The sequence below is a fragment of the Streptomyces sp. NPDC041108 genome, from assembly GCF_055592645.1.
Genome location: NZ_JBVIYK010000027.1, coordinates 1 through 56,846 on the forward strand (window position 1 = coordinate 1; position 56,846 = coordinate 56,846).

General features: G+C 71.9%; 47 protein-coding genes and 2 pseudogenes (1 of these 49 running past the window's edge). 15 read left to right on the forward strand and 34 right to left on the reverse strand.

Translation table 11 applies throughout. The annotated features are described in order from the left end of the window. Positions 1-97 precede the first annotated feature (97 nt). From ACZ6BB_RS39295 to ACZ6BB_RS39320, 6 genes are all read right to left on the reverse strand, one after another. On the reverse strand, positions 98-1,123 hold the full coding sequence (locus ACZ6BB_RS39295; RefSeq protein WP_471619892.1) for a maleylpyruvate isomerase family mycothiol-dependent enzyme: 1,026 nt from the start codon (positions 1,121-1,123) through the stop codon (positions 98-100). Positions 1,124-1,199: 76 nt separating this feature from the next. Next, positions 1,200-1,808, reverse strand: coding sequence for an RNA polymerase sigma factor (locus ACZ6BB_RS39300; RefSeq protein WP_471619893.1), 609 nt, complete (start codon positions 1,806-1,808; stop codon positions 1,200-1,202). Between the two features lie 56 nt (positions 1,809-1,864). Then, positions 1,865-2,914 carry an aminotransferase class V-fold PLP-dependent enzyme gene (locus ACZ6BB_RS39305; RefSeq protein WP_471619894.1) on the reverse strand — a complete coding sequence of 350 codons (1,050 nt, stop codon included), beginning with the start codon at positions 2,912-2,914 and terminating at the stop codon, positions 1,865-1,867. Positions 2,915-3,018: 104 nt separating this feature from the next. Further along, positions 3,019-3,741: a DsbA family oxidoreductase gene (locus ACZ6BB_RS39310; protein WP_471619895.1), complete on the reverse strand. Its 723-nt coding sequence runs from the start codon at positions 3,739-3,741 to the stop codon at positions 3,019-3,021. A 163-nt stretch (positions 3,742-3,904) separates the two neighbouring features. Next, positions 3,905-4,513: a DUF1349 domain-containing protein gene (locus ACZ6BB_RS39315; RefSeq protein WP_471619896.1), complete on the reverse strand. Its 609-nt coding sequence runs from the start codon at positions 4,511-4,513 to the stop codon at positions 3,905-3,907. A 69-nt stretch (positions 4,514-4,582) separates the two neighbouring features. Beyond that, positions 4,583-6,112 (reverse strand): aldehyde dehydrogenase (NADP(+)), encoded by a 1,530-nt coding sequence (locus ACZ6BB_RS39320; RefSeq protein ID WP_471619897.1) that lies wholly within the window; start codon positions 6,110-6,112, stop codon positions 4,583-4,585. Positions 6,113-6,259: 147 nt separating this feature from the next. Between ACZ6BB_RS39320 and ACZ6BB_RS39325 the strand changes: the two genes are divergently transcribed. Together ACZ6BB_RS39325 and ACZ6BB_RS39330 are read left to right on the forward strand one after the other, a co-directional pair. Continuing rightward, positions 6,260-7,033, forward strand: coding sequence for an IclR family transcriptional regulator (locus ACZ6BB_RS39325; protein WP_013004606.1), 774 nt, complete (start codon positions 6,260-6,262; stop codon positions 7,031-7,033). Positions 7,034-7,161: 128 nt separating this feature from the next. Then, on the forward strand, positions 7,162-8,613 hold the full coding sequence (locus ACZ6BB_RS39330; RefSeq protein WP_471619898.1) for a penicillin-binding transpeptidase domain-containing protein: 1,452 nt from the start codon (positions 7,162-7,164) through the stop codon (positions 8,611-8,613). A 138-nt stretch (positions 8,614-8,751) separates the two neighbouring features. Here ACZ6BB_RS39330 and ACZ6BB_RS39335 read toward each other — a convergent pair whose 3' ends face one another. After that, the gene (locus tag ACZ6BB_RS39335; RefSeq protein ID WP_471619899.1) at positions 8,752-10,203 is read right to left on the reverse strand and encodes an NCS2 family permease; all 1,452 of its coding nucleotides are present in this window, start codon (positions 10,201-10,203) and stop codon (positions 8,752-8,754) included. A gap of 270 nt (positions 10,204-10,473) precedes the next feature. On the opposite strand from ACZ6BB_RS39335, the gene ACZ6BB_RS39340 reads away from it, so the two are divergent. Together ACZ6BB_RS39340 and ACZ6BB_RS39345 are read left to right on the forward strand one after the other, a co-directional pair. Further along, positions 10,474-11,076 carry a SigE family RNA polymerase sigma factor gene (locus tag ACZ6BB_RS39340; protein ID WP_471619900.1) on the forward strand — a complete coding sequence of 201 codons (603 nt, stop codon included), beginning with the start codon at positions 10,474-10,476 and terminating at the stop codon, positions 11,074-11,076. Then, positions 11,073-11,969 (forward strand): hypothetical protein, encoded by an 897-nt coding sequence (locus ACZ6BB_RS39345; RefSeq protein WP_471619901.1) that lies wholly within the window; start codon positions 11,073-11,075, stop codon positions 11,967-11,969. Before ACZ6BB_RS39340 ends, ACZ6BB_RS39345 begins: the two co-directional genes overlap by 4 nt. 435 nt (positions 11,970-12,404) lie before the next feature. Here the strand turns inward: ACZ6BB_RS39345 and ACZ6BB_RS39350 are convergent, their stop codons facing one another. The 20 genes and pseudogenes from ACZ6BB_RS39350 to ACZ6BB_RS39445 form a co-directional block, all read right to left on the reverse strand. Further along, positions 12,405-13,202 (reverse strand): hypothetical protein, encoded by a 798-nt coding sequence (locus ACZ6BB_RS39350; protein WP_471619902.1) that lies wholly within the window; start codon positions 13,200-13,202, stop codon positions 12,405-12,407. Positions 13,203-13,413: 211 nt separating this feature from the next. After that, complete coding sequence (locus tag ACZ6BB_RS39355; RefSeq protein WP_471619903.1) at positions 13,414-14,526, reverse strand: right-handed parallel beta-helix repeat-containing protein; 1,113 nt, start codon at positions 14,524-14,526, stop codon at positions 13,414-13,416. Between the two features lie 35 nt (positions 14,527-14,561). Next, positions 14,562-15,779 (reverse strand): dienelactone hydrolase family protein, encoded by a 1,218-nt coding sequence (locus ACZ6BB_RS39360; protein ID WP_471619904.1) that lies wholly within the window; start codon positions 15,777-15,779, stop codon positions 14,562-14,564. Then, positions 15,766-16,809: a pectinesterase family protein gene (locus tag ACZ6BB_RS39365; protein WP_471619905.1), complete on the reverse strand. Its 1,044-nt coding sequence runs from the start codon at positions 16,807-16,809 to the stop codon at positions 15,766-15,768. The genes ACZ6BB_RS39360 and ACZ6BB_RS39365 overlap by 14 nt, the downstream gene beginning before the upstream one ends. Position 16,810: 1 nt before the next feature. Then, positions 16,811-17,938 carry a pectinesterase family protein gene (locus ACZ6BB_RS39370; protein WP_471619906.1) on the reverse strand — a complete coding sequence of 376 codons (1,128 nt, stop codon included), beginning with the start codon at positions 17,936-17,938 and terminating at the stop codon, positions 16,811-16,813. After that, a complete protein-coding gene (locus ACZ6BB_RS39375; RefSeq protein ID WP_471619907.1) occupies positions 17,938-19,245 on the reverse strand; it encodes a pectate lyase family protein in 1,308 nt (435 codons plus the stop codon). Before ACZ6BB_RS39375 ends, ACZ6BB_RS39370 begins: the two co-directional genes overlap by 1 nt. Before the next feature lie 63 nt (positions 19,246-19,308). Then, on the reverse strand, positions 19,309-20,112 hold the full coding sequence (locus ACZ6BB_RS39380) for a rhamnogalacturonan acetylesterase (RefSeq protein WP_471619908.1): 804 nt from the start codon (positions 20,110-20,112) through the stop codon (positions 19,309-19,311). A gap of 110 nt (positions 20,113-20,222) precedes the next feature. Beyond that, entirely contained in the window at positions 20,223-21,569 is a 1,347-nt protein-coding gene (locus tag ACZ6BB_RS39385; RefSeq protein ID WP_471619909.1) for an ABC transporter substrate-binding protein, read from the reverse strand. A 72-nt stretch (positions 21,570-21,641) separates the two neighbouring features. Beyond that, complete coding sequence (locus tag ACZ6BB_RS39390) at positions 21,642-23,639, reverse strand: pectinesterase family protein (protein ID WP_471619910.1); 1,998 nt, start codon at positions 23,637-23,639, stop codon at positions 21,642-21,644. Between the two features lie 32 nt (positions 23,640-23,671). Beyond that, positions 23,672-25,255, reverse strand: a complete 1,584-nt coding sequence (locus tag ACZ6BB_RS39395) for a glycoside hydrolase family 43 protein (protein WP_471619911.1) — start codon at positions 25,253-25,255, stop codon at positions 23,672-23,674. Then, positions 25,252-26,097: a DUF6807 domain-containing protein gene (locus ACZ6BB_RS39400; RefSeq protein ID WP_471619912.1), complete on the reverse strand. Its 846-nt coding sequence runs from the start codon at positions 26,095-26,097 to the stop codon at positions 25,252-25,254. The genes ACZ6BB_RS39395 and ACZ6BB_RS39400 overlap by 4 nt, the downstream gene beginning before the upstream one ends. Beyond that, positions 26,094-27,284 (reverse strand): Gfo/Idh/MocA family protein, encoded by a 1,191-nt coding sequence (locus ACZ6BB_RS39405; RefSeq protein WP_471619913.1) that lies wholly within the window; start codon positions 27,282-27,284, stop codon positions 26,094-26,096. Before ACZ6BB_RS39405 ends, ACZ6BB_RS39400 begins: the two co-directional genes overlap by 4 nt. Beyond that, a pseudogene (locus ACZ6BB_RS39410) lies at positions 27,281-27,532 on the reverse strand (pectate lyase); the annotation flags it as partial. The gene ACZ6BB_RS39405 and the pseudogene ACZ6BB_RS39410, both read right to left, overlap by 4 nt. 59 nt (positions 27,533-27,591) lie before the next feature. Beyond that, positions 27,592-28,494, reverse strand: coding sequence for a carbohydrate ABC transporter permease (locus tag ACZ6BB_RS39415; RefSeq protein WP_471619914.1), 903 nt, complete (start codon positions 28,492-28,494; stop codon positions 27,592-27,594). Next, positions 28,491-29,435 carry a carbohydrate ABC transporter permease gene (locus ACZ6BB_RS39420; RefSeq protein WP_471619915.1) on the reverse strand — a complete coding sequence of 315 codons (945 nt, stop codon included), beginning with the start codon at positions 29,433-29,435 and terminating at the stop codon, positions 28,491-28,493. The genes ACZ6BB_RS39415 and ACZ6BB_RS39420 overlap by 4 nt, the downstream gene beginning before the upstream one ends. Before the next feature lie 197 nt (positions 29,436-29,632). Further along, the gene (araD, locus tag ACZ6BB_RS39425) at positions 29,633-31,372 is read right to left on the reverse strand and encodes an L-arabinonate dehydratase (protein ID WP_471619916.1); all 1,740 of its coding nucleotides are present in this window, start codon (positions 31,370-31,372) and stop codon (positions 29,633-29,635) included. Beyond that, entirely contained in the window at positions 31,369-32,280 is a 912-nt protein-coding gene (locus tag ACZ6BB_RS39430) for a dihydrodipicolinate synthase family protein (protein ID WP_471619917.1), read from the reverse strand. Before ACZ6BB_RS39430 ends, araD begins: the two co-directional genes overlap by 4 nt. Positions 32,281-32,373: 93 nt before the next feature. Continuing rightward, positions 32,374-33,057, reverse strand: a complete 684-nt coding sequence (locus ACZ6BB_RS39435; RefSeq protein WP_471619918.1) for a GntR family transcriptional regulator — start codon at positions 33,055-33,057, stop codon at positions 32,374-32,376. Between the two features lie 165 nt (positions 33,058-33,222). Then, positions 33,223-33,972 carry an MBL fold metallo-hydrolase gene (locus ACZ6BB_RS39440; RefSeq protein WP_471619919.1) on the reverse strand — a complete coding sequence of 250 codons (750 nt, stop codon included), beginning with the start codon at positions 33,970-33,972 and terminating at the stop codon, positions 33,223-33,225. A gap of 239 nt (positions 33,973-34,211) precedes the next feature. Then, on the reverse strand, positions 34,212-34,805 hold the full coding sequence (locus ACZ6BB_RS39445; protein WP_471619920.1) for a TIGR03086 family metal-binding protein: 594 nt from the start codon (positions 34,803-34,805) through the stop codon (positions 34,212-34,214). 185 nt (positions 34,806-34,990) lie between these two features. On the opposite strand from ACZ6BB_RS39445, the gene ACZ6BB_RS39450 reads away from it, so the two are divergent. Further along, entirely contained in the window at positions 34,991-36,241 is a 1,251-nt protein-coding gene (locus tag ACZ6BB_RS39450) for an MFS transporter (RefSeq protein WP_471619921.1), read from the forward strand. A gap of 21 nt (positions 36,242-36,262) precedes the next feature. Then, positions 36,263-36,871, forward strand: coding sequence for a dihydrofolate reductase family protein (locus ACZ6BB_RS39455; protein ID WP_471619922.1), 609 nt, complete (start codon positions 36,263-36,265; stop codon positions 36,869-36,871). Between the two features lie 49 nt (positions 36,872-36,920). On the opposite strand, the gene ACZ6BB_RS39460 is transcribed toward ACZ6BB_RS39455, so the two are convergent. Both ACZ6BB_RS39460 and ACZ6BB_RS39465 read right to left on the reverse strand, forming a co-directional pair. Next, positions 36,921-38,087, reverse strand: coding sequence for a hypothetical protein (locus tag ACZ6BB_RS39460; RefSeq protein ID WP_471619923.1), 1,167 nt, complete (start codon positions 38,085-38,087; stop codon positions 36,921-36,923). Further along, entirely contained in the window at positions 38,084-39,040 is a 957-nt protein-coding gene (locus ACZ6BB_RS39465) for a 5-dehydro-4-deoxyglucarate dehydratase (RefSeq protein ID WP_471619924.1), read from the reverse strand. Before ACZ6BB_RS39465 ends, ACZ6BB_RS39460 begins: the two co-directional genes overlap by 4 nt. Before the next feature lie 339 nt (positions 39,041-39,379). Between ACZ6BB_RS39465 and ACZ6BB_RS39470 the strand changes: the two genes are divergently transcribed. The 8 genes from ACZ6BB_RS39470 (at position 39,380) to ACZ6BB_RS39505 (ending at position 47,219) form a co-directional block, all read left to right on the forward strand. Further along, on the forward strand, positions 39,380-40,189 hold the full coding sequence (locus tag ACZ6BB_RS39470; RefSeq protein ID WP_471619925.1) for an NAD-dependent epimerase/dehydratase family protein: 810 nt from the start codon (positions 39,380-39,382) through the stop codon (positions 40,187-40,189). A 303-nt stretch (positions 40,190-40,492) separates the two neighbouring features. Then, positions 40,493-41,254 carry a DeoR/GlpR family DNA-binding transcription regulator gene (locus ACZ6BB_RS39475; protein ID WP_471619926.1) on the forward strand — a complete coding sequence of 254 codons (762 nt, stop codon included), beginning with the start codon at positions 40,493-40,495 and terminating at the stop codon, positions 41,252-41,254. A 126-nt stretch (positions 41,255-41,380) separates the two neighbouring features. After that, a complete protein-coding gene (locus ACZ6BB_RS39480) occupies positions 41,381-42,748 on the forward strand; it encodes an ABC transporter substrate-binding protein (RefSeq protein ID WP_471619927.1) in 1,368 nt (455 codons plus the stop codon). Further along, on the forward strand, positions 42,745-43,683 hold the full coding sequence (locus tag ACZ6BB_RS39485) for a carbohydrate ABC transporter permease (protein WP_471619928.1): 939 nt from the start codon (positions 42,745-42,747) through the stop codon (positions 43,681-43,683). The genes ACZ6BB_RS39480 and ACZ6BB_RS39485 overlap by 4 nt, the downstream gene beginning before the upstream one ends. After that, on the forward strand, positions 43,680-44,516 hold the full coding sequence (locus ACZ6BB_RS39490; RefSeq protein ID WP_471619929.1) for a carbohydrate ABC transporter permease: 837 nt from the start codon (positions 43,680-43,682) through the stop codon (positions 44,514-44,516). Before ACZ6BB_RS39485 ends, ACZ6BB_RS39490 begins: the two co-directional genes overlap by 4 nt. Next, entirely contained in the window at positions 44,513-45,502 is a 990-nt protein-coding gene (locus tag ACZ6BB_RS39495) for a zinc-dependent alcohol dehydrogenase family protein (RefSeq protein ID WP_471619930.1), read from the forward strand. Before ACZ6BB_RS39490 ends, ACZ6BB_RS39495 begins: the two co-directional genes overlap by 4 nt. Positions 45,503-45,684: 182 nt before the next feature. Then, positions 45,685-45,906, forward strand: a complete 222-nt coding sequence (locus tag ACZ6BB_RS39500; RefSeq protein ID WP_471619931.1) for a hypothetical protein — start codon at positions 45,685-45,687, stop codon at positions 45,904-45,906. A 74-nt stretch (positions 45,907-45,980) separates the two neighbouring features. Continuing rightward, the gene (locus ACZ6BB_RS39505) at positions 45,981-47,219 is read left to right on the forward strand and encodes a TerD family protein (RefSeq protein ID WP_471619946.1); all 1,239 of its coding nucleotides are present in this window, start codon (positions 45,981-45,983) and stop codon (positions 47,217-47,219) included. A gap of 82 nt (positions 47,220-47,301) precedes the next feature. On the opposite strand, the gene ACZ6BB_RS39510 is transcribed toward ACZ6BB_RS39505, so the two are convergent. The 5 genes and pseudogenes from ACZ6BB_RS39510 to ACZ6BB_RS39530 all read right to left on the reverse strand — a co-directional run bounded on the left by ACZ6BB_RS39510 (position 47,302) and on the right by ACZ6BB_RS39530 (position 55,110). Continuing rightward, on the reverse strand, positions 47,302-48,321 hold the full coding sequence (locus ACZ6BB_RS39510) for a 1-aminocyclopropane-1-carboxylate deaminase (protein WP_471619932.1): 1,020 nt from the start codon (positions 48,319-48,321) through the stop codon (positions 47,302-47,304). A 452-nt stretch (positions 48,322-48,773) separates the two neighbouring features. Then, positions 48,774-49,412: pseudogene (locus ACZ6BB_RS39515) on the reverse strand (GntR family transcriptional regulator); the annotation flags it as partial. Between the two features lie 117 nt (positions 49,413-49,529). After that, on the reverse strand, positions 49,530-51,122 hold the full coding sequence (locus tag ACZ6BB_RS39520; RefSeq protein WP_471619933.1) for a TROVE domain-containing protein: 1,593 nt from the start codon (positions 51,120-51,122) through the stop codon (positions 49,530-49,532). A 485-nt stretch (positions 51,123-51,607) separates the two neighbouring features. Beyond that, positions 51,608-53,080 (reverse strand): alkaline phosphatase PhoX, encoded by a 1,473-nt coding sequence (locus tag ACZ6BB_RS39525; protein ID WP_471619934.1) that lies wholly within the window; start codon positions 53,078-53,080, stop codon positions 51,608-51,610. Between the two features lie 512 nt (positions 53,081-53,592). Beyond that, complete coding sequence (locus ACZ6BB_RS39530; RefSeq protein ID WP_471619935.1) at positions 53,593-55,110, reverse strand: hypothetical protein; 1,518 nt, start codon at positions 55,108-55,110, stop codon at positions 53,593-53,595. 416 nt (positions 55,111-55,526) lie between these two features. Between ACZ6BB_RS39530 and ACZ6BB_RS39535 the strand changes: the two genes are divergently transcribed. Continuing rightward, on the forward strand, positions 55,527-56,846 hold the 5' portion of the coding sequence (locus ACZ6BB_RS39535; protein ID WP_471619936.1) for an endonuclease/exonuclease/phosphatase family protein. Its footprint extends 504 nt past the window's final position; only the first 1,320 of its 1,824 coding nucleotides appear in the window; its start codon is at positions 55,527-55,529; its stop codon lies off the right edge, out of view.

Here is a 56,846-nt window from a genome sequence, read left to right on the forward strand (position 1 = left end):
AGATGTGGTGGTTGGGGATGGGAGTTCAGATGTGTGCTTTTCCGGTTTGGGCCGGGCGGCCGCTGCCCCTGAGCGGCCGCCCGGCCCTTTCGCGTGTTCACAGCCAGGCCAGTGAGGCCGCCCTCTCCAGGACGCTCCGGGCGGCGGCCTCGTCGCCGGTGACGCCCCTCGGGACGTCCTGCGGGGCGTGGCGGCCGCCGACCAGCAGGCAGAAGTCCACGGGGTCCAGGGTGAGTGCGGCCCGTACGGGACCGCTGTCGTCGCCGAGGATCCAGCTGGTGCCGGCGGGGCCGGTGACCTCGAAGCGGACGCAGGGCGCGTCGTGGAGGGCCGGGCCGAGGATGCGGACGGCCAGGCGGACCAGGGACCAGAGGTGTTCGGCCGGGGGCGGAGGGACGGGGAGGCCGAGCGCACGGCCGATGTCGTCCGTGTGGATCCACGCCTCGAAGGCGCGGACCAGGAAGTGGTCGGCGACCGGCAGCCGCAGGCCCATCACCGTGACGGGGCGGGCGGCGAGTTCGGGGTCGGCGGCCTCGGGGGTGGCCAGCAGCGCGGCGGCCTGCGCGGCCCAGGCGGCGACCGTCTCACCCGGTGCGCGCCCGTGCTCGTGGGCGATGACGTCGGCGGTGCGCCGGGCCCAGGCGTCCGCCGGGGGCGTCCCCTCCGGGATGTGCGAGGCGGGCAGCGGCGTGTCCAGGCCGAGGCGTACGGCGAGGTGCTCGTCGGCGGCGACGAGGTGCGCGACGGTGGCGTGCGCGTCCCAGTCGTGCACCACCGGTGTGCCCCAGCGGCCGTCCAGTTCCGGTACCAGCGCCTGGAGTCCGGCCACGGCGGCGGCGTAGGGGGCGGCGTGGTGGGCGATCTCGGCGGCGCGGGGGCGGCGGGAGCGCAGGGCGAGCGCGAGGACGCCGTCGGCGCTCCCGTCCGGGGCGGCGGCACCGCCTCGAGCGGGGGCCGGCCCGCCGTCCAGCAGGCGTACGGTGTCGCGGAGCCGTTCGGCCTCCGCCGCGCACGACTCGCAGCCGGCCAGGTGCAGGGGGACCGTCCGCCGGTCGCCGGGGGGCAGCGCGCCGACCGCCCAGGCGGCCAGCAGCTCCCGTACGCCGTCGTGGTCGTTGGTCATCGCGCGCCGCCCTTTCGCCCTGCCCCGTCCACGATACGCACGCCCGGCGCGGTCCCGGCGGTCGCGTACGCCCCCATCACGCGCCCCTCACCGCCGCCGGGTCCGACGGGTCCGCGAGCGACCGGGCCAGGGTGCGCAGGGCGGAGCGCAGCCGCGTCTTCGCGGTGCCCTCGGGTATGCCCAGTTCGACGGCGGCCTGGCGGTAGGTGCGGCCGGCGAAGTAGGCGAGGTGGACCACCTCCCGCTGCGGGCGCGGCAGTCCGGCGAGGGCCGTGTGCAGCAGCAGGGAGCGCTCGCGGTCGACGACCGCCTCGTCCGGGCCCGGCCCGGCGTCGGGGATGGCGTGCAGCTCGGAGTCGTCCGCGCGGGCGTCCTTGCGGTGCCGGGCCTCGCTGCGCACCCAGTCCACGGCCCGCCGGTGGGCGACCATGGAGAGCCAGGTGCGCAGCGAGCCCCGGCGCGCGTCGAAGCCGTACGGTCTGCTCCACAGCTGGGCGAAGACCTCCTGCGCCACGTCCTCGGCGGCCGCCGGGCTGCGGGTGACCCGGACGGCCACCCGCCGGACGAGTTCCCCGTACGCCGCGTACGCCTCACGCAGCGCGGACTCGTCCCCGTACACCAGCCGCCGATGCAACTCCACATCGATGGACGGCTGTTCGAGCGTCGGCTCCACCGGCACCACCACCTCGTGATGCCTTCCTAGCGCCCTCGCCCGGTCCCGCGCCAGTGGGTCTCGGCAAGTCAGCCGGACAGGACGTCCAGCAGGCGGTCGACATCCGCGGGCGTGTTGTACAGATGGAAGGCGGCCCGCAGATGGCCGGCACGGTCGGAGACCTCGACGCCCGCCCGGCTCAGCTCCGCCTGCCGGTGGCCGAGTCCGGGCACCGACACGATCGCCGATCCGGGCGCGGGAACCGGCTCCCGGCCGAGGCGGGCGAGGCCCGCGCGGAACCGGTCGGCCAGCGCCAGGTCGTGATCCCGCACCCGTGTCACGCCCAGTTCCTCGATCAGCGCCAGGGACCGGCGGGCGCCGGCGTACGAGAAGAGGCTGGGGCTCTCGTCGAACCGGCGGGCGGAACGGGCGAGTTCCTCCACCGGGCCGTAGCAGCTGTCCCACGGTTCCTGTCCCGCGACCCAGCCGGCGAACAGGGGGGTGAGTCCGCCGAGGTCCTCCGGGACGACGAGGAAGGTCACCCCGCGCGGGCAGACGAGCCATTTGAAGGCGACGGAGACGACGTAGTCGTACGCGCCGGCCTCGATCGGCAGCCAGCCGGCGGACTGCGACGCGTCGACGTACGTCCGCGCCCCGTGCGCCCGCGCGGCCTCCCGGATCGCGGCGAGGTCGGCGATCCGGCCGTCGGCGGACTGGGCGGCGCTCACCGCGACGAGCGCCGTGCCGGGGCGCACCGACTCGGCGACGCGCTCCAGCGGCACCTGACGCACCTTGAGGTCGCCGCGCACATGGAAGGGGTTCACGAGGGAGGTGAAGTCGCCCTCGGCGGTCAGCACCTCGGCGCCCTCGGGCAGCGAGGCGGCGACCAGTCCGCTGTAGACGGCGACCGAGGCACCGGCGGCCACCCTGCCGTCCGGCACCCCGACGATCCGCCCGAACGCCGCCCGCGCGGCCTCCACGTCGGCGAACATGTCCTGCGGCCGGCCGGCCGCGACCGAGTCCACGCCGGCCTTCATCGCGGCGACCGTGCGGGCCGGCAGCAGTCCCGTACTCGCGGTGTTCAGATAGGTGTTCTTCGGGGCGAACTCGGTCCTGACGAGGCTCTCGAAGGTCTCCATGGCTCCACTGTGGGGCCCGCGCACATCTCCCGTCCATGGAGATGTTCTGCGCGTTTCCCCCAAGCGATGCTTATGGATGGCCGCTGACCTGCGCCGTCCGTCTCCTACGACTGCTGCGGCACGGCGCACCCGTCCGGTCCGCAGGCCTCCGCGCCCCCGGCCGCGACGACCTTCAGGGGCGCGGGCCTCTCGCCCCACGCCTGCGTGAGCGCCCGCTCGAACACCTCGGCGGGCTGGGCGCCGGAGACCCCGTACTTGCGGTCCAGGACGAAGAACGGCACGCCGTTCGCCCCCAGTTCCGCCGCCTCGCGCTCGTCGGCGCGGACGGCGTCGGCGTACGCGTCGGAGTCGGCGAGCACTCCGCGGACCGTGCCCTCCTCCAGCCCCGCCGCCACGGCCAGCTCGACCAGGTACTCGTCGGCGTCGGCGTACACGGACCGTTCCTCGGCGAAGTTCGCCCGGTAGAAGGCCTGGAGCAGCTCGCTCTGGCGTCCCTCCTCCTTGGCGAGGTGCAGCAGGCGGTGCATGTCGAAGGTGCTGCCGTGGTCGCGGCCCTCGGCCCGGTAGGCGAGGCCCTCGGCGCCGGCCTGCTCGCGGAGGTTGTGCTCGCCCGCCTGGGCCTGCGCCTCGCTCATCCCGTACTTCTTGCTCAGCATGGTGAGGACCGGCTGGATGTCGTCCTTGGCGCGGCCCGGGTCGAGCTCGTAGGAGCGGTGCACCACCTCGACGCCGTCGCGGTGCGGGAAGGCGGCGAGCGCCTTCTCGAAGCGGGCCTTGCCCACGTAGCACCAGGGGCAGGCGATGTCGCTCCAGATCTCGACGCGCATGGTTCAGCTCTCTCCAGGTCGTACGGGTACGGAGCCGGCCTCCGCTTCTACGGTCGATGAACGTTCAAGCAGCCCGGCTCATTCCCGGCTCCGCCAGTTCCCCGCTCCGCCCGTTCCCCGCTCCGCCCGTTCCCGGCCGTGCCCTCTTGCCCGGAAGCGCGCCTCAGCTGCCGTTCCTCAGGTCCTCGGGCCAGTTCGGGCGGAACTCGATCTCGTCGTAGGTGACCACGCAGCCCTCGCCCATCGGGGACTGGGTCATGAAGCCGACGAGGGCGGCACCGCTCTCGTACGGGTCGGAGAGGGTGAAGAGGCGGACGAAGATCCAGCGCTTGCCGTCGCGCGAGGCGTGGAAGGCGAAGGCACGGCCGGTGCGGCTGATCCGCAGCCACACGGAACTGCCGTCCACGGTGAAGGAGTTGGCGTCGTCCGAGTGGCCCCGGGTGACCACCGTGCACACGGTCGGCACATCGGGCGAGTACTCCAGGCAGAGCTTCGCCCAGGCCCGTTCCCCCACGTGCACGTAGAGCACGCCCGCGTCGAACCCGGCACCGAAGCCGACGGTGACCTTCGCGATCAGCTGGAAGTCCCCTTCCGGGGCCCCCAGCAGCCTGGGCGCGTCCGAGGCGGGGTCCAGGCCCTCGTCGGTGGGCGGCACGAACCGGTCCTGCCGGGCACCGGCCCACCCGGTGAGCACCCCGTCCTCGTAGGACCAGTGCCCGTCGGGGCCATAGGTGCGAAGAGGGAACGGGAGTTCGGGGATTTCGACGTCCATGCGGGGGATTCTCGCAGCTCCCGGGCCGTCCCCGCGCCCCTTCGGGGACGCGGGGACGGCCTCACGGAACTAGCGCTCCAGAACGCCGTCGAACCGCCGCGGCAGTCCCAGCGGGTTGTCGTCCCGCAGCTCCGGCGGGAGCAGCGCCTCGGGCGCCCCCTGGTAGGCGACCGGCCGCAGCCACCGCTCGATCGCCGTACCGCCGACGGAGGTGGACGTCGAGGTGGTGGCGGGGTAGGGACCGCCGTGGTGCTGGGCCGCGGCCACGGCCACACCGGTCGGCCAGCCGTTCACGAGCACGCGCCCGGCCAGCGGCGTCAGTTCGGCCAGCAGCTCCGGTCCGCGCCCTCCCTCGGCGGCCTCCTCGCCGGACACGTGCACGGTCGCGGTGAGGTTGCCGGGCAGCCGGGACAGCACGGACTTGGCCTCGTCCTCGTCCGTGTAGCGCGCCACGACCGTGAGCGGGCCGAAGCACTCCTCCAGGAGCAGGTCGTGCTCGCCCTCGGCCGCCAGCTTCCGCGCGGGGACGGTCAGGAATCCGGGGCTGACGGTGTGGTCGCCGCCCGCGCCGGCGGTCACCGGCGACTCCACCTCGGGCAGTTCGGCGCGCTCGGCGACACCGGCGAGGAAGTTGTCGCGCATCCGGTGGTCCAGCAGCACCCCGGAGCCGACGTCGCTGACCGCGTCGGTGAGGGACTTGAGCAGGCGGTCACCGGCGTCACCGGCGGGCGCCAGCACCAGGCCGGGCTTCACGCAGAACTGGCCGACGCCGAGGGTCATCGACCCGGCGAGTCCGGCGCCGATCGCCTCGGCGCGCTCGGCGGCGGCGGCCTCGGTGATGAGCACGGGGTTCAGGGAGCCCAGCTCCCCGTGGAACGGGATCGGCACGGGCCGGGCGGCGGCCGCGTCGAACAGGGCCCGGCCGCCGCGTACCGAACCGGTGAAGCCGGCGGCGGTGACGAGCGGGTGCTTGACCAGCTCGACGCCCGCCTCGAAGCCGTGCACGAGACCGAGGACGCCCTCGGGGATGCCGTGCTCGGCGGCGGCCCGGCGCAGCACGATCGCGACCAGCTCGGACAGCGCCGGGTGGTCGGGGTGCGCCTTGACGACCACCGGGCAGCCGGCGGCCAACGCGCTCGCGGTGTCGCCGCCGGGGACGGAGAACGCGAAGGGGAAGTTGGAGGCCGAGTAGACGGCGACGACACCGAGGGGGACCTTGTAGCGGCGCAGGTCCGGGATGGGCGGGGTCGCGGTGTCGTCGGGGTGGTTGATCACCACGTCGAGGAACGCGCCCTCGTCCACGATGTCGGCGAAGGCCCGCAGCTGGTAGCAGGTACGGGCGAGTTCACCGGTGAGCCGGACCGGGCCGAGCGCGGTCTCCGCGTCGGCGACCTCGACGAGCTGGTCCTTGGCCGCCTGGAGCTGGTCGGCGGCTGTGCGCAGGAAGGCCGAGCGGACGGTCCGGTCGGCGAGGGAGGCGCGGGCGGCGTGCGCCGCGCGGACGGCGGCGTCCACCTCCTGGGCTGTGGCCTCCACCGCAACCTGCTCGCGCTGCTTCCCGGTTCGGGGGTCGACACTCCAGACTGGTGCTGCTGCCACCGCGGGTTCCTCCACGTATATCTGGGTCAGTTCCCAGAGGTATTTCTGGGTCATTCACCAGGGTCGTTCGATATGCTGAACGCTGTCTCTGATGATGAATACTCGGTATCGGAGACTATTTCCCGTCCAACGAAGGGGTCAAGGGCGATGTCGGCAGTCGAGACGGGCGGCGGAGCACAGGTCAAGTCGGCGGTGAGGACCGTCGAGCTGCTCGAATACTTCGCCGGGCGCCCCGGAATGCACTCCCTGGCGGCCGTCCAGGAAGCCGTCGGTTACCCCAAGTCCAGTCTCTACATGTTGCTCCGCACCCTCGTGGAGCTGGGCTGGGTCGAGACGGACGCGACGGGCACCCGCTACGGCATCGGGGTACGGGCGCTGCTCGTGGGCACGTCGTACATCGACGGCGACGAGGTGGTGGCACTGGCCCGGCCGACGCTGGACCGCCTGTCGGACGACACCACGGAGACGATCCACCTGGCCCGCCTCGACGGCACGAACGTCGTCTATCTGGCCACCCGGCAGTCGCAGCACTATCTGCGCCCCTTCACCAGGGTCGGCCGCCGGCTGCCCGCGCACTCCACCTCGCTGGGCAAGGCGCTGCTGGCCACCCACACCGACGAGCAGGTCCGCAAGATGCTCCCGGAGACGCTGCCGGCGCTGACCGAGCACACGATCACCGACCGGGAGCGGCTCATCGAGGAGCTGCGCCAGATCCGCGAGCAGGGCTTCTCCGTGGACCGCGAGGAGAACACGCTCGGGCTGCGCTGCTTCGGCGTGGCGATCCCGTACCGCACGCCGGCCCGTGACGCCATCAGCTGCTCGGTCCCGGTGGCCCGGCTGACACCCGCCCACGAGCAGCTGGTCAAGGACGCCCTCTTCGACGCGCGCGACCGGCTGACGCTGGCGACGCGGCGCCTCTGAGCAGCCCGGACACGGAACCGGGCCGGGGCCTGGGCCTGGGCCTGGGGCACGCCGGCTTCATGAGGAGCCCATGAGAAATCCGGGCGAGGGGAACGACCCATCCCTTCCCGCTCGTCCTTCCGGGTGCCATGAACAAGACGATCAGGCGCTCCGCCGTCTTCTGCCTGCTGCTCGTGCTCGCCCTGCTGGTGCGGGCGACCTGGGTGCAGTTCTACGAGGGCACGGCCCTCGCGGACTCCCCGGACAACCGGCGCAACGCGATCAAGACGTACGCGGCCCCGCTCGGGAACATCATCGTGGCCGGCGACTCGATCACCGGCTCGGCCCGGACCGAGGACAGCGACCTCGCGTACCGGCGCACGTACACGGACGGCGAGCTGTACGCGGCGGTCACGGGCTACGCCTCGCAGGCCTACCTGCCGACGCAGCTGGAGGGCGTCTACAAGGATCTGCTCGACGGCACCGACCTGCGGCTGAAGACCGTGATGGACACGGTCACCGGCGAGCGGGCCGAGCCGGGTGACGTGATCACCACGATCGATCCGGCCGTGCAGAAGGCGGCGTTCGGGGCCCTCGGCGACAAGAAGGGCTCCGCCGTGGCGATCGACCCGGCGACCGGGCGGATCCTGGCGGTGGTGTCGACCCCGTCGTACGACCCGTCCGCGCTCACCGCCGCGGGCACCGCCGGTGCGGCCTGGAAGAAGCTGAACGCCGACCCGGACAAGCCGCTGACCAACCGGGCTCTGCGTCAGCCGCTGCCGCCGGGGTCGACGTTCAAGCTGGTCGTGGCGGCCGCCGCGCTGGAGGACGGGCTGTACGCGTCGGTGGACACGAAGACCGTGAGCCCGGACCCGTACACCCTGCCGGGCACCTCCACCGAGCTGTCGAACGAGAACCCGAGCGCGCCCTGCGAGAACGCCACGATCCGTACGGCGCTGCAGTACTCGTGCAACAACGTCTTCGCGAGGATGGCGGTCTCCCTCGGCCAGGACAAGGTGCGGGCGATGGCCGAGAGGTTCGGTTTCGACGACAAGGCACAGGACGTGCCGGTGCGGGCCTACGAGAGCGTCTATCCGACGGGCATGGACAAGTCCTCCACAGCCCTGACGGGCATCGGTCAGTACGACGTCACCGCGACGCCGCTCCAGATGGCGATGGTGTCCGCGGCGATCGCCGACGGCGGCAGGCTGGTGGCGCCGCACATGGTGGCGCAGATCACCGACGGGGGTGGTGACGTCCTGGAGGACTACGACTCCGAGGCCGACTCGAAGGAGATCATGAGCGCCCGTACGGCGGAGCAGCTGCAGTCGGCGATGCGGACGGTCGTCGAGGACGGCACGGGCACGAACGCCCGGATCAGCGGGGTGACAGTGGGCGGCAAGACCGGTACGGCCCAGCACGGCGAGAACAACAGCAGGACGCCGTACGCCTGGTTCACGTCGTACGGGAAGGCCGGCGGCAAGGCGGTGGCCGTCGCGGTGGTCGTGGAGCAGTCGAACGCGGCGCGGTCGGAGGTCAGCGGCAACGGCTTGGCCGCGCCGGTCGCGAAGGCTGTGATGGAGGCGGCGTTGAAGGGGTGATCCGGCGCCGGGCCGAGGCCATCTGAAGACAGGGGCCGCCCCACTCCCCCCGGGGGCGGCCCCTCGTTTCTCGGCTGCCGGCCGTATGCGGCTGGTCGCGTGGTTCCCCGGGCCCCTCACGGGGCGGGGCACGGTCGCCTACTTCACACCGAACAGCTGCTGGATCGGGTTGATGGCGAAGTACACCAGGAACAGGGCCGAGGTGGCCCACAGCAGCCAGTGGATCTCCTTCGCCTTGCCGAGCACCGTCTTGATCAGGACGAAGGCGAGGAAGCCGGCGCCGATGCCGTTGGTGATGGAGTAGGTGAACGGCATCACCGCGATGGTGAGGAACGCCGGGATGGCGATCTCGTACCTGTCCCAGTCGATGTACTTGACCTGGGTCATCATCAGGAAGCCGACGGCGACGAGCGCGGGCGCGGCGGCCTGCATGGGGACGATGGTCAGCAGCGGGGTCAGGAAGAGGGCCACCGCGAAGAGACCGCCGGTGACCAGGTTGGAGAAGCCGGTGCGGGCGCCCTCGCCGACGCCGGCCGCGGACTCGATGTAGGAGGTCGCGGAGGACGAGGAGGCGGCGCCGCCGGCGACGGCCGCCGCACCGTCGATGAGGAGGACCCGGCCGAGGTTCGGGACCTTGCCCTCCTCGTCCAGCAGGCCGGCCTCGGCGGTGATGCCGACGACCGTGCCCATGGTGTCGAAGAAGTCCGAGAGCAGCAGGGTGAAGATCAGCAGGACGACCGTGATGACGGTGGTCTCGCCGAACGAGCCGAACAGGCTGAAGTCGCCGATCAGCCCGAACTCGGGGGCGGCGACGAGGTCGTCGGGGACCTTCGGGGTGGTGAGGCCCCAGCTCTTGATGTCGGCCACCGAGTTGATCACGATCGCGACGACCGTCATCGTCAGGATGCTGATGAGGATGGCGCCCCGCACCTTGCGGGCGAGGAGGGCGACGGTCAGCAGGACGCCGGCGCAGAAGACCAGGATCGGCCAGCCGGACAGCGCGCCGCCGGCGCCGAGCTGGACCGGCACGGTGGTGTTGGCGATGTCCGGGATGCGGGTGACGAATCCCGCGTCGACGAAGCCGATGAAGGCGATGAACAGGCCGATGCCGACGCTGATCGCCTGCTTGAGCGGCTGCGGTATGGCGTGCATGACGGCCTCGCGCAGGCCCGTGACCACGAGGACGCAGATCAGCAGACCTTCGAGGACGACGAGGCCCATCGCGTCGGGCCAGCTCATCAGCGGGGCTATCTGGAAGGCGACGACCGCGTTGAGTCCGAGGCCGGCGGCCAGGGCGAGCGGCAGGTTGCCGCCGACGCCCATGATGACCGTCATCACCGCGGCCACGAGGGCGGTGGCGGTGACGAGTTCGGCGCCGTCGAGGGTGTGGCCGAACTTGTCCTTGGCGTTGCCGAGGATGATGGGATTCAGGACAAGGATGTACGCCATCGTGAAGAACGTGGCGAGGCCGCCGCGTATCTCGCGGGCGAAGGTGGACCCCCGGGCGCTGATCTTGAAGAAGCGATCGACGCTGTTCGCCCCGGACGGTTCGGGTACGGGCCGGTCGGCAGCCTTCTGTGCCTCGGACATGAACGGTGCTCCTAGTGACATGCGTTGATCGACGCGCGGATGCTGGCTGGATTGTTCCCCCGTTGAACCTGGTTCAGGTTTTCTCCGTGTTACGAAAACGGAGTTCTCCCTGCAAGACGGCGTTCGAAGCCGCGTACGAACCCGTTTCACGATCACTGCTACTCTTCCGGATCTCGTCGGGGGTCGACCTCGGACGATCACATGTCGTTCACCCGACACGCACAGCCGGCCGCCTCGGCCGCTGTGGCCGCAGCGAGAAGAGAGGTCCCCGTGGGCACTGTCGTCGACGACGCAGCCTCCGTGGAGTTCCACGCCTTCTTCGAACGGCACTATGCCGAACTCTCGCGTCTCGCCCACCTGTTGACAGGTGAGGCGGACGCCGCCGACGACCTGGCCGCGGACGCGTTGCTCGCGATGTGGCACCGCTGGGACCGGGTCCGCGCGGCGGACCACCCGGTGGCGTACGCCCGTGGCGTCGTCGCCAATCTGGCCCGTACCCGGATCCGCAGCGCGGTCCGCGAGCGCCGAAGAATCACGCTGTTCTGGTCGCAGCGCGAGGAGAAGACCGACAACCCCGACGTGCCCGGCGTGGTCGACGTCCAGTCGGCGCTGCGCAGACTGCCGTTCCGCAAGCGGGCTTGCGTGGTCCTGCGGCATGCTTTCGACCTCTCGGAGAAGGACACGGCACTGGCCCTCGGTGTCTCGGTCGGTACCGTGAAGAGCCAGACGTCCAAGGGGATGGCCGAACTGCAGAAGCTGCTCGGTGCCGAGGACGCGCCACGGCGCATGCACGCCGGCCTCACGGGCGGGGGCGTGCGGGGCGCGAGTGTGACCGGTGCGAGTGCGCCGGGCAGCGGAGGAAGGGACCGATGAGGGACGTGCACGAGGACCTGCGTGCCCGGCTGCGTGAGTCGGCCGAGGCGCACGAGCCCGACCGCGCCCGCATCCTGGCCCGGATCGAACGCGGTATGGCGGCCCCCGCGGAGCGCCGGAGCCGCAAGGCGACCCGGCCGCCGCTGTGGGGCTGGGTGCGGGTGGTCACCGCCACCGCCGGTGTCGCGAGCGTGCTCGCGGTGGGCGGCTACGCGGTCGCCTCCGCGGTGAAGGGCGAGGAGCCGGCCGACCGGGGGACCGTCGTGGTCTCCCCGACGCCGCTCGACTCCCCGGCCGCGACGAGCCGGGCCCCGATCCCTCCCGACCGTCCGAGCCCGGGCCCCGGTGGGACGCGGAAGGCCGAGCCCCGCTCGACCCCGTCGCAGAGCCCGTCCGCCAAGGACACGACCGCGCCGAAGCTGCCCTCCTCGGGGGACGCGGAGGACGGTCCGCTGTGGTCGGACGGCTCGGTCGACTGGCACAGCAACGAGTTCTGGGCGCAGAGCAATCTCACCCTGAGGACGAGCGAGCAGCTCACCGAGCTGACGGTGCAGTTGCGGATCGCCCGGACCGGCGGGGTGACCTCGTCCGGGGCCTGGCGCTCGCTGCCGGAGCAGGACTTCGACCTCACGGTCGCCACGGACGACGGCTTCCTGGTCTACACCTGGGTGCTCAAGGACGGCCGTACGGTCCCCAAGGGCGAGTTCGTCTTCGCCGGGCAGTACAACCACGAGCGCGGCGGCCGGGACGCGGGCGGCGACCGCTACGCGATGACCGCGAAGGCGGGCGGCGACGACCTCGCGGTGGCGGGCGGCTTCGAGGCCCAGGACGACAAGGGCTCCTCGGGCGAGGACAAGAACGGGGACGGCAACGACGACGCGGGCGGCTCGTAGAAAAGATCCGCGGCGGCGGCAACCTTCTCCCCACCGGTGGCGACCAGAAGACGCGAGAGTCACCACCGGCGAGGGATGGAGTACATGACCGCACCTGCGCGACGGCGTGTCCGGCACCGCCGCCGGACCACCGCACGCCGGGCCCTGTCCGGCCGCGCCGTGCGGGCGCCGCGGATCCGTTCGCACCGGGGGCACAACCCCGCGTTCGCGTACGGCGTCTATGTCTGTGCGTGGCAGTCGAACGCCAGACGATCGAACACCAGTAGGTGCGAGCTTTCCGGTCCCGGCGTCCCGGCCCGCCGCGAAGACCTGCCGGCCCGAGCCCCCCTCGGCCGGCAGCGGTGCCGACCGGAGCCCCCCTCGGGGTCGGCACGCACAGCGCCCCCCGCCGGTGACGACCGGCGGGGGGCGCCTGCGCACGCGTGCCGGCCCGGTTCAGTCCATCGAGGCGCCGACGGCCGTGGAACCCGTGGTCAGGAACGTGGTGGCGGGCAGCGAACCGTCCGCCTGCCGCGCGCCGTACGCGGTGGTCGCCGTCGTCGACCGGAAGGCCGGCGCACTCACGCCGCTGTCCAAGCCGTTCCCGGCGGACACCGTGGACGGGCCCAGTACCGCCCCGCCCGTGCCGTTGCCGACCGCCAGGTTGCGGGTCAGCCGGGCCCTGCCGGTCCCGAAGGAGAACCCGCGCTCCTTGTCGGCGTAGGCCGTGTTGCGGTCGAGCAGGACCGCGCCCGTGCTGGTGTCCCCGGAGAGCCCATGGAGCGTGTTCTCCCAGGCCGCGTTGGTGTCCACCACGTGCGCGGCGGACACCCCTCCCCCGCCCAGCTCGAAGGCGGTGCCCCCGCCCTCGAAGGCGGGGTCGTGGCGGCGGTTGCGGCCGTTGCCGAAGGCCCAGGAGTGCTCGACGGTGACGGGCGAGGAGAACTGCCGGAGGTCGAGCCCTTCGTACGCGGTGAGCGTGATCCGAGCCGAGGGGGTGCCGTCCGCCGTGGACGGCAGCGTCCGCGCCGGCCGGTAGGTGCCACCGCGCACCCGGATCGTCGTCCCGGCGACGGCGACGGCGACGGCGGGCTCCGGCGACGCGGTGTCGGAGACGGTGACCGCGGCCGTCGCGGCCCGGGCGCCGTCGTGCGCGAGGCCGAGGTACACACCGCCCGCCCCCGCGGCGACGGACACGGCGGCGGCGATCGACAGGGTCCGCGCTCTGCGATGGCGTCCGTGACTGTGACGCACGGTGTTCCTTCGGCAGGCGACGCGTCCCCGGGAGACGGGACACGAAGCGGGCCGAAGGGCCCGCTCCGGCCCGCTTCAGATCACTGGTCGCCGCCCGGCGTCAAAGGGTTGCCGCGCGCCCGCGAAATCGCTCGAAAGTTTCGCGGCGGGGACGGGGACCACGGCGAGGAGGCGGTACGACCGCCCGCGCGCCGCGTCCCCGCGGTCGCCGTCAGTCCATGGTCGCGCCGATCGTCGTGCTGCCCGTGGTCAGGAAGGTGGTCGCGGGCAGGGTCCCGCCGGAGGAGCGGGCGTTGAACGTCGACGAGGCGCTGGTCGAGCGGAAGGCCGGGGTCGAGACGCCCGAGTCCCAGTTGTTGCCGGACGACACGACCGACGAGCCCTTGTTGACCGAGCCGCCGCTGTTGCCCACCGCCAGGTTCCTGCCGAGGCGGGCCGCGCCGGTGGCGAAGTAGTAGCCCCACTTGGCGTTGGCGTAGGCGGTGGTCCGGTTGATGACGACGGCGCCCTTGTTGCTGTTCTCGGTGAAGCCGTTGCCCGCGTTGTCCCAGGCGGCCGAGTTGTTGATGACATGGGCGACGGTCTCGCCGTCGCCGCCCAGCTTGTAGCCGTTGCCGTCGCCCGCGAACGCGGAGTCGCCCCAGCGGTTCCTGCCGTTGCCCATCGCCCAGGTGTGCTCGACGGTGACGGGCGAGGAGAAGGACCAGAAGTCCAGGCCGTCGTCCGCGTTGTCGTAGAGACGGGCCCCGGTGATGAGGTTGCCGCCGCCGGAGCCGAACTTCACGGCGATGCCGTCGGCGTTCTCCCCGTGGTTGGCCCGGTCGTAGTGGCCGTAGGAGTCGATGTTGCGGACGGTGTTGTTGGTGGTGCTGTCGCCGGTGAGCGTGAAGCCGGAGTCGCCGCCGTTGATGGTCCTGATGTTGTCCCAGACCGTGGAGGCGCAGGACTGGCAGACGACCGCGCTGTCCGGGGAGTTCTGGAAGGTGATCCCGGAGACGGTCCAGTAGTCGGCGGTCAGCTTGAAGATCCAGCCGCCGGCGGGCAGGTTCGAGCCGTCGATCTTCACGGTCTCCGAGCCGTACGGCTGGAGGTTGATCCGGCTGGAGGAGCTGCCGTTCACCGTCGACTGCAGGGTCGCCGTCGGGTAGTACGTGCCGCCGCGCACCTGGATGGTGGTGCCGGGCGTGGCGTTCCTGATGGCGTTGGACAGGTCGGTCACGTTGCCGACGACCACGGTGGCGGCGTGCGCCTGGGTGGGGAGCACGGCCAGGCCGGCACCGAGGGCGAGGGCCGTGCCCAGGGCGAGAGTGGTACGACGAGACATGGAGAGCGGTTCCTTTCTCGTGCGGGTGGGGTGGTTCACAGGACGGAGTCGAGCCAGTCGAAGACCTCGTCCTGCAGCGGCGCGGTGAAGACATGACCGAGGTCCGGCCAGGTCCGCAGCCGCAGCCGCTCCTCGGCGTGGCGGGAACGCCAGACGGCGCGCAGCTTGTCGTGGGCCACGCGGACCCCGTCGGCGGGGAACAGCGGATCGAGGCCGCCGTTCAGGAAGAACATCGGCTTGGGGGCGCCGATGCTCGCCACGTCGGGGAGGTCGAGGTACCGGGCGAGCCCGGGATGGAGCATGTAGTAGGAGGACTGGCCGCGCAGGATGTTGTTGCCGGGGACCATGACCTCCTTGAGCCCGGTCATCCAGCCGACGCTCACGGCGGCGGCTATGTCGTCGCTGAGCGCGGCCGTCTGCCAGGCCCGGAAGGCGCCCATCGAGAAGCCGAGGGCCGCGACCCGGCGCCGGTCCACCCGGTCGAGGCCGGCCAGGAAGCCCGCCGCGCGCACGTCCTCCCTGGCCATGAGCCCGGCGAGGGACGAGCCCAGGTTGTAGAGGTTGCTCGCGAGGGCCTGCTGCTCCTCGTAGCCGACCGGGCCCCGGTCGCCCCAGCCGAGCGCGTCCACGGCGAGGACGACATGGCCGCGCCGGGCGAGTTCGTCGCCGACGAACCGGCCGCTGAAGTACCGGTCGGCCCAGGCCCGCGCGGACGGCAGCCGGCTCTCGTCGTACCAGGGCCTGACCAGCTTCTCCTTCCCGATGTCGAACCTGGCCCCGTGGTCGTGCAGGAGGAGGACGGCGGGGAAGGGTCCGGTGCCGTGCGGGGTGAGCAGGGCGCCCCGGACACGGCCGTACCGGGTGAGGGAGAAGGTCACCGACTCGCGGGTGAAGCCGTCGCCCTCGGCCCGCTGTCCGCCGAACTCGGGCGCGTACGGGATGTCGTCCCGTCCGACGCACAGATGCTCCTCGACCTTCGCCCGGGCCGCCCGCCGCCAGGTGCGGAAGTCCCGGATCGGTGAGGTGCCCCAGGCGAGCGGGAAGCACAACTCGTCCTTGAGCAGAGGGTGGAAGTCGGGGAGGGCACCGGCCAGGGCGGCCCCGGCGACGCCCGGGGGCTCCGCGCCGCCCGCCGGCGTTCCCGTCCCCGTGGCGAGCGCCGCCGCCCCCGCGCCCACGACGAAGGCCCGGCGCCCCACGGATCGGCGGGTCCCCGGCGGGCCGGGGGCGTCCACCGGCTCACCGGCCGGCATACGGCCTCCAGTCGCCGAGATAGGTCCGCCGTGTGTGCTCCCTCGCCTCGGCCGCGGTCAGCTGCGGCCGGTTGTCCGGTACGGAGACGACCGCGCCCGGACCGGAGTTGGCGTGCTCACGAAAGCGCATGGTCTGCCAGGGGTAGGTCTCCCGCATGTCGGTGTACGGGGCGGCCGCGTCGATCCCCGGGCCGATCCAGGTGTCCCGTACGACCAGCGAGGGCCGGGCGGTCGTCTCGTACGAGGGCACCCAGGGCCGGGCGATCTTGTAGGCGGCGTGCTCGGCGCCGGAGGTGATCCGGCCGCGCAGGGCGAGGAAGCCGTAGGGGTTGGCGCGGGCGGTGGCCGGGGCGAAGACCATGCCCTTGGGGGTGAAGGACACGTCCCGTTGGAGGGTGCGGAAGTGGCAGGAGTCGAAGACGGCACGGGCCCGCCCGAACACGAAGTCGACATCACCCTCGATGTAGCAGTGCCGGTAGTACTGCCGGTCGAAGGCGTCGAGCGCGGTGGTGTCCGCGAAGAGGGTGTCCTGGTGGGCGAGGAACCGGACGTTCTCGAAGTGCGAGCGGTCCCCGGTGACGTACGCGGCGACGGCCTGGGTCCCGGTGCAGTCCGGATGGTCCGCGCGCAGCCAGTCGTTGGCGAGTGTCAGGTCCCGTACGGTCAGGCCGGCCGCCGCCGAGGTGAAGGTGGCGGAGCCCGCGGTGCCGTACGTGCCGCCCTCGGGCCTCGGGGTGCCGTTGGCCCGGGCGAAGACGACGACGGCGGCGCGCGGGTCACGGGAGGCTCCGCGCAGCGTCAACTCCCCTTTTCCAGAAGGTATGCCGACGACTTCCCGGTACGTCCCCGGGTGGACGACGATCGTCCACCCGGGGCCGGTGACGGCGTCGACGGCGGCCTGGACCGACCCGCCGGGCCGCACGTGCAGGACCCGGCGGGCCGGGCCGTGCGCGAGGGCGGGCGTGGTGCCGGCGGCCGTCAGACCCCCGGCGACCCCCGCCAGCCCGGTGAGCAGTGTGCGCCGGCGCATGTCAGAACCTCTCCCACGGGGTCCAGTCGCCGAGGTACGCCTCGCGGGTCGCCGACGCGGCCTCCGCGCGGGTGAGTTGGGGCCGGTTCCCGGGGACGGTGACGGCGGCGCCCGGTCCTGTGTTCCGGTACTCGGCGAAGCGCTGCTCCTGCCAGGGGAAGCCGGACGACATGTTCGTGTACGGCGCGGCCGCGTCGATCCCGCTGCCGAGACGGGTCCGGCACACGGTGAGCATGGGCCGGGCGGTGGTGTCCGAGCTGGGCACCCAGGGGCGCGCCAGCTTGTAGTAGGCGTCCGGGGCGTCGCTGGTGATCCGGCTCCGGGTCACCAGACAGCCGCGCGGGTTGGCGCCCGCCGTGGAGGGCGCGAACACGAACCCGTACGGGGCGGACCCCAGATCGGTCCTGGTCAGCGCACGGAAGCGGCAGCGTTCGAAGACGGCCGTGGCCCGCCCGAAGACGAAGTCCACGTCCCCCTCGGCGTAGCAGTCGCGGAAGTACTGCCGGGCGAAGGTACCGAGGGCCGTCGTGTCGGCGTACAGCGTGTCCTGGTGCCCGAGGAAACGGCACCGCAGGAACGCCGACCGGTCGCCCTGCACCTTGATGGCGACGGCCTGTGTGCCGCTGATCCCGGGGTGGTCGGCGCGCAGCCAGTCGTTGGCGAAGGTGATGTCCCGCGCGGTGAACCCGTCGGCCTGCACCAGCGTCGTGGCGGACCCGGTGGTGCCGTAGGTGCCGCCGCCCGGCTTCGGCGTACCGGCCGCGTTGTCGTACACGACCATCACGTCCCGGGCGTTCCCGGAGGCTCCGATCCAGGTCATCCCCGTACGGGCGACACCGACGGCGACGGTCTCGCGGTACACGCCGGGCGCGAGGACCAGCGTGTACCCGGTGCCGCTCGCTGCGGTGACGGCGGCCTGCACGGTGGTGAAGTCGCCGGCGCCGGCGGCGTCCACGTACAGGGTCCGCTCGTCGAGGCGGGCGGCCGGCGATCCGTACGGCCCGAAGACACGGGGGCCGCGGCCGCCCCGGGCCGCCTGGGCCCGGGGCGCGACGGCGAGCGCGAGTACGGTCCCGGCCCCGGCGGTCATCAACGACCGTCTGCTCGGCCCCGGGTGGCGCCCGGCCATCAGCAGACCTTCCCGGCACCCGCGCCGTTGCCGACGACGCCCGGCACGGCGCGCGGGGAGTCGACCCTGGTCCGCAGGGTGGGTGTCCACCCTGCGCCGGACTGCAGGATCTCCGTGGGGACCTCGGCGTTGTGGACGGCGATCAGATCCGTCGGCTTGCCGTTGACGTAGTTGTTCTGGGCCGTGAGCGGGGCTTCGTTCCACTTCTTCAGGGCCTTGCCGACGCTCGCGCCCGCCGGCAGCGTGATCGCGTTGTCGCTGGCGTGGAGCTGCGAGCGGATGCCGACGCCGAAGAGGTAGTAGTCGGACTTCTGCGCCTCGTTCACCACGTAGTGGTTGTTGTAGACGTCGACCTGGCCGAACCGCACGCGCGGGGAACGCTGGAGGATCCCGTCGAAGCGGTTGTGGTGCAGGGTGACCTTGAGCTTGCCGGAGTCGGTGGTGGCGGTGCTGTCGCTGTTGCCGATCAGCATGTTCTTGTCGTGGTTCTGGAAGCGGTTCCAGGACACGGTCACGTGGTCGGCGCCGCGCACGATGTCCGTCAGCCCGTCGTGCTGCTGGAAGACCTTGCCGAAGTACACCGGCCGCTCGCTGTCCGGGTGGCGCCCGTCGGTGAACGTGTTGTGGTCGAGCCACACGTGGTCGGTGCCGTAGACGACCACGGCGTCGTACTCGGAGTTCCAGTTGCCGGTGTTGTTGTCGTCGGTGGGGTCCCACTTGGGGAAGCAGTCGAGCGGCGCCTCGACGGTGAGGTTGCGCATGATGACGTTGGAGACGCCCTTGATCTGGATGCTGCCGCCGAGGATGCCGGAGTGCCTGCCGACGCCGACGATGGTGGTGTTGCTCGGGATGCCGGCCTTGATCTCGGAGTCCTGCCGGGCGGCGGAGGCGACCCGCGCGTCCTCCTGTGGACCCTTGGCGACCTCGTCGTTGCCGTACACGGCCGGGTCGTAGTCCTTGAGGTACTGCTGGAGGTCGTAGCCGCCGGTGACGAAGGCCTCGCACCCCTCGGAAACGGCGTCGATCAGGCCCTTGACCTTGATGATCTTCGGCGCGTCACCGCCGTCTCTCAGGGCGGCCTTGAACTCGGCCCAGGTGGTGACGGTGTAGACGTGCTCGGCGGTGGCCGCCGAGCCGCCGGTGGTGCCGCCTTCCGCCGAGCCCCAGCCGTCACCCGCGCCGAGAACCTGCCGGCCGAGGTCGCGCCCCTGGGACTGGGCGACACCGGTGCCCGTGACGCCCAGTACGAGCGCGGTACAGCCGACGACGGAAGTGATGGCATGGGCATGCCAGATACGGGGACGCATGGATGCGGTTCCTTTCGGAGCGGGTGAGGGAGAGGGAGGTTTCTTCGCCGGCGCGCGGTGCGGCTACGCCTCGGGCCAGGTGATCCAGGACTCGGGGATCTCCTCGACCAGCCGGCGTACGTCGAGCCGCGACAGGACCCGGCGGCGCAGCAGCTCGGAGGCGACCAGCCGTGCCACGGCGATGGCCCCGGGCGGGTTGAAGTGCGTGTTGTCCTGCTCGGCCGCGGTCCAGTTGAAGTACTTCTTGGTCTCCTCGACGCCGAGCTCCTGCCACAGCGCGATCGACAGCGCCTGGACGTCGAGGAGCGGGACACCCTCCTGCGCGGCGAGCGCGATCGCCGCCGCCGGATAGTCGCCGTGGGTGGGCACGGCCTTGCCCGCCGCGTCGAACTTGCGGCGCTCGACGGAGGTCGCGAGTACCGGCCGGGCCCCCCGGGCCCGAGCGCCGTCGATGTATCGGAGCAGATGCTCCTGATAGGTCGTCCACGGCTCGGTGTAGCGCGTGGGGTCGGCGATCTTGGAGTCGTTGTGCCCGAACTGGACGAGGAGGAGGTCCCCGGGCCTGATCGCGGCGAGGATGACGTCCAGCCGCCCCTCGTCGATGAAGCTCTTGGAACTGCGGCCGTTCACCGCGTGGTTGGAGACCTTCAGCCCCCGGGCGAGGAAGAAGGCGAGCGCCATGCCCCACCCCGTCTCGGGGGCGGCGTCGGCGTACTTCTGCGCGGCGGTGGAGTCACCGGCGATGTAGAGGGTGCGTTCGCGGCGGGGCCCGCGGGACGGGGCGGCGGACGCGGGCCCCGTGGCCGCGACGGTGAGCGGGACGGCGGCGAGCGCCGCGGTGGTGACCTGTCTACGGGTGAGTGACACGTGCGGGTGCCTTTCCGGTAGGCCCCGCGCCCCGATCTGGGGCGCGGGGAACTGCGCGACCGGCCGGAGAGAGGGCCGGTGGGCCGGGAGGCCTGCCCACCGGCGGAGGGTCAGCCCTTCTGCTCGTTCCATTCGGCCTGTGCCGTGTCGAGCTGTTCGGCGAGCGCGTCCAGGAAGTCCTTCGCGTTGCTCTGCCCGTCCATCACCTTCTGGAAGGCCGGCTCGTTGTCGGCCTTGGAGATCGTGTTCCAGTCCGGCAGGTAGTACGGCAGCTGCACGATCGTCGTCGACCCGTCGGTCAGCGCGGCGGCGGCCAGCTTCGTCGGCTCCGCCTCGGAGATCCACGTGTCCTTCGCTGCGTCGTTGTTCGAGGGCACCTGGCCGGCCGATTTGTTGAACCTGGAGTTCTGCTCGTGCGAGGTCGCGAACTCGATGAACTTCCAGGCGGCGTCCTTGTTCTTGGAGCTCTTGAACATGCCGAGCCCGTCCACCGGGTTGGACACCTGGACCCGCTTGCCGCCGGGGCCGGTCGGCTGCGGGATGCCCCGGAACTTGTCGACGCCGAACGCCTTCACATGGTCCTGGTACGAGCCCAGGTTGTGGTTGAGCATGCCGATCGTGCCGGAGTCGAACTGCGCGACCATCTTGGTGAAGTCGTTGTTGAGGTCGGCCGCGGGCGTGACCTTCTTGTAGAGGCCGACGTACTTCTCCAGGGCCGCGACGTTCTTCGGGTCGTTGACGGTGGTCTTCTCACCGCTCGCGTCCCAGAACGAGGTGATCCCGGACTGCCCGTACATCGCGTCCAGCGCCTGCGCGATGGAGCCGGCGCCGCCACGGATGGTGTAGCCGAACTTGTTCTTGTCCTTGTCCGTGAGCTTCTCGGCGGCCTTGTAGAACGTGTCCCAGTCGGTCGGCTCCGCCAGGCCCGCCGCCTTGAACAGGTCGGTGCGGTAGTAGAGGACACCGTTGTTGGCGGAGGTCGGGACCGAGTAGAGCGCGTCGCCGCCGCCGGCGGACTTCAGCGACTCGACCATCGACTCGTTGAGCTTGCCGCTCAGGGAGGACTTGGCGAGCCGGCCGTCGAGCGGCTCCAGCGCGCCCTGCGCGGCGAAACCGGCGGCCATGGCCGCGCCGACACCGCCGACGTCCGGCAGTCCGCCGCCCTGGATGGCCGTGTCCACCTTGGACTGGTACTCCGTGGAGGCGATCCCGACGTACTCGACGTCGATGTCGGGGTTGGCCTGCTCGAAGTCGGCGATGACCTCCTTCCAGATGTCGGTGCGGACGCCGCCGTTGTTGTCCCAGAAGACGATCTCGCCCTTGCCGCTGCCCTCGGAGCCCTTGTCCCCGCCCGTGCCGCTGCCGTCGTCACCGCAGGCGGTGGCGGTCAGAGCGAGGACGGATCCCAGGGCGACGGCCGCGGCGGCACGCCTGCTTCTGCGAATGCTGATCTTCATTGAACGGCTCTCTTCTTCTGGATACGAGGGTTATGAAGTTGTGGGGGGTCTGTGCCGTCTCCGGGGGCGGACTCAGTGGCCGGCGCGACCGCGGTGCGGCGCCCAGCCGTCCGTCCCCGCGAGGTAGGTGGTGACCGTGCGGGCCGAGGCGTCCGCGCGGTCGAGCTGCGGCCGGTCGGCGGTGACACCGGACCCCGGCCCGTACGTCCGGTACTCCGTGAACCGCGCGTCCTTCCACGAGAAGCCGCTCATGTCCGTCCACGGCGACGACTTGACCGCGGCGGGCAGTTCGGTCTCCCGGAAGAGCACCTGGGCGATCGCGTCCGGTTCACCGCCCGGGTGCCAGGGCCGGCCGAGGTGGTACGTCCCGGCGGGCGCGTCGCTGACGACCTTCGACCGGGTGATCAGGAACCCGTAGGGGTTGTCCTTCCAGGTCGAGGCGGCCGTGATGTAGCCGTTGTTGCTGTCCGAGCCCCGGCTGAGCGCCTTGATCAGGGACCGCTCGACGACGGTGCTGGCGCGGCCGTAGATGAAGTCGACATCGCCCTCGATGTAGGAGTCTCGGATGTAGACCCGGCTGACGACGTCGAGCCTGGGGCTGTCGGTCATCAGGGTGTCCTGGTTGCCCAGGAAGGCCGTGTTCTCGAAGACGATCCGGTCGCCGGTCGTCTTCATCGCGAGCGCCTGCTCGCCCTTCAGCTCGTGCGCGGCCTCGTCGAAGTCGTTGCTGAAGGTGAGGTTGCGGGCGGTCACGTCACTGGCGAGGATCCGCACGGTGGCGCTGCCGTCGGAGCCGCCGTACTCGGCGGGTGTGTCGTGGACGAGGACGGTGTCCGAGCGGTCCCGTCCGGTCCCCCGCAGCACCAGGTTCGGCTTGTCGGCGGGGATCAGGACCTTGGCGCGGTAGGTGCCGGGCGCGATGCGGATGGTGACCGTGCCGTCGTTGCCGGCGGGTACGGCGTCCACGGCTGCCTGCACGGTGGTGTAGTCGCCGGGGACGTGGAGGACGGTGTTCGTGCCGAGCGACTTCTGCGGGCCGGAGAACCGGGTGACCAGCGCGGGCACGGCGGCGGCCGGGTCGAGCCGGTAGGCGTAGAAGTCCCTGGGGTCGAAGGCGGTGCCCCACTCCTCCCGGCGTCCGGTGACGTTCTTCAGGACCGACCCGCGCTGCACCAACTCGGCGGTGGCGTCGGCCTGGTAGGGGTGCTGGACACCGTCGTAGTAGCTGTTCTCGATGACCATCCTGGTCCGGCCGCGCGCCCAGTTCCCGTACGTCCACACGGGGTCGCCGTCGGACACCTGCGCCGAGAGGTAGTTGTTGTAGAGGTGGGCGTAGGCGCAGTTGTCGGCGGAGGGGTTGCGCTGTTTGGTGCCGGTGAACCAGTTGTGGTCGATGGTGATCTCGGTCCGGAGATTGGTCGTCCAGCCGATGCCGAGGGCCTTGTTGTGGTTCCTGAACCGGTTGTGGGAGACGGTGATGTACCGGCTGTCCTTGCGGATGTCGAGCAGTCCGTCGCCCATGTGCTCGAAGCGGTTGTGGTCGATCCAGACGTGGTCGGCGGAGTCCGTCTGGATCGCGTCGAAGTCGGTCGTCTTGCCGTCCCAGTCGCCCTCGACGTAGGAGTCCCGGATCGTCAGGTTGCGGATGATCACGTTGCTGGTCCCGGGGTTCAGGTGCAGTTCGCCGTGGACGATCTCGCCGGTGTCGCCGACGCCGATGATCGTCTTGTTCGAGGTCACGACGATGTCCGAGCCGAAGGGCGCCACGTCGACGGCCCCGGCCACGCGGATGACGTAGGGCTCCTCGGCGGACGCGTACCGCACCAGCGCGGCCTGGTCGGTGACGGTCACGACCTTGCCGCCGGCGCCGCCGGTGGTGCCGCCGTCGAGGGAGGCGAAGCCGTGCGGCCGGTCGCTCCAGCGGGGCGCCGCCTCGGCGGAGGCGGTCCCGGCCGGCGGTGCGGCCTCGGCCGGGGTGAGCGCGCCGACCATGAACGAGGCGATCAGGGCGGTGACGGCGGCCAGGGCTCTGCCGCGGTGGGGTAAGCGCTTGCTACGGAGGTGCGTCATTGCGGCTCCCAACAGGCGTACGAAAGACGGGGTCAGGCGGGTGTGGCGCGCGCGGCGGTGATCCGGAACCGGGTGAACGTGGCCGCTCCGGCGTGTCCCCCGGCGGTGGGCGCGACCGCGAAGAGGCCGAGCAGGGCGCCGACCCAGCGCCAGGGGGTGGCGGCGAAGACCTGTCCCGAGGACTCCCACCCCTCCCCCACGTCGTAGGAGAAGCGGCAGCGTGCCCCGGCGGCGGTCTCGATCCGCAGCCGGGCCCGTCCTCCGGGCGCCGGGCGCGGACGGGCGGCGTCCCGCTCCCCCTCGGCGACGGTCTCGGCGAACCGGTGGACGAGCCGCACGCTCCCGTCGGCCTCCCGCTGGAGTCCGATCCAGCGGAACGCGTCCCCCAGCACGGCAAGCCCGGCCCGCGCCCCCGGTTCCCCGCTGTCGAGCCTCAGTTCGACCTCGATGGAGGCCGGGATCCCCGGCAGCCGCTGTGTGAGCACATTCGCCAGTTTCCGCAGGTCGTGCGTGTGCACGGAGCGCACGCACGTGAGCCGCAGCCCGTCCCCGGAGTGCTGGGTGGCCCAGCCGTCCTGGGGGTTCGCGGTCCACTGCCACTGGCGTCCGAAGCGGCCGCCGGGGAAGTCGTCGTCGGTCGCGGGCGCGGCCGGCGGCTGCGCCGGCAGCGCCGGCTTGCGGTGGACGGCGACCGGGGCGCCGTCGTCACCGATCACCGGCCAGCCGTCCGCGCGGCCCCAGCGCAGAGGCTGGAGGTGGACGACCCTGCCGTACGCGCCCCGCTGCTGGAAGTGCAGGAACCAGTCCTCGCCGGCCGCCGTGCGCACCCAGCCGCCCTGGTGCGGCCCGTTGACCTCGGTGTCCTTCTGCTCCAGGGCGATGTGCTCCTCGTACGGGCCGAAGAACTCGCGGGAGCGGAAGACGCCCTGCCAGCCGGTCTCCACGCCCCCGGCGGGGGCGAAGATCCAGTACCAGCCGTCGTGCCGGTAGAGCTTGGGTCCCTCCAGGGTGAACCAGCCGGGGAGCCGGTCCGCGTCGACGACGACCTTGCCCTCGTCGAGCAGCCCGGTCCCGTCGGGCCGCATGCGGTGCCCGGTGAGCCGGTTCTTGATCCCCGAGCGTGACTTGGCCCAGGCATGCACGAGGTACGCCTCGCCCGTCTCCTCGTCCCACAGCGGACAGGGGTCGATCAGCCCCTTGCCCTCCTTGACCAGGTGCGGGCGGGTCCAGGGGCCCCTGATCCCAGGGGCGTTGACCTGGAAGACGCCCTGGTCCGGGTCGCCCCAGAAGATCCAGAACCGGTCGTCGAAGTGCCGCAGCGAGGGCGCCCACACCCCGCAGTCGTGGCGCGGAGCCCTGAACTCGCAGGCCGGCTCCAGGAGTTCGAGCGCGTGGCCGACGAGCGTCCAGTTGACGAGGTCCCGGGAGTGGAGCAGGGGAAGACCCGGTGCCCGGCCGAAGCTGGAGGCCGTCAGATAGAAGTCGTCGCCCACGCACAGGACGTCGGGGTCGGACCAGTCGGCGTCGAGGACGGGGTTGCGGTAGGTGCCGTCTCCCCGGTCGGCGGAGAAGGCGGGCGCGGTGACGGCTCCGGTGGCGGTGGTCGTGTCGCTCACGCCTTCACCGCCTTACGGACGAGGGCCGCGGCCTCGTCCCGGTCGAGGGTGCCGTCGGCGACGACGGTGACGATCCGGCGTACCGCGGTCTCGCCCGGCCCGATCGGCAGCCGCTCGGTGTGGGCGAGGGAGGACCCGACTCCCGGGTACTCCTCGGCGCGGACGAACCACGGATCGCGCCGCGTGGTGTCGGTGGCCCCCGTGAAGACGAGCGTCCAGTTGCCGCCGGCCAGGGCGACCCAGTCGGCGCGGCGCCCGTGGACCGCCGGCTCGCCCTCCGTGTCGGCGGTGAAGACGCGGGGCGCGGCGGCTTCCTTGCGGGCCCGCCAGAAGAACCCGCCGTACGCGGCGCCGGGGCGCCCGTTGGTGGCGGGGCTGCCGATGGACACCGGGGCGTCGGTGATGTTGGTGAGGGAGAAGGTGAAGTCCAGCGCCCAGGCGGATGCGGTGAGTTCGGTGGCCGCGACCGTACGGCGCTCGCGCAGCAGCTCCCGGGAGGAGGCCACCCAGCGCAGTTCCTCGACGAAGCCGTCGGGGTCCCGCAGATGGAAGGAGGTGTGGCGCTGGGAGCCGTGGTTGGCGAGTTCGGTCGGGCCCCGGTCACGGACGTAGGTCCGTCCGCCCCAGAAGTTGTGCCCCTCGACGTCGGGAACGGCGACACCGACGCCGAGGTGGTGGAGGTGGTCGGCGGGGCTCAGCTCGGTGACCGCCGTACCGGACAGGGTGGTGACGGGGTGCAGATAGGGGCGGGGCGAGTGCCGCTGAGGGAGTTCGGGCCGGGTGAGGTAGCGGCCCACCGGACGGCCCGCCACCCGCAGGACCAGGGACCCGTCGGTCATCATGTGCTCACCTCTTTCGCCGGTGGTGCCAGGAGCGCCCAGGGGGCGCCGAGTTCGGAGTAGAGGGCGAGGTTGTCGGCGGCGGCCGCGACCAGAGCGTCGATGCCGTCGACGACCCGGCGGTCCTCGTCGGGCAGCCGGTGCCAGGCACCGGCCGGGAGGGCGATCGGGTCCGGGGCGAGCCGGATCGCCTCGACGACCCTCATGAACGCGCCGGTCACCGCCGGCGGGGCCAGCAGCTCGGTGCCGTCGACGAGGTGGTCGACGAGGTTCTCCAGCAGGTCCGTGCGGCCGAACTCGATCTCCTCCGGGCCGCGGCCGGCCCGCTGGACCAGTACGCGGTCCTGCTTGTACCAGAAGGTGATGCGGCCGCTGGTGCCGTGGACGACGTTGTACGGCTCGCCCGGGTCCTGCGCGCACAGCGTGGCGGCGACGGTGATCCGGCCGCCGTCGGCGGTGGTGACCCGCACGCAGGACGTGTCGTCGGACTCGATGTCGTTGGCGCGCAGCAGTTCGGTCTCGATGGCGGTGACGTCCTCGGCACGGTCGGCGCCGGCGAGCGCGAGCCCGGTGGCGACGGCGTGCGCGAGGGGGTTGGTGAGCGCCCCGTCGATCACGTCCACGCCGTTCATGCGCCGCTTGCCGGCCCAGGGCGCGCGGCGGTAGTACGCCTCGGCGCGCGCCCAGGCGCCGGCTCCGCCGATACCGACGACCTCGCCGATCAGGCCGTCCGCGATCATCCGCCGGATCGCGGGCAGGGCGTGCGAGCCCAGCGACTGGAAGCCGATCTGGCAGACCGTGCCGGCGTCCGCGACCCCGTCCGCCATCCGGCGGAACTCGGCGTACGACGGGGCGGGCGGCTTCTCCAGCAGGACGTGCACCCCTCGCCGGGCCGCCGTCAGCGCCAGGTCGGTGTGGGTCGGGATCGGGGTGCAGATCACCGCGATCGCGGCGCCCGTGGAGTCGAGGAGCGCCCCGAAGTCGGCGGACTGCTCGGGTGTGCCGAGGCCGTCCGGGATCTCGTCCGCGCCCAGCGGGGTCAGCTCGCAGATCCCGGCGAGCCGGACGATCCCCTTGTCCTGCAGCCGCCGGATGTTCTCCAGGTGCCAGCGGCCGTGGCCCCGGGCACCGGCGAGGACCAGCGGCAGCGGGGTGTCGTAGGCGGTGTGGTCACGGTTCATCGGGGTCATCGAATCCTCCCTGCGCCCGCGCCGCGGGCCACCTCTCGGTCGGCCCTCCCGGCGCTGTCGATCTTTTGGTGCAGGGTAGGCGTCCAGCCGACGTCGGCCGTGAGATCACGCTCGCTGCCCGAGTCGTAGGCGTTGTAGATGGCCAGGAGATCCACCGGACAGCCGTTGAAGAGGGTGCCCGTCCGGTGCAGGGCGGTGCCGTTCCAGCTCTTGACCAGGTCGGCGGCCTCGACATGGCCGGGGGTGGTGAGCGTGGCGCCCAGCACCCCCGCGAGGGCCATGAGCCGAACCGCTCTCCGGCGTAGGGTCATCCCTTCACCGCCCCGGCGCTGAAACCTGTGATCAGCCACTTCTGGATGAAGGCGAAGACGATGACCACCGGGACGGCGGCGATGATGCCGCCGGCCGCCAGTGCGCCCAGGTCGACGCTGTCCGCGCTGAGCAGGGTGTTGAGGCCGACCGGGATCGTCTGCTTGTCCTGGTTGCTGAGGAACATCAGGGCGAACAGGAAGTGGTTCCAGGAGTGCACGAAGGCGAAGGAGCCGACCGCGATCAGGCCGGGCCGCAGCAGCGGCAGCACGACCACCCGGAACGCGGTGAACCGGTTGCAGCCGTCCACCCAGGCCGCTTCCTCCAGCGTGTACGGCACGTTCTTGATGAAGTTGCTGATCAGAATGATCGACAGCGGCAGCTGGAAGACCGTCTCGGCGAGGATGACACTGCCGAGCGAGTTGATCATCCGCAGCTCGGCGAAGATCTGGAACAGCGGGACCAGGAGCAGCGCCCCCGGGACGAACTGGGAGCACAGCAGCGCCAGCATGAACCCGCGCTTGATCCTGAAGTCGAAGCGGGCGAGGGCGTAGCCGCCGGCGAGGGCGACGAGCGTGGTCATCAGCAGGGTGACGACACCGACGAGCACGCTGTTGTGGAAGTAGACCCCGAAGCTGCGCTCGTTCCACACCTTCTCGAAGTGCTCGAACGTCATCGGCCAGGGCACGAGCGAGGTCGAGCCGGGCTTGCGCAGCGCGAAGAGCAGGATCCAGTAGAAGGGGACCAGGGTGAACACGAGGTAGATCGACAGGGGCAGGTAGATCTGCCAGCGCGGGACCTCGTCCCAGGCGCGGCGGACCTTGTGCGGGCGCTGCGGGGGCTCCTCGGCCGCGGGCGCGGGCCGCACCGGGGCGACCTTCTCGACGTCCTTGGTGATCACTTGGACTCGCCTCCGAACTTGCTGAGCCGCAGATAGACCATCGAGCAGAAGAGCAGGATCACGAACGCGACCGTGGTCAGGGCGGACGCGTAGCCGAAGTTGTGGGCGTCGACCGAGGTGTTGGCGATGTAGAGGGGGAGTGTCGTGGTCTCCCCCGCCGGTCCGCCGCCGGTCAGGGTGTACAGGAGGTCGACGTTGTTGAACTCCCACACCGCGCGCAGCAGCGTGGAGAGGATGATCGCGTCCTTCAGGTGCGGCAGCGTGATGTGCAGGAACTGCCGGACGCGGCCGGCGCCGTCGACCTCGGCGGCCTCGTACAGGTCCTTCGAGACGGACTGGAGGTCGGCGAGGATGAGGATCGCGAAGAAGGGGACACCGCGCCACAGGTCGGCGACGACCGCGGCCGAGAAGACGGTGGAGGTGTCGGAGAGCCAGCTGGTGCCGTACTCGCCGATGCCCATGTCCGCGAGGTAACGGGTGATGCCCGTCTGGGAGTTGTAGAGGAGCACCCAGATCGCGGAGGTGAGCACGCCGGAGACGGCCCAGGGCGAGAAGACCATCGCCCGGCCGACGGCCCGGCCGACGAAGGTCTGGTTGACGATGAGGGCGAGCGCCAGACCGAACAGCAGCTGCAGCGAGACCTCGACGACCACCCACTTGGCGCTGAAGACGAGGGTGTCCCAGAAGAGGGGGTCCTCGGTGAAGGCGTGGACGAAGTTGTCGAAGCCGGCGAAGCCGTTCCGCCAGGGCTTGGTGGGGTTGTAGTGCTGCAGGCTGTAGTAGAAGACGCTGATGACCGGGTAGGCGATGAAGCCCAGCATGAGCAGGGCGGCCGGGGCGATCAGCAGGTAGGGCAGCCTGCGCGGGGTCGCGGAGGCACGGCGCGCACGGCTCCGCCGGGGTGGCGCGGGCGGTTTCGCCACGGCTGCGGCTTGGGCCATGACTGGGGCTCCGTTTCTGGGTGCGTCGTGGTGCGTCGTGATGCGTCAGTGGGGCGTCGTGGGGCAGGAAGCGCTTTCTCGCTGGGCATGGATGTACTTGATCGCGCGGTACGGGGTGCCACATGTGGTGCGTCGGCGGGTGCGGGTGCGGGTGCGTTGTGGCTAGTCGCGCGGTTCCCCGCGCCCCTGCAGGGCGCTCAGCCCGCGTAGGGGTCCGGGACCTTGCCCGGTCTGGCCAGGAACTCGAAGTCGCAGCCGGTGTCGGCCTGGGTGATCTGGTCGTTGTAGAGGGCGCCGTAGCCGCGTTCGTAGCGGGTCGGCGGCGGGGTCCAGTCCGCCCGGCGGCGCTCCAGCTCCTCGTCGTCCACGTCGAGTCGCAGGGTCCGGGCTTCGACGTCGAGGGTGATCGAGTCGCCGGTGCGGACCAGGGCGAGGGGTCCGCCGACGTACGACTCCGGTGCCACGTGCAGCACGCAGGCGCCGTAACTGGTGCCGCTCATCCGGGCGTCGGAGATCCGCACCATGTCCCGTACGCCCTGCTTCAGCAGGTGGTCGGGGAGGGGCAGCATCCCGTACTCGGGCATGCCCGGTCCGCCCTTGGGGCCGGAGTTGCGCAGTACCAGCACGCTGTCGGCGGTGATGCCGAGCGACGGGTCGTTGATCGTGCGCTGCATCGTCCGGTAGTCGTCGAACACGACCGCCGGTCCGGTGTGCCTGAGCAGGCGCGGTTCGGCGGAGATGTGCTTGATGACCGCGCCGTCCGGGCAGAGGTTGCCGCGCAGTACGGCGACGCCGCCCTCGGTGGCGACCGGGTTGTCCCGGGTGCGGATCACGTCGTCGTCGTGCACGAGCGCGCCGTCGAGCTGTTCGCGCATCGTGTCGTACGAGACGGTCGGCCGGTCCAGGTGCAGCAGGTCGGTGATCCGGGACAGGAACCCGGGCAGGCCGCCCGCGAAGTGGAAGTCCTCCATCAGGTACGTCCGGCCGCCGGGCCGGACGTTGGCGAGCACCGGCACGGTTCGGGCGACACGGTCGAAGTCGTCGAGGGTGAGTTTGACGCCCGCGCGGCCGGCCATGGCGATGAGGTGGATGACGGCGTTGGTTGAGCCGCCGAGCCCGAGGACGGTGGTGACGGCGTCCTCGAACGCGTCCGCGGTGAGGATGTCGTTCAGCTTCCGGTCCCGGTGGACCAGTTCGACGATCCTGAGGCCGGCGGCGGCCGCCATCCGGTCGTGGCCCGAGTCGACGGCCGGGATGCTGGACGCGCCCGGCACCGTGACGCCGAGCGCCTCGGCGGCGGCGGTGAGCGTGGAGGCCGTGCCCATCGTCATGCAGTGGCCCGGCGAGCGCGCGAGACCGGACTCCAGTTCGGTCATCTCGCAGTCGCCGATGAGCCCGGCGCGCTTGTCGTCCCAGTACTTCCACATGTCGGTGCCGGAGCCGAGGACCTCGTTGCGCCAGTGGCCCGGCAGCATCGGCCCGGCGGGCACGAAGACGGCCGGGAGGTCGACGCTCGCCGCGCCCATCAGCAGCGCGGGGGTCGACTTGTCGCAGCCGCCCATCAGCACGGCTCCGTCGACCGGGTAGGAGCGCAGCAGCTCCTCCGTCTCCATCGCGAGCATGTTGCGGTAGAGCATGGGGGTCGGCTTCTGGAAGGTCTCGGAGAGGGTCGAGACCGGGAACTCCAGCGGGAAGCCGCCCGCCTGCCACACACCCCGCTTGACCGCCTGGGCACGATCCCGGAGGTGTACATGACAGGGATTGATGTCGGACCAGGTGTTGAGGATCGCGATGACCGGCTTGCCGAGGTGCTCCTCGGGGAGGTAGCCGAGCTGACGGGTGCGGGCGCGGTGGCTGAAGGAGCGCAGCCCGTCCGTGCCGTACCACTGGTGGCTCCGGAGTTCCTCCGGCCTCTTCGTGCGCTGCTCGTGCTTCATATCGACCACCCGGCGGCGATGGCGGCGACCTCGGCGCGTTCGTCCTCGGGCAGGTGCCTGCTGGGGGCCCGGACGTCGCGGCGGCACAGGCCGAGGGAGGCGAGGGCCTCCTTGACGACGGTGACGTTGTTGGCGGAGCCGTTGGCGGCGCGCAGCTCCTCGAAGCGCCGGATCTGCTCCCAGATCTTCATGGCACCCGGGAAGTCACCGGCCCGAAGCGCCTCGATCATGTTCAGCGAGACGGCCGGGGCGACGTTCACCAGGCCCGACGTGAAGCCGGTGGCGCCGGCCGAGAAGTAGGAGGGCGCGTACGGCTCGGCGAGCCCGGCCACCCAGACGAAGCGTTCCAGGCCGGCGTCGCGGGCGAAGGCCGCGAACCGGGCGGCGTCCGGGACGGCGTACTTGACCCCGACCACGTTGGAGCAGGTGTCGGCGAGCCGGGCGAGCCGTTCGCCGGTGAGCTGCGCGTTGCGGATGTAGGGCACGACGCCCAGTTCGGGCACGGCCTCGGCGATCGCCCGGTGGTAGTCGACCCAGCCGTCCTGCGACACGTACGGGTGCACCGGCTGGTGGACCATCACCATCTGCGCCCCGAGCTCGCGGGCGTGCTCGGCGGAGGCGACGGCGGTGGGCACGTCGTGGCCGACCCCGACCAGGATCACGGCCCGGTCCCCGGCCTCGTCCATCGTCAGCTCGGTGACCAGACGGCGCTCTTCGGGGGTCAGGGCGTAGAACTCGCCGGTGTTTCCGTTGGGGGTGAGGGTGGTGATCCCTCCGTCGAGCAGCCTGCGCAACAGGGCCCGGTGGGCACCCTGGTCGACGGTGCCGTCCTCGGCGAACGGAGTCACCGGGATCGCCACCACGTCGGCCAGGGCCGCCCGTTGGGTCTCGAACGTCACGCTGCTCATGGATGACCTTCCTCTGCGAGGAGCTGGAGGACTGCGGAGGCCGACGGGTCAGCCGCCTCGTGCGGGTTCGCCGTGCCTCGTGGACTCGCGGGCTTACCGGGCCTGCTGCGGCCGCCGGGGCTGGTGGGCCTGCTCGTCCTCCCGCGCCCCGGGGAAGGCCCGTTCGACGAACGAGGCGATGTGGGCGTGCAGGGCGGCGGCCGCGCCGTCGGCGTCGCCGTCGAGGGCGAGCCGCAGGATCTCCCGGTGCTCGGCGGCCTCCCGTTCCCAGGAGGGGTCGGAGGCCCAGGCCACGGCCGACACCAGGGCGGCCTGGTCGCGCACCTCGTCGAGCATCCGGCCGAGCAGCGGGTTGCCGCACGGCACGTACAGGGCACGGTGGAACTCCCGGTTGGCCAGCGACCGTTCGGCGGTGTCCGTGGCCTCGTCGGCCCTGGTCAGCGCGTCGCTCGCCGCGTCCCACGGTGCGCCGCGGCGCACCGAGCGCCGCAGGGCCTCCGGCTCCAGGAGCAGCCGTACGTCATAGACCTCGCGCGCCATGTCCGCGTCCACCATGCGCACCGTGACGCCCTTGTACTGACTCATCACGACGAGCCCGGTCCCGGCCAGCGTCTTGAGCGCCTCGCGCACAGGTGTCTTGGACACCCCGAACTGCGCGGCCAGCTCGGTCTCGACCAGGGCCTGACCGGGCGTCAACTGCCCGGTGAGGATGCGGTGCTTGATCCCCTCCAGCACGAACTGCGTGCGGGACGGGATCGGCGTGGGCACAGAGGTCATGCGCGCCTCTCGGTTCTCACGTGCGGGATCTCAGGTATGGGATCTCACGTATCGCGTCTCATATATGACGTACGAAGTACGACGCGTTGAAGGTAGGGAGAGGCGTGATGTTTCGTCAATGCTTCCGACGGAAGAAGATGTGCCCGCCGTCACATGATCTTGAAATCACACGGTCCTGGTGTCGCCCTCGCGCGCGCTCTCGGTGGGCCCGCCGAAGACCACGGCCGCCCGGCCGGTCGCCCCCTCCCGGGACAGCGTGGGCCCCACATGGGTGATCAGCAGCCGGCTCGCGCTCTTCGCGTACGCCCCGGCCTCCTCCGGCGTGAGATGCACCCGGGGTTCACCTTCGCGATGGGTGTCGACATCCGCCTCGCACAGGAACAGGTCCGCGCCACCGGCGAGTCGGCTCAGTGCCTCGCACGGACCGCTGTCCCCCGAGTACGCGAAGACCCGCCCCTGACACTCGGCGCGCAGCCCGTACGACTCCACGTCGTGGACGACGGCACGGGCGGTGAGGGTGAGATTCCAGTGCCGCACGCTGTGACCGTCGTACAGGGGGCGGAAGTCGAAGACGCTGTTCAGGAAGGCCGTGTCCAGCCGCCCCAGGGATCCGGCGAGGCGCTGCGCGCAGCCGTCGGGCGCGTACACGGGCAGCGGCGCGGGGAGGGTGAGGCCGCCGTACGCGAAGCCGTACAGCGCGGCCGCCAGGTCCGCGCTGTGGTCCGCGTGCAGATGGGAGATCCAGATCGCCGTGAGCCGGGTGGGATCCGTGTGCCGCTGCAACTCGGCGAACGTACCGAACCCCGCGTCCACCCATATCTCGGCGCCCCCGCCACGCAGCAGATACCCGGAGGCGGGCCGGCCCGGGCGGGGATACGGAGAGGCGGTGCCGAGGACGGTGAGACTCAGGGGCATGTCGGGGAGCGTACGGAGCGGCGGGGGGCGCGCGCCGCGTTTCGCGGGTTCTGTCCTGGATGCGCCCATGAAAGGGGCGGGGGCGGCGCCGCCCCGGGTGTCTCGCCTCGCGGTCCGCCCGCGCCCCTCCTCGCCGGGAGCCTGCGCGGTGGCCGCCGGGCCGCAGCCGGTGGGGTCGACGGGGGTGGGGCGGCTCTCCGTCGCCGGTGCCCCGCCCGGTGCCGCCCCCACCGCGCGGCCTACGGCTTCCAGAGCGGGTCGCGTCCGCTCAGGCCGATCGCTCGGTCCAGGAGCGGCGCCTCCTCCGGTACGGGTTGCACGGGGCCGAAGATCTCGCCGCGCGCCGGGTCGTCGGCCGAGGCGGCGAGGAAGGCGTGTGTCGCGGTGAGGGCGGCGGGGTCGGGTTCGTACGCCTGGCCGGTCGCCCGCGCGAGGTCCCAGCCGTGTACGACCAGCTCGTCCGCCGCCACCGCTCCGGCGATCTCACCCGGCAGGGACACCCCGCCCGCCCGGGTCTCCCCGGTCCACGCGGCCGGGTCCCGCCATGCCTCGGCGAGTTCGTCGAGGACCTGCGGCAGCGCCTCGCGCCAGCCCGGCCCGATGTCGGGCAGCGAAGCCTGCGGATCGGTGTCCGTCGTGGGACCCGGCTCCTTGTGGCCCGCGTCCCGGAAGGCGACGGCCAGTCCGAGCAGATGCCCGAGGACGTGGCGCACCGCGTACTCCGGGCACGGGGTGCGGTCGGACAGCTGATCGTCGCGGACGCCTCGGGCGAGACGGGCGACGACGCGGGCCTGCGGGGCGAGGTCGAGAGGGGCCGGTACCTGGTCGGTCATGCGGAGCTCCTGGGGTGCGTCTCGAAGGTGCGTCGGCGTGCTGCGTCTGTTCCGTGTCCTCATGTCGGTAGACCCCCGGCGCCCCGAGAACTCATCGCTCGCACCGCCCCCACCCCTCCCGGCGACGATTTCCAGGGCATCTGCCCGATCCCCGCGGCGGGGCCTCAGCACCACGATCACCGGACATGACCTCCACACCCGAACCCACACCCGATCCCGAACCCGCGCCCACGCCCGCATCCCCACCCCGTACGACATGGCGGGCCGCCCGCGTTCTGGGGGACCGCGACGCGGGGCCGTATCTCGCGGGGGTGGTGGTCTCGGGCCTCGGCTCGTCCGCGATGTGGCTGGTGGCGGGCGTCTGGGTCAAGGACCTCACCGGCTCGAACGCGCTGGCCGCGCTGTGCACGCTCGCCCTGTGGGCCCCGCTCCTCGTCGGCCCCCTCCTGGGCACCCTCGCGGACCGCCCCCGCCGCCGCCCCCTCCTCATCGCCGTCCAGCTGGTCCCGGCCGCGCTCCTCCTCACCCTCCCGACGGTGGACACCCCGGGCGACCTGTGGCTCCTCTACGCGGTGCTCCTCGTCCACGGCGCGGCAGGCGTCGTCGGCGACGCGGTCGAGGCGGCCCTGGTCGCCGGCACCGTCGACACCGCCCTCCTCGGCGACTTCAACGGTCTGCGCATGACGGCCAACGAGAGCATGAAACTGGTGGCGCCCCTGGCGGGAGCCGGTCTGTACGCGGCGTACGGCGGGGCGGCGGTGGCGCTGCTGGACGCGGCGACGTTCCTCGCGGCGGCGGGGCTGTACGGGCTGGTGCGGGAGCGAGGGACACGGCCCGCCCCCTGCGCAGGGCCCGCCCGGGGCCTGTACGCCCGCACGGCCGAAGGCGCCCGCCACCTCCTCACCGACCCCCGCCTGCGCCCTCTGGTGCTGGCCGGCGGCACGACGATGCTGCTCTCCGGGGTGAACGGCGCCCTGATCCACGCGGTGGTGGAGGCTCTGGGCCACTCCCCCGCCTACACCGGCCTCCTCTTCCTCGCCCAGGGCGCCGGCTCGGTCGCCGTCGGCCTGGCCACGGGCCCCCTCCTGCGGCGCCTCGGCGCGGTCACCTTCGCGGCCCACGGCATCGCCCTGACGGGAGCGGCGGTGGCGGCCCGCACCGTCCCGGACGACGTCATCACCCTGGCCGCGAGTGCGGCGATCGGCGTCGGCCTCCCCTGCGTCCTGACCGCCGCGCTCACCGCGGTCCAGCGCGAGACCCCACCCGATCGGCTGGGCCGCACCGCGGCCACGGCCCACACCCTTCTCTTCGCTCCGACCGTGCTGGGCATGGCCCTGGGCGCGGGCCTGGTCGCCGTGGCCGGCCTCCCGGTACTGCTGCCGGCCGTGGGCGCGCTCCTGCTCGTGACAGCGGCCTGGCTGCTGCGTCATCGCTGAACGATGGGAGACCCTGGAGACATGGGCGAAGTCATCTGCGACATCACGGTCTCGGTCGACGGTTACTCGGCCGGGCTCGGCCAGAGCGAGGAACGCCCGTTCGGCGACGACGGGGGTGACGGGTCGGGCGGCGGGCTGCACGCGTGGATGTTCGACACTCCGGAGGAGAACCGGGCCGAGATCGACCGGCTGAACACCGCCGGCGCGTTCGTCATGGGGCGCAACATGTTCGGCCCTGTGCGCGGCGGGTGGGACCGGCCGTGGAACGGCTGGTGGGGCGACGACCCGCCCTTCCACGCACCGGTGTTCGTGCTCACGCACCACGCCCGCGAGCCCCGGCCGATGGACGGCGGCACCACCTACCACTTCGTCACGGACGGCATCGCCCCGGCGCTGGCGCGGGCCCGCGCGGCGGCCGGCGACGCGGACGTCACCGTCCTCGGCGGCGCGACCACCGTCAACCAGTACCTCACCGCCGGTCTGATCGACGAGGTGCGCCTGCACATCGCCCCGCTCACCCTCGGTGCCGGCACCCGTCTCTTCGAGGGCGTCCCTGCGCTGCGGCTGGAGCAGGTGGCATCGCGTCCGGCGAGCCTGGTCACCCACGTGACCTACCGCGTGCTGCCCTGAGCCGGTCGCCGCCGCCCGCCCGGACCGCGCCCGCGGCCACGGCGGCGGCTCACCCCACCGCCGTCAGCGCCTCCCGTACGGCCGCCAGATCCTGGTCCGAGGCCAGCCCCGCGTGATACAGCCGGAGTTCCGTGGCCCCCAGCTCCGCCGCCCGCCCCGCGTCCTCCACCAGGGTCACCGGGCTGCCGCCCATCCCCGACACGATCGGGAAGTTGGCGGCCAGCACGGCCCCGTCCGCCCCGGCCTCCGTGAACGCCGGCAGCAGCCCCGGCCCGCCCGCGCACGGCACGACGACCCCGTCGGCCACGCCGAGGACGTGTCCGGGGTCCACCCCGGGGTTGGCTCCGCAGTGGTACGTCACCGGGTCCGCGTGCAGCAGCACCTGGAACCCCGCGGGCGCGGCGGCCCGTACGGCCCCGACGGCCTCCTCCTGGAGCGAGCGGGCGATCGCGTCCCGCCACACTCGCGTGGCCGCCGCCCGGTCGGTCCCGAGAAGTTTCTCCACGGCCGGCCAGCCCTCCTCGACGCTGTCGCCGCGCCACAGCGGTTCCAGCGCCGTGCGGACGGCGGCCGCGAGCTCCTCGGGGTCCTGTCCGGCTCCGGCGTATCCGTCGCGGCAGGTGCCGCAGAAGCACAGCGACATCAGGTACTGCCCGGCGTCCCCGAGCCCGACCCCGCCCGTCTTGTCGTGGGCGTGCAGGTGGGAGACGCCGTACCAGCCGAGCGACTCCAGCTCCGTGCCGCGCGCACCCGGCCGGACCGCCGCCTCCACGGCCAGATCCACGAGGTACTCCCGGGTGTCCGGCTGCGCGATACAGGGGGCCCACGGATACCGGTCCCCGTAGGCGTTGACCACGGAGGTCGAGGGATGCTCGGCGCCCAGACGGGAGTTGTGCGCCAGGACCACCCAGGTGTGCACTTCGAGACCGGCGTGCGCCAGCGCCGTCGCCGCCTCGCCGAACGCGTCTCCGAACGCCCAGTCCCCCGCCGCGTACGGCCGCAGCGTACGGCCCTCCCACCGCGCGCCCGGCGGATACAGCACGGCCGCGTGCTCGGCGGTGACGATGCGCTGCCGGGGGTGGCGGGGGGTGAGCGCGCGGGTGGAGTGGTACGCGGAGGCGAGCGTCGCCTGCCGTACCCCCAGTCCCGCGACGCGCTCGGCGGCGGCCGGATCCCCGATGACGTCCCACGGGTAGACGAACGTCGACGCCTTCACTTGCCCTCCTGGCACTCTTCCAGCAGCGCGTGACCGCGCTCGATCAACTCACCCAGCCGCTCGACGTGTTCCCCCGCCGGCTCGTGCAGCGGCGGCCGTACCTCTCCCACGTCCAGCCCCCGTAGCCGTACCCCGGCCTTGACCAGTGACACCGCATAGCCGCGTCCCTGGGAGCGGAGTTCGACGAAGGGACGGTAGAACCCGTCGAGCAGCCGCCGCACCGTCGCGTCGTCCCCCGCGCCGAGCGCCCGGTGGAACGCGAGGGCGATCTCCGGGACGAAACAGAAGACGGCCGACGAGTACAGGGGGACCCCGACGGCCCGGTACGCGGGCTGGGTCAGCTCGGCGGTCGGCAGGCCGTTGAAGTAGAGGAAGTCGTCCGGGCCGGAGACCTCGTCGCGCACCGCGCTCACGATCCGGGTCATCAGGTCCAGGTCGCCGAGGCCGTCCTTGAGGCCGGCGATCCCTTCCGTGCGGGCCAGTTCGACCACGGTGTGCGGGGTGAACACGGCGTTGTCGCGCTGGTAGACGACGACGGGGAGCGAGGTCGCCGCCGCGAGTTCCCGGTAGTGGCGCAGCAGCCCCTCCTGGGCGGCCACGACGAGGTACGGCGGCAGGGCGAGCAGACCGTCGGCCCCGGCCTCCTCGGCGAGCCGCGCGTAGCGCACGGCGAGGGCGGTCCCGTAGCCCGCGCCGGCCACCACCGGCACCCGGCCCGCCGTCTCCGCGACGGCGGCCCGTACGCACTCCTGGAACTCCTCGGGCGTGAGCGCGTGGAACTCGCCGGTGCCGCAGCAGACGAAGACCGCGGCCGCCCCGGCCTCGACACCCCGGCGGACGTGCGCGCGACAGACGGCGGGATCGACCGCGCCGTCCGGGCCGTACGCCGTGACGGGGAAGAACAGCGGTCCGCTGGGGACCCTGAGCCGGGCGGCGAGCGGGGCTGACGTCACGGGCTCTCCCAAGTCCAGGTCACGAGGTCCATGTCACGAAATCCACGTCGTGAGTACATGTCTTGCACTACACGTCTTGCGGCACACGTCATGAGGGACACGCCCCGACACGCCGTGGAGGACACATCTGAGTACATGTCACTGATCGGTGTTTACATTTCTGAACAGCAGCACGCTAAGGCGCCCGCTCAGGGCCGGTCAAGCCGGACAACACGCTCCGCACCAGCGATTTCACGCCTCCGCGCCACACTTGACGCACGGGAGCGCACTCCCTAGCGTGTCCATGAATGTGAATACCGGACGCACATGTGCACGGCTGGCGATGCAAGGAGATCCTGGATGCCCGCTCCCCGCACCGTTCTGCTCACCGGCGCCGCCGGCGGGCTCGGCACCCTGATGCGGGACCTGCTCCCGGCCCACGGCTACGAGCTGCGCCTGATGGACCTGCTGCCCGTCGAGGGCGCGCCGGACGCGATCACGGCCGACCTCGCCGACAAGAAGGCCCTGCGCGAGGCCGTCCGGGGCGTCGACGCGATCATCCACCTCGCGGGCATCTCCCTGGAAGCCTCCTTCGAGAAGATCCTCGCGGCGAACATCGAGGGGACGTACAACCTCTACGAGGCCGCCCGCGCGGAGGGCGTGCCCCGTATCGTCTTCGCGTCCTCCAACCACGCCGTGGGCTTCACCCCCCGCCCGCTGGGCCAGGATCCGCTGATCCCGGTGGACACCCCGCACCGCCCCGACACCTTCTACGGCCTGTCCAAGTCCTTCGGCGAGGATCTGGCACAGCTCTACTGGGACAAGTACGGCCTGGAGACCGTCTCCGTGCGCATCGGCTCCTGCTTCCCCGAGCCCACCAGCGTCCGGATGCTCTCGCTCTGGATGAGCCCGGCCGACGGCGCCCGCCTCTTCCACGCGGCCCTGACCGCCGAGCACGTCGGCCACACCGTCGTCTACGGCTCCTCCGCCAACACCCGACTGTGGTGGGACCTGTCCACCGCCCGCGCCCTCGGCTACGACCCGCAGGACGACTCCGAGCCGTACGCCGAGAAGCTGATCGCCGAGCAGGGTGAGCTGGACCCCGAGAACGTGGCCCACGCCAACCTCGGCGGCCACTTCGTGAGCGACCCGCCGATCTGGCCGCACTGACCGCATCGGCACGGACCCAGGAGTTCGTGCGCCGTACGGGAAACGAGGGCCGTACGCCGCGCGGAGGGAGCGGGCGGGCACCGAACGGGCCCGCCCGCTCCCGTGTTCGGGCACGCCCGTTGCCCGATCCCCCGCCCACCCCAGGTCCGTGACGGACCGCGGCACCGCGAAACGGTCAGGGACGGGCATCATCCGTCGCGCAACAGGCCTGGTCGGCGCCGCGCACCGGCTGTAGAACTTCCCCCAGGGCCCGCACCGGGCCCGAACGGGCAGCACTACGGCGAGGGAGAGCGGGTGTCGGCCATGAGCGCGGCGGAAAGGCAACGCGAGATCGTCCGGGCCGCCCGCCGCACGGGCGCGGTCGACGTCGCCGAACTCGCCGTCGCCCTGGGCGTGGCCAAGGAGACCGTACGACGTGATCTGCGCGCCCTGGAGGACCACGGGCTGGTCCGCCGCACGCACGGCGGGGCGTATCCCGTGGAGAGCGCCGGGTTCGAGACGACGCTCGCCTTCCGCGCCACCAGCCATGTGCCCGAGAAGCGCCGGATCGCCACCGCGGCGGCCGAGTTGCTGGGCGACGCGGAGACGGTCTTCGTCGACGAGGGCTTCACCCCGCAGCTCATCGCCGAGGCACTGCCCCGGGACCGGCCCCTGACCGTGGTCACCGCGTCCCTCGCCACCGCCGGGGCGCTCGCGGAGGCCGGCAACACCACCGTGCTGCTGCTCGGCGGCCGGGTCCGCCCCGGCACCCTCGCCACCGTCGACCACTGGACGACGAGGATGCTGGCCGGCTTCGTCATCGACCTGGCGTACATCGGCGCCAACGGCATCACCCGCGAGCACGGCCTCACCACCCCCGACCCGGCCGTCAGCGAGGTCAAGGCCCAGGCGATCCGCGCCTCCCGGCGCACGGTCTTCGCGGGCGTCCACACCAAGTTCGGCGCCGTCAGCTTCTGCAGGTTCGCCGAGGTGGGCGACCTGGACGCGATCGTCACGAGCACCCTGCTGCCGGCCTCGGAGGCCCACCGCTACTCGCTGCTCGGCCCCCAGGTCACCCGAGTCTGACCACCCCACCGACCCCTTCCGCACCCTCCCCACACCCACCGACACCTTCCGACACCCACCGACACCCACCGACACCCACCGACACCCTTTATCTCCCGATATCTCCCATACGTCCAGGAGCGATCCATGCGAATCCCGAGCCGACGGAGGCCGCGCGCACTCGCCGCGGTCGCCGCGGGGACGCTGCTCGCCCCCCTTCTCTCCGGCTGCTGGACCGGAGCGGGCGGGGCGGGATCCGGCGGCGACACCATCAACGTGCTGATGGTCAACAACCCGCAGATGCAGGAGCTGCAGAAGCTCACGGCCGCCCACTTCACCAAGGAGACCGGCATCGGGGTGAACTTCACCGTGCTGCCGGAGAACGACGTCCGCGACAAGATCAGCCAGGACTTCGCCAACCAGGCGGGCCAGTACGACGTGGCCACCCTCAGCAACTACGAGATACCGATCTACGCCCGCAACGGCTGGCTGGAGGAGCTGGACCCGTACGTCGCGAAGGACCCCGGCTTCGACCAGCAGGACATTCTCAAGCCCATGCGCCAGTCCCTGACGGGCGACGACGGCAAGCTCTACGGGCAGCCCTTCTACGGCGAGTCGTCCTTCCTGATGTACCGCAAGGACGTCTTCGCCGAGCGGGGGCTCACCATGCCCGAGCATCCCACCTGGCGGCAGGTCGCCGGCCTCGCCGCGAAGGCGGACGGCGCCGAGGAGGGCATGAAGGGCATCTGTCTGCGCGGCCTGCCCGGCTGGGGCGAGGTCATGGCACCCCTGACCACGGTCGTGAACACCTTCGGCGGCACCTGGTTCGACAAGGACTGGAAGGCGCGGCTGGACTCCCCCGCATTCGGGCGGGCGACCAGGTTCTACGTGGACCTCGTGCGCGAGCACGGCGAGTCCGGCGCCGCCCAGGCCGGCTTCGCCGAGTGCCTCAACAACATGACCCAGGGCAAGGTCGCCATGTGGTACGACGCCACGTCCGCGGCCGGTTCCCTGGAGGCCGACGACTCCCCGGTGAAGGGGAAGATCGGCTACGCACCGGCCCCCGTCGAGCGGACCGAGTCGTCCGGCTGGCTCTACACCTGGGCCTGGGGCATCCAGCAGGCGTCCCGGAACCCCGACAAGGCCTGGAAGTTCGTCTCCTGGGCGTCGAGCAGGGAGTACGAGGAGCTGGTCGGCGAACGGATCGGCTGGTCGAACGTGCCCGCCGGCAAACGGGAGTCGACGTACGCGAACGCGGACTACCGCGAGGAGGCCGCCGCCTTCCAGGAGATGACCCGCGAGGCCATCGAGGGCGCCCGGCCCACCGACCCCGGGGTACAGCCGCGCCCCGCCCCCGGCATCCAGTTCGTCGGCATCCCCGAGTTCACCGACCTCGGCACCAAGGTGTCCCTGGAGATCAGCGCGGCCATCGCCGGACGCCAGTCCGTCCGGTCGGCCCTGCGGAAGGCCCAGGCACTCGCCGAGCAGACCTCCGAGGAGTACGAGGGACGATGACCGCGACCACGACAGCGCCGAGGGCGGCGGCCCCCGTACGCACCCAGAGCGCGCCGAACGCCCGGCTGCGCGCCTGGGCCACCCGCGCCCCGCTCCTGCCCGCCCTGATCTTCATGATCGTCGTGACCCAACTCCCGTTCGTGGCCACGCTGGTGATCTCGTTCTTCGACTGGAACTCGCTCTACCCCGACGCCCGCGCCTTCGCCGGCTTCGCCAACTACGGCGAGGTCCTCACCGACCCCGACCTGCGCCGCTCGGTGTGGACGACGATCCTGCTGACGGTCGCCGTGGTCCTCACCAGTCTCGTCCTCGGCCTGCTGCTGGCCCTGCTCCTGGACCGGAGGTTCCGGGGCCGCGGCATCGTCCGCACCCTCCTCATCGCCCCTTTCCTGGTGGTCCCGGTGGCGGCCGCCCTGCTCTGGAAACACGTCCTCTACAACCCCGAATACGGCCTGTTCAACGGCCTGTTGCACTATGTCGGCGGCCCGCAGCCGGACTGGATCTCGGACACTCCGCTGCTCGCGGTCGAGGCCTCCCTCGTGTGGCAGTGGACGCCGTTCATGATGCTGATCCTGCTCGCCGGGCTGCAGTCCCGGGACCACCAGCAGATCGAGGCGGCCCGGGTCGACGGCGCGAGCGACTGGCAGATCTTCCGTCATCTCACGCTCCCGCACCTGCGCCGCTACCTCGAACTGGGCGCGCTGCTGGGCTCGATCTACATCGTCCAGAACTTCGACGCCGTCTTCACGATCACCTCGGGCGGCCTGGGCACCGCGAACCTGCCGTACACCGTCTACCAGACCTTCTACCAGGCCCACGAGAACGGCCTCGCCTCGGCCGCGGGCGTCCTGGTCGTCATCGGCTCGATCATCATCGCGACGTTCGCCCTGCGGGTGATCTCGTCGCTGTTCCGTGAGGAGGCGGCCCGGTCATGAGGCCAACTGCCGTGCGACGCAAGGGTCTCGGCCTGGGCCTGGTGGCCTGGCTGCTGGGGGTCCTGTTCTTCCTCCCCATCGCCTGGATGGCGCTGACGTCGCTGCACTCGGAACCGGACGCGGCCACCAACCCCCCGTCGTGGACGGCTTCCCTGACCCTCGACGGCTACCGCGAGTTCTTCGGCGTGGACGGCGGGGCCAGCCCCTGGCCCGCCCTGATCAACTCGGCGGTGGCGTCCCTGGCGTCGACCCTGCTCGTGCTCCTCCTCGCCTTCCCGGCGGCGTACGCGCTGTCGATCCGCCCGGTGAAGAAGTGGACGGACGTCCTGTTCTTCTTCCTGTCGACGAAGATGCTGCCGGTGGTGGCGGGCCTGCTCCCCCTCTACCTCTTCGCCAAGAACACGGGCCTGCTGGACAACATCTGGCTGCTCGTCCTCCTCCACACCTCCATGAACCTGCCGATCGCCGTGTGGATGATGCAGTCCTTCCTGGCGGAGGTCCCGGTGGCGGTCATCGAGGCCGCGCACCTGGACGGCGCCCGGCTGCCGACCGTGCTGGCCCGTGTGGTGGCGCCGATCGCGGCCCCCGGCATCGCCGCCACGGCCCTGATCTGCTTCATCTTCAGCTGGAACGAACTTCTGTTCGCGAGGGTGCTGACCGGTGTGGTGGCGGAGACCGCCCCCGTCTTCCTGACCGGCTTCATCACCAGCCAGGGCCTGTTCCTGGCCAAGGTGTGCGCCGCGTCGCTCGTGATCTCCCTGCCGGTGCTCGCCGCGGGGTTCGCCGCCCAGGACAAACTCGTCCAGGGCCTCTCCCTGGGAGCCGTCAAATGAAGGCCGCCGTCATCGAGTCCGTGGGCAAGGCCGTCGTCACCGAGGTCCCGGACCCGGCACCGGGCCCCCGTGACGTCGTCGTCGAGGTCGCCGCGTGCGGACTGTGCGGGACCGACCTGCACATCCTCCAGGGCGAGTTCGCCCCGAGGCTGCCGATCGTGCCGGGCCACGAGTTCGCGGGCGAGGTGGTGGGCGTGGGCGCCAGGGTCACCGAACTGTCCGTCGGCGACCGGGTGGCCGTCGACCCGTCCCTGTACTGCCACGAGTGCCGGTACTGCCGTACCGGCCACAACAACCTCTGCGAGAGGTGGGCCGCGATCGGGGTCACCACGGCGGGGGGCGCGGCGCAGTACGCGGTCGCCCCCGTCGCGAACTGCGTCCGGCTGCCGGAGCACGTCCACACCCAGGACGCGGCGCTGGTGGAGCCGCTGTCCTGCGCGGTACGGGGCTACGACGTCCTCCGCGCCCGACTGGGCGCCCATGTCCTGATCTACGGCTCCGGGACGATGGGGCTGATGATGCTGGAGCTGGCCAAGCGGACGGGTGCGGCGAGCGTGGACATGGTGGACGTGAACCCCACGCGGCTGGAGACGGCGCGACGGCTGGGCGTCTCGGGAGCCGCCGCCGGCCCCGACGAGCTGGAGCGGCCCCAGGGCTGGGACGTCGTCGTGGACGCGACGGGCAACGCGGCGGCCATCCAGGACGGGCTGGGGCGGGTGGCCAAGGCGGGCACGTTCCTGCAGTTCGGGGTGGCGGACTACGCGACCCGGGTCACGATCGACCCGTACCGGATCTACAACCAGGAGATCACCATCACCGGCTCGATGGCCGTGCTGCACAGCTTCGAGCGGGCGGCGGAACTCTTCGCGGGCGGGGTCCTGGACCCGGAGGTCTTCATCAGCGACCGGGTGCCGCTGGAGCGGTATCCCGAGGCTCTGGAGCAGTTCGCGTCGGGGGTGGGACGGAAGATCGTCGTGGTGCCGTAGGTGGCGTAGGGGCCGCAGGGGCCGCAGGGGCCGCAGGGGCCGCAGGGGCCGGGACGTGATGCCCGGGGAGCGGGGGCCGTGGCGGTGCGGTGGCGGCGACAGCGGTGGCGGGTGGCCGGGCGCACCGGCGGGCGACCGAAATTCGCTGGGCCGGCGCCTCCCCCGCCCCTACCATCCGGGACATGCCACACCCCAGCGGATTCACCTGCACCGAGCACTCCGACGGGACCGTGACGATCGACCACCACGGCCGCGCGGCGACGACGCTGCGCGGGCCCCGAGCTGCCCGGTTCCTCGCCGAGGTGGCGGCGGGAGACCCGCAGCTGGTCATGGCCCGCTGGACCGGGAACTACCGCCGGGGCAACGAACGCACGGCCCGGGAGCACCCCCGCAACCGCCGCTGACCCGAACGGGCGCCCGGCGCGCCCGGGTAAGGGAACGGTAAAGCGGCCTGAATCGTTCACCACGCATGACCGCTATGACCCCCGGCTCGAACATCCCACTGCCCGTCACCCGTGTCGCGGTGGACGTCTCCGCCCCCGTGCGGCTCGACGTGTCGGGCCTGCTGCTCACCGCCGACGGCAAGGTGCGCTCGGACGACGACTTCATCTTCTACAACCAGCCGTCCGGCCCGGGCGTGACCTACCGCTCCGGCGGCGGCGCCACGCCCGACTCGATCACGGTGGACACCTCGGCCGTGCCCCCGGGCATCGAGAAGATCGTCGTCACGGCCAGCCCGGACGCGGCGGGCCAGACCTTCCAGGGCATCGAACCGACGGCGACGATCCGCGACGCGGCGAACGGCTCCGTGATCTCCACGTTCACCCCGCCCCAGCTGGGCACGGAGACCGCCCTGGTGATCATCGAGATCTATCTGCGCAACGGCGCGTGGAAGGCCCGCGCGGTCGGCCAGGGATACGCGAACGGCCTGGCGGGCATCGCGACGGACTTCGGTGTCACGGTGGAGGAACCCGCCCCGGCCCCCCAGTCGGCTCCCGCCCAGCCCGCTGCCGCCCCACCGGCTCCGGCCATGCGGCCCCCGGCGGCCCCGCCCGCCCCGGCCGTGGACCCGCGTGTCACGGCTCCCCCGGCGCCGTCCGCCCCGCCGGCCGCGCCCCCGGCCCCCGCCCCGGGCGCCGGCAAGATCAACCTGGACAAGGGCCGCGTCAGCCTCCAGAAGAACCAGACGGTCTCCCTCGTCAAGGGCGGCCAACCGCTGCTCTCCCAGGTCAAGATGGGTCTCGGCTGGGAGCCGGCGTACCGGGGCAAGGACATCGACCTCGACGCGTCGGTCATCGCGTACGGCCCGCAGCGCAACCACATCGACAGCTGCTACTTCGGCAAGCTGTCGATCGTGAACGGCGCGATCAAGCACTCCGGTGACAACCTCACCGGCGAGGGCGGCGGGGACGACGAGGTGATCGTGGTCGACCTCGGACGACTGCCCCAGGAGGTCACCGGGCTGGTCTTCACGGTCAACTCGTTCTCCGGCCAGAAGTTCACCGAGGTCGCCAAGGCGTACTGCCGGCTGCTCGACGCCGCGACCGGCGAGGAGCTGGTCCGCTTCGACCTCACCAACGCCGAGGCCCAGACCGGCGTGATGATGGCCAAGCTGATCAAGCAGTTCAGCGGTGAGTGGGAGATGACCGCGATGGGCGACTTCGTGAAGTCCCGCACGGTCAGGGGGATGGTGAAGCCGGCGGCGCAGGCCCTCTGAGGCGCGCGTACGCGACGCCGGGCGCCCCGCGCACGGAGGGCGCCCGGCCGGTCGGCGAACGATGGGGCCGAGCCACCGTTCCCTACTGGATCACTCCGCTGTACGCGTTCAGCGCGGGCTGGCCGCCGAGGTGGGCGTAGAGCACGGTCGACTCCGGGCCGATCTCGCCGCGTTCGATCAGGTCGATCATCCCGGCCATCGACTTGCCCTCGTACACGGGGTCGGTGATCATGCCCTCGGTGCGGGCGGCGAGCTGCATGGCGACGAGGGTGGCGTCGTCCGGAACCCCGTAGATCCCGCCGTGGTAGCGCTCGTCCAGCTCGACGTCGGCCACGGTCAGCTCCCGCTCGACGCCGATGAGTTTGCCGGTGTTCCGGGCGATGCGGGCGACCTGCTCCCGGGTGGTCGTCGGCTTGGCCGAGGCGTCGATGCCGATCACCCGGCGCGGCCTGCCGCCCGCCTCCTCCAGCGCGGCGAAGCCGGCGACCATGCCGGCCTGGGTCGAGCCGGTCACCGAGCACACGATCACCGTGTCGAAGAAGACGCCCAGCTCACGCTCCTGATCGGCGACCTCGTACGCCCAGCCGGCGAAGCCGAGGCCGCCGAGGGGGTGGTCGGAGGCGCCGGCCGGGATGGCGTACGGCTTGCCGCCGCCCTCCTCGACCTCGCTGAGAGCCAGCTCCCAGCTCTCCTTGAAGCCGATCCCGAAGCCGGCCCGGACGAGCCGTACGTCGGCGCCGGCCAGCCGGCTGATCAGGATGTTGCCGACCTTGTCGTACACGGCGTCCGGCCAGTCGACCCAGCTCTCCTGCACGAGCACGCACTTGAGCCCGGCGTGGGCGGCGACTGCGGCCACCTGGCGGGTGTGGTTGGACTGCACGCCGCCGATGGAGACGAGAGTGTCGCAGCCCTGGGCGAGCGCGTCGGCGACGAGGTACTCCAGCTTGCGGGTCTTGTTGCCGCCGTACGCGATGCCGGAGTTGCAGTCCTCGCGCTTGGCCCAGACGGAGGCTCCGCCGAGGTGCGCGGTCAGCCGCTCCAGCGGATGGACCGGCGAGGGCCCGAAGAGGAGGGGATAGCGCTCGAAGGAAGACAGGGACACGGGTTCTCCCGGGTGGGGTGCGGCGGAGCGGGACGGACGGAACGGGGCGCGGGCGCGGGTCGGTCGGGTCAGCGGTCCGCTCGGCGCACGGGCACGTCGCCCGGTTCGCGGGCGGGCTGGTGGGCGGACTCATGGTCGAGCGGTCGCGCGGACGCGCCGACGGTCTCGTCGGCGGAAGCGGCGGAAGCACCGCCCGCCACCTCGGCAGACACAGCGGACGCACCGCCCTCCGCCCCGGCGGACAGGGGGAACGCACCGGCCGCTGCCTCGGGGGACGCGACAGACGCACTGCCCGCCACCTCGGCAGACACGTCGGACGCACCGCCCCCCGCCCCGGCAGACACGGCGGACGCACCGCCCCCCGCCCCGGCGGGCACAGCCCTCGACGCCCCGGTGGACACGGCGGACGCGCCGCCCGCCGGCTCGCCCTGCTCGTCGGGTTCGTCGGGTTCGTCGGCGAGGGCGGCCAGGCCGCGCCAGATCTCCGCCGTGACGCGGACCGCCCCGTCCGTGTCGCCGGCCGCGCAGGCGGCGATCAGCTGCTCGTGCAGTCCGGCCGAGCGGCAGTTGCCGCCCTCGCCGAAGCGCCGCCGCTCCAGCCTGCGGATGAGCGGGGTGTAGCGGGCGACGGTGGCGGCGGCCGCGCGGTTGCCGCTCACCCGGACGAGTACGTCGTGGAGTTCGTCGTCGGCGACCAGGGCCGCGTCGACGTCTCCCGTGCGGACGGCCGCCGCGAACCGCTCGTTGGCCGAGCGCATCATCTCGACGTCCGCCGCGAACAGCCGGGGCACGGCGGTGCGGGCGACCAGCTCGTGCATGGCCCCGACCACGGCGGCGGCGTCCCGCACATCGGAGGCGACGACGGCCGTGACCCGGGTGTAGCTCTGCGGCTTGCTCTCCAGGAGCCCCTCGTCCACCAGCCGGGAGAACGCCTCCCGCACGGGCGCCCGGGACAGTCCCAGCAGCTCCGCGAACTCGGCGTCGCGCACCACCGCGCCCGGCTCGATCTCGCCGGCCACGATGGCGTCCCGGATGGCTTGGTAGGCGCGGTCCCTCAGCAGGGTGCGCGCAACCGGTCGTATGGCCTCCATGAACTGAAATGTTAGATGCCAGTCCCTCCCTCGAACAAGAGTGTGGCCCGCGTCCCCCATGGGACACGGGCCACACTCATCCCCCGTGCTCGTGGACCGCCGGTCCGCGGACCGGCGTCACTCGACCTCCCACGGCCATTCGGCGTTCCGGGCCCCCTCCGCAAGCGGCACCATGCGGACGGCCTCGTCGGAGAGCCCGTCGAAGGTGTGGCGGTTCGTTGTGTCGGGCCGGATGCGGCCCATCTGGAATCCGGTGAGGTTCCAGGTGTAGACCGGGACGTCGGCCGGGATCTGCGCGGTCGGGTCGCCGTGCCGGCTGTACCTGCCCTGATCGTCCGTGATGACCAGCACCCGGTCGTGCTTCCGGTAGTGGCTGCGGACGGCCTCGGTGGTGTGGTCGGTGCAGTAAGGGCCGCCGAACCGGCCGATGATCTTCAGCACGGACTCGCGCGCGCCGAACTCCACCACCCTGCTCGTGCACCCGAACTCGACGAGATCCGCGTTCGCCGCCCGCAGCGCGAGCGCCGTGCCGAAGATCGCCGCCGCGTCCGCGTAGGTGAGCGGGGAGTGGTCGGTCAGCGGCGAGATGAACATCGAGTTCGAGCGGTCGACCAGGACCAGGGTCCGGCCGGGCAGCGCGGGCACGTTGGCCAGCGAGTGACCGAGCGCCTGCTCCAGCGGGTACGCCCAGCGCGGCGAGAGCGCGTGGTGGTAGGCCGCGAGGTAGCCGGAGGGTGACTGCCGCGACCGCTTGACCTCCACCGGATCACTGATCCGTGCCGCGACCCGCGCCGCGGCCTTGTCGCCGACACCGGCCTCGTCGAAGTGGTGCAGGTTCCGGGTCAGCGCCATGACGCCCATGGACGGGATGACGGCCTCCCAGGCCGCCCTGTCCATCGGCCTCTGCAGCCAGCGCTCCAGCGTCTCCCAGGTGAGGCCCGCGTCCGCGAGCCGCTGGGCGGCCCCGGAGCCGGTCACGATCCAGCGCCGCTTGGCGGGCCGTATCTCCATCAGGTCACGGTGTGCGGCGAGCATGGGCAGGGACCGGGGCACGACGGCGGTGTCCGGGTTGTGGCGCCGGTCGAGGGCGTACTGGAACAGATCCCCCTGCCACGGCTTGTCCGGGTCCGGCGCCGCGTGCACCAGGTTCAGGATGTCGCCGAAGCGATAGCCCTTGGACCTGGTGTCGTACTTCAGCAGCGCCTGGGGGCTGTACAGCCGTCGTACGGCGTCGGCGACTCCCCGCTTCACGGGCTTGGGCAGGGCGCGGCCGTAGTGCGAGGTCCAGTAGGCGAGCAGTTCACCGGGCTCGTCGGGGCGTTGCAGCACCGAGGCGACGACCTCACGGTTGGTGGGCCCGTCGGTGACACCCGCGTCGAGCCGTGCCTTCACGTACTCGGCGGCGCCCGCGATCGAGGCCGTACGGAGGTCGCCCTCGCCGCGCAGCCAGCCGAGCAGGCCGGCCGTCCATTCCGGGTCGGTGACGGCGAGCCGGCGCACGAGCGCGGCGAACCGGTCGGCGCGGTCCTCACCGCTCTCGCTCTCGTGGAGCGTCTTCTGCGCGACGGAGCTGCCGATCGAGAGCAGGAAGAGCTCGAAGCGCTCGTCCCGCTCGCCCTCGTACGTAGGTAGCCCGCATCCCGTGAATCCCATGAAGGTGGCACGGGAGGCGGGCCGGGCCGTGCCGGCCTTCGTGTTGGACCGCGCCATGACGAACTCCCCCCGAATTCCTCGCCACGTCACACGTCGTGCGGGGAATTCCTGTTCCTGATGTATGAACTCTGGTTCGGGGGAGACACGGCAGAGGGAGGGTGCCCGAGGTCGGAATCGGCGGCGGTCCTGACGACTGGCGCGTCTTCCGTTCCGCCACACCGACCGGACGTCGATGACGGAATTCGAACCCGCACGAGGAACTCTCCTCATCAGTCCCCGAGGTATCCGCTGCCTGCGCACGGGCACGCACCATCTGCCGCGCCCCCCGAGATCGAAACGCACCGGGAGGTACGTGAAGCTTTGGGTGTCCAGAGATCGAAGCAGGCGAACCGGTGCTCTGACCAACTGAGCTACACCGGCGTGTTGGTACCGGTGACGGGACTCGAACCCGCGGCCACCCCATACGTTGATGGTAGGTCTGCCTTCGCACCTGGACGTGCATCACTCTAGCGGGCGTACCACGGGCCGGGCCAACGAATTGACTACCACCGCTGCCGCTTCCACGGCCCGGTGATCGCGAGCAGGATTCCCGGCGTCTGGATGTTGGCGTAGAGGGTCTTTCCGTCGGGCGAGAAGGTGACGCCGGCGAACTCGCTGTACTCCGGCGCCTCCTCGGTGACGATGTTCAGGTCGTTGCGGGCGATCGGATACGTACGGCCGCTGTCGGTGGCGCCGAACAGGTGCGAGACGCCCTCGCCGTCCTCGGCGAGGACGATGCCGCCGTAGGGGGAGACGGTGATGTTGTCGGGGCCGTCGAGGGCGCCGTCGGCGGACGGGTCCGGGTTGACGCCGAGCAGGACCTTCAGGGTCAGGGTGCGGCGCTTGGGGTCGTAGAACCAGACCTGGCCGTCGTGCCGCACCGGGCTCTCGTCACGGGCGTACGAGGAGACGACGTACGCTCCGCCGTCGCCCCACCACATGCCCTCCAGTTTGCGGGCGCGGGTGATCTCGGAGTCGGCGAACTGTTTGCGGACGGCGACGGTCCTGGCGTCCCGGTCGGGCACATCGATCCAGTCGACGCCGTACACCGTGCCGATCCGCGTGGCGCGGGACAGGTCGTCGACGAAGCGGCCGCCGGAGTCGAAGCAGCGGGGGGCCTGGAGGACGCCCGCGTCGTCGGCGAGGGTACGGAACTTCCCGGGCCCGTGGATGAATCCCCTGGGCGGGGTCCAGCGGAAGAAGAGGCCGTTGGGGGCGGCCGCGTCCTCGGTGAGGTAGGCGTGGCCCCGCTTGGGGTCGATGACGACGGCCTCGTGGTCGTAGCGGCCGAAGAACTTCAGCGGCTTCGGGGCGCGGTTGGCGCGGCGGTCGCAGGGGTCGACCTCGAAGACGTAGCCGTGGTCCTTGGTCATGCCGTTGACGCCGGCCCGGTCGGAGTTCTCCTCACAGGTGAGCCAGGTGCCCCACGGGGTGGAGCCGCCCGCGCAGTTGGTGGAGGTGCCCGCGATGCCGACCCACTCGGCGACCCGGCCGTCCGGCCGTACCTCCACCACCGTGCAGCCGCCGGCCGCCGCCGGGTCGTACACGAGCCCCTCGGTGAGCGGCACCGGGAACTCCCACTTGGCCCGAGGGCCCTTCAGCTCGTGGTTGTTGACGAGGAGAGTGGTGCCGCGGGGCCCGGGAAAGGCGGCGGTGCCGTCGTGCTTGCCAGGGGTGAACTCGCCCGACTCCAGCCTGGTCCTGCCGCTGTGGGTGAGGATGCGGTAGGAAAATCCGGCGGGCAGCGCCAGGATGCCCTGGGGGTCGGGCACGAGGGGGCCGTAGCCGACTCGTGCCGCCGCGCGTTCGGAGCGGTGGGCGGTCTCCCGGGTCGAGTCCGGGTCCGGGTCCAGGTCCGGGTCCGTCGACGCGAGGGCGTTCGGCGCGGTGGCCAGGGCGCCCACGCTTCCGGCCAGCACGACGCCGGCTCCGGTGGCCGCGGACCGTCCGGCGAAGTCCCTGCGGGTGAGCGACATGCTGTCTCCTGTGTGGCGGTGGAGGACCGTGGGGGCGGACCCGAGGTGTCGCGCCACGGTCGCGCCCGCGCCTGAACGCGCCCTGAACGCGGGGAGAAGGGCGCCTCCTGTCTTCGGTGAACCACCGAGGGGCCGCGCCCCTTCGCCCGCGCCTCATGTCTTTGACGTCCGGGCACGTCGGCGCGTGCGGCTCCGGTGGGGGCTGGTCGCGCAGTTCCCCGCGCCCCTGAAAACCGAAGGCTGCGCCCCACGCTTCTCAGTCCCGTCGCCCCAGTCGCTCTTCAGCCCCGCAGAACGGTGCTTCCCGGGCCCGCAGAGCCGTGCTATCCAGGCGCCTGCAGGGCCGTGCTCTTCAGGCCCGCAGGGGCCTGAAGCTTTCAGGGGCGCGGGGAACTGCGCGAGAAGCCCCCCGGGCCCGCAGCCGCCCACGCACCCCCGAGCCCTCGGGCGTCCTCCAGCCCCCGGACGCCCCGAAACCACCGGACGCCCCCGAACCTCACCGGGCGCCCGAACTACGGCGCGAAACCCCCCGGCCCCTTCTGCGACCGCGCCTTGAACGCCGCCTTGCGGGCCTCCTTCGCCACCCTCTTGTCGGGATGGATCCGCCCCATCGCCTCAAGGACATCGGGCGTGGCGGGATGATCCACCCGCCACGCCGCCGCGAAGAACGAGCCGTGCTGCGCGGCCAGCCCCTCCACCAGCGCCCGCAGCTCCGCGGAGTTCCCCTCGGCCGCCAGTTGCGCGGCGACCGTGTCGATGGTCAGCCAGAAGACCATCGCCTCGGACGGCACGGGCACATCGGCGGCCCCGTTCTCGGTCAGCCACACCCGGGCGAGCCCGCCCAGCTCGGGGTCGTCCAGCACCTCCCGGAGGGCCGGCTCGGCCACGCCCCCCACCAGGGACAGCGCCTGCTGGCAGCGCAGCCGCCGCAGCGGGGCGCCGGCGTCGGTGCCCCGCGCGGCGGCCAGCAGCTCACGCGCCGCGGCCGACGGCTCCCGGCGGGCGAGCCACTGCTCGGTCTCGGCCTGAGCGGCGGCCGGCGGGAACCCGGCGGTGCCGTCCAGCAGCGCGTCCGCGCCCTTGTCCACGAGGTCCCCGACCGCCGGCGCCGGCACGCCGGCCTCCAGGAGCCGGGCCCGCACCCCGAACAGCCCGAGCGGGGTGAGCCGGACCATGCCGTACCGCGTGACATCGGTGTCGTCGACCGCGGCCGCGCCGCCCTGCCCCTCGGCGGCGACCTCCTCCGCGTCCGTCATCAGCGCCTCGTCCACCGGCTGGTACTCCACCAGCCCGATCGGCTCCAGCACCCGGAACTGGTCGTCGAGCCGCATCATCGCGTCCGAGACCTGTTCCAGCACGTCGTTGGTGGGCTCCCCCATGTCGTCGGGGACGATCATCGAGGCGGCGAGGGCGGGGAGCGGCACGGGCCCGTCGGGGCCGTCCTCGCTGACGGTGAGGAGGTACAGGTTGCCGAGCACCCCGTCGAGGAACTCCGCCTCGGCCTCGGGGTCCCAGTCCAGCTCGGAGAAGTCGATCTCGCCGCCGGCGTCCATCGCGTCGACGAGGCCGTCGAGGTCGGGTACGGCGGCGTCGGCGAGGACGGTCTCCAGGGCCGTGAGCCAGATGCCGAGCACGTCCTGCGGCCCGCCGGAGGTGAGGAGGGCGAGTTCCTCGCCCACGGCGACCGTCCCCTCCCCCTCTCCCCCGGGCCCGTCGGCCCCCTCGGGTCCGTCGGGGTTGACGATCTCGACGAGCCCGGTGTCCACGGCCACCCGCCAGGCCTCACTGGCCGACGCCGCCGCGTCGTCACCGTCGTCTCCTTCGACACCCGCGCCGGTGAGCCCGAGCGCCTCGGCGGCGGCGGGCAGCTGCTCGTCGACGAGTTCGCCCCCGGTGCCCACCCGCGTGTCGGGCCCGGCCCAGCGGGCGAGCCGCGCGGCGCGCGAGAGCAAAGGTGTGGCGAGCGCCTCTCGCGCCAGCTCCGCTGCGGGGAGAAGCCGCACCGGCGGCAGTGGCGAGCTGTCTGACATCGGCGGGGATCTCCTCGGAACGGGTGCTGACGAACGACTGCCGAGCGACGGGGGCGCCCCCGCGAGGGGGCTTCCGTACGCGCTCCGCGTACGCCTACGGCTATGCGAACGCCTACCGGTACGGGCACGGGTACGCAGCCGCTCAGCCTAGACGGATTTGGACCCATGCCGCCCGGTTCATGTACCTGCCAGGAGTTTGACATGGCTGAAACCTTGACAACTGGCCTGACCAGGCAGGAGATTGACGCGCGTAGAAACTCACGGGTAGCTCTGGGACGATTCCGGGGCCTCCCGGAGGCACGACTGTCGGAATTCATCGGTCCGCCGGTTTCTACGCGCGTCGCACCGCCCCACCGGTCGCAGGCCACCCCGTCCACTCTCGTCCCGGCGCCACGTACGTCCCCGGAGGGATCCCCTTGCCGAGCAAGAGAACCGCGCGCATCGGCGCGCTGACCGTCGCCACCATCTGCTCCACCGTGTCCGCCGTGGTCCTGACCTCGCCCGCCGAGGCGGACTCCATCCGCATCCACGACATCCAGGGCACCACCCGGACGTCCCCGCTCGTCGGCCAGCAGGTCGCAGGGGTGCAGGGCATCGTCACCGGCGTGCGCACCTACGGCTCGCGCGGCTTCTGGATCCAGGACTCCGAGGCGGACGCCGACCCCGCCACGAGCGAGGGCGTCTTCGTCTTCACCAGCTCCCGGCCGACGGTCTCGGTGGGCGACGCGGTGACGGTCTCGGGCACGGTCGGCGAGTTCATACCGGGCGGCACTTCGTCCGGAAACCAGTCTGTGACGCAGATCTCCCGCCCGACGATCACGGTCGTCTCCACGGGCAACGCCGTTCCGGCCGCGACCGTCGTCGACACCAAGTCCGTGCCGAAGAAGTACGCCCCGGCGGGCGACCCCGCCGCCGCCGGCTCGATCAACGGCCTCAAGCTCGCCCCGGCCACGTACGCCCTGGACCACTACGAGTCCCTGGAGGGCATGAACGTCCAGGTCGCCGACACCCGTGTGGTCGGCGCCAGCGACCCGTTCACCGAGCTGTGGGTCACGGTGAAGCCCCGGGAGAACGACAACCGCCGCGGTGGCGCGCTGTACGACTCCTACACCTCGCAGAACACCGGCCGGCTGCAGATCCAGTCGCTGGGTGCGGTCGCCGACTTCCCGAAGGCGAACGTCGGCGACGTGCTGAAGGGCACGACGGCCGGCCCGCTGGACTACAACCAGTTCGGCGGTTACACCCTCGTCGCCAACCGGATCGGCACCCTGAAGCAGGGCGGCCTGGAGCGCGAGACGACCGACAGGCAGGCGCGCGGCGAGCTCGCGGTGGCGACGTACAACGTCGAGAACCTGGACCCCTCGGACGCCTCCTTCGCGGACCACGCGGCCGCGGTCGTGCACCACCTGCAGGCGCCCGACATCGTGGCCCTGGAGGAGATCCAGGACAACAACGGTGCCACCAACGACGGTACGGTCGCCGCCGACAAGACCGTGAAGAAGCTGATCGACGCGATCAAGGCGGCCGGCGGTCCGGCGTACGACTGGCGGTCCATCGACCCGGTGAACCTCGCGGACGGCGGCGAGCCCGGCGGCAACATCCGCCAGGTCTTCCTGTTCAACCCCGAGCGGGTCTCCTTCACCGACCGCGCGGGCGGCGACGCCACGACCGCCGTCGGCGTGACGAAGGCGAACGGCAAGGCGCGGCTGACGGTGTCCCCGGGCCGGATCGACCCG

Bases quoted from the DNA above. Each gene is read 5' to 3' on its own strand.
- ACZ6BB_RS39325 (WP_013004606.1), top strand. From the start codon at position 6,260: ATGTCGGCAGTCGAGACGGGCGGCGGAGCACAGGTCAAGTCGGCGGTG.
- ACZ6BB_RS39305 (WP_471619894.1), bottom strand. From the start codon at position 2,914: ATGGAGACCTTCGAGAGCCTCGTCAGGACCGAGTTCGCCCCGAAGAAC.
- ACZ6BB_RS39495 (WP_471619930.1), top strand. From the start codon at position 44,513: ATGAAGGCCGCCGTCATCGAGTCCGTGGGCAAGGCCGTCGTCACCGAG.
- ACZ6BB_RS39365 (WP_471619905.1), bottom strand. From the start codon at position 16,809: ATGCGCCGGCGCACACTGCTCACCGGGCTGGCGGGGGTCGCCGGGGGT.
- ACZ6BB_RS39470 (WP_471619925.1), top strand. From the start codon at position 39,380: ATGCCCGCTCCCCGCACCGTTCTGCTCACCGGCGCCGCCGGCGGGCTC.
- ACZ6BB_RS39435 (WP_471619918.1), bottom strand. From the start codon at position 33,057: ATGACCTCTGTGCCCACGCCGATCCCGTCCCGCACGCAGTTCGTGCTG.
- ACZ6BB_RS39475 (WP_471619926.1), top strand. From the start codon at position 40,493: ATGAGCGCGGCGGAAAGGCAACGCGAGATCGTCCGGGCCGCCCGCCGC.
- ACZ6BB_RS39370 (WP_471619906.1), bottom strand. From the start codon at position 17,938: ATGGCCGGGCGCCACCCGGGGCCGAGCAGACGGTCGTTGATGACCGCC.
- ACZ6BB_RS39385 (WP_471619909.1), bottom strand. From the start codon at position 21,569: ATGAAGATCAGCATTCGCAGAAGCAGGCGTGCCGCCGCGGCCGTCGCC.
- ACZ6BB_RS39480 (WP_471619927.1), top strand. From the start codon at position 41,381: ATGCGAATCCCGAGCCGACGGAGGCCGCGCGCACTCGCCGCGGTCGCC.
- ACZ6BB_RS39400 (WP_471619912.1), bottom strand. From the start codon at position 26,097: ATGATGACCGACGGGTCCCTGGTCCTGCGGGTGGCGGGCCGTCCGGTG.
- ACZ6BB_RS39310 (WP_471619895.1), bottom strand. From the start codon at position 3,741: ATGCGCGTCGAGATCTGGAGCGACATCGCCTGCCCCTGGTGCTACGTG.
- ACZ6BB_RS39500 (WP_471619931.1), top strand. From the start codon at position 45,685: ATGCCACACCCCAGCGGATTCACCTGCACCGAGCACTCCGACGGGACC.
- ACZ6BB_RS39375 (WP_471619907.1), bottom strand. From the start codon at position 19,245: ATGCGTCCCCGTATCTGGCATGCCCATGCCATCACTTCCGTCGTCGGC.
- ACZ6BB_RS39390 (WP_471619910.1), bottom strand. From the start codon at position 23,639: ATGACGCACCTCCGTAGCAAGCGCTTACCCCACCGCGGCAGAGCCCTG.
- ACZ6BB_RS39420 (WP_471619915.1), bottom strand. From the start codon at position 29,435: ATGGCCCAAGCCGCAGCCGTGGCGAAACCGCCCGCGCCACCCCGGCGG.
- ACZ6BB_RS39355 (WP_471619903.1), bottom strand. From the start codon at position 14,526: ATGTCTCGTCGTACCACTCTCGCCCTGGGCACGGCCCTCGCCCTCGGT.
- ACZ6BB_RS39450 (WP_471619921.1), top strand. From the start codon at position 34,991: ATGACCTCCACACCCGAACCCACACCCGATCCCGAACCCGCGCCCACG.
- ACZ6BB_RS39485 (WP_471619928.1), top strand. From the start codon at position 42,745: ATGACCGCGACCACGACAGCGCCGAGGGCGGCGGCCCCCGTACGCACC.
- ACZ6BB_RS39345 (WP_471619901.1), top strand. From the start codon at position 11,073: ATGAGGGACGTGCACGAGGACCTGCGTGCCCGGCTGCGTGAGTCGGCC.
- ACZ6BB_RS39330 (WP_471619898.1), top strand. From the start codon at position 7,162: ATGAACAAGACGATCAGGCGCTCCGCCGTCTTCTGCCTGCTGCTCGTG.
- ACZ6BB_RS39315 (WP_471619896.1), bottom strand. From the start codon at position 4,513: ATGGACGTCGAAATCCCCGAACTCCCGTTCCCTCTTCGCACCTATGGC.
- araD (WP_471619916.1), bottom strand. From the start codon at position 31,372: ATGAAGCACGAGCAGCGCACGAAGAGGCCGGAGGAACTCCGGAGCCAC.
- ACZ6BB_RS39445 (WP_471619920.1), bottom strand. From the start codon at position 34,805: ATGACCGACCAGGTACCGGCCCCTCTCGACCTCGCCCCGCAGGCCCGC.
- ACZ6BB_RS39405 (WP_471619913.1), bottom strand. From the start codon at position 27,284: ATGACCCCGATGAACCGTGACCACACCGCCTACGACACCCCGCTGCCG.
- ACZ6BB_RS39430 (WP_471619917.1), bottom strand. From the start codon at position 32,280: ATGAGCAGCGTGACGTTCGAGACCCAACGGGCGGCCCTGGCCGACGTG.
- ACZ6BB_RS39440 (WP_471619919.1), bottom strand. From the start codon at position 33,972: ATGCCCCTGAGTCTCACCGTCCTCGGCACCGCCTCTCCGTATCCCCGC.
- ACZ6BB_RS39455 (WP_471619922.1), top strand. From the start codon at position 36,263: ATGGGCGAAGTCATCTGCGACATCACGGTCTCGGTCGACGGTTACTCG.
- ACZ6BB_RS39520 (WP_471619933.1), bottom strand. From the start codon at position 51,122: ATGGCGCGGTCCAACACGAAGGCCGGCACGGCCCGGCCCGCCTCCCGT.
- ACZ6BB_RS39505 (WP_471619946.1), top strand. From the start codon at position 45,981: ATGACCCCCGGCTCGAACATCCCACTGCCCGTCACCCGTGTCGCGGTG.
- ACZ6BB_RS39490 (WP_471619929.1), top strand. From the start codon at position 43,680: ATGAGGCCAACTGCCGTGCGACGCAAGGGTCTCGGCCTGGGCCTGGTG.
- ACZ6BB_RS39525 (WP_471619934.1), bottom strand. From the start codon at position 53,080: ATGTCGCTCACCCGCAGGGACTTCGCCGGACGGTCCGCGGCCACCGGA.
- ACZ6BB_RS39295 (WP_471619892.1), bottom strand. From the start codon at position 1,123: ATGACCAACGACCACGACGGCGTACGGGAGCTGCTGGCCGCCTGGGCG.
- ACZ6BB_RS39335 (WP_471619899.1), bottom strand. From the start codon at position 10,203: ATGTCCGAGGCACAGAAGGCTGCCGACCGGCCCGTACCCGAACCGTCC.
- ACZ6BB_RS39530 (WP_471619935.1), bottom strand. From the start codon at position 55,110: ATGTCAGACAGCTCGCCACTGCCGCCGGTGCGGCTTCTCCCCGCAGCG.
- ACZ6BB_RS39360 (WP_471619904.1), bottom strand. From the start codon at position 15,779: ATGCCGGCCGGTGAGCCGGTGGACGCCCCCGGCCCGCCGGGGACCCGC.